Source organism: Paenibacillus uliginis N3/975 (genome assembly GCF_900177425.1).
GTDB lineage: Bacteria > Bacillota > Bacilli > Paenibacillales > Paenibacillaceae > Paenibacillus_AQ > Paenibacillus_AQ uliginis.
In genome coordinates, this window is the sequence record NZ_LT840184.1 from 2,103,909 (window position 1) to 2,161,579 (window position 57,671).

The window sequence follows — 57,671 nt, forward strand, 5'->3', positions numbered from 1 at the left end:
TTTTGGCCGTGAGGGATTGATCGAGGTAGCAGCAGGAACCGATGCGGATATCGTCGTTACTGCTGTAGTCGGTAGTATGGGATTACCGTCTACATTAGCCGCGATTGAGGCTGGCAAAACGATTGGTTTGGCTAACAAGGAAACTCTTGTTACGGCTGGACATCTGGTTACGGCTTTAGCCCAAGCTAAAGGTGTTGATCTCATTCCGATCGACAGCGAACACTCGGCGATTTTTCAGTGTCTGAACGGCGAACGGCGTCAAGATGTTGAATTCATTACTATAACTGCATCTGGTGGTTCCTTCCGTGACTTAAACCGAGAACAGCTGAAAAATGTGACGGTGGAAGATGCTTTGAAACATCCGAACTGGTCCATGGGCGCTAAAATAACCATTGATTCGGCAACGATGGTGAACAAGGGTCTGGAAGTTATCGAGGCGCATTGGTTGTTTGGGCTGCCGTATGAACAGATTCAAGTACTGCTTCATCCAGAAAGTATCATTCACTCATTCGTACAGTACCGTGATTCCAGCATCATCGCACAACTCGGGAATCCGGACATGAGAGTGCCGATCCAATATGCGCTCACGTATCCGGAACGGTGGCCATCACCTTCACCCACACTATCTCTTGCAGAAGCCGGCAAGCTTCAATTCCGTGAAATGGACTTTGAGCGTTTTCCTTGTTTAAGGCTTGCTTACGAATGTGGTAAGATGGGTGGGACGGCAACAACGGTATTTAACGCCGCTAATGAAATGGCGGTTGCCCGTTTTCTGCGGAAAGAAATTTCATTTCTGCAGATTGAGGCTATCATCGAAAAAGTGCTGAACGAGCATAAGAACACACCTGAACCGGCTTTGGAGTTAATTGAAGAAAGTGACAAATTGGCGCGTGAGCTTGCCGCGCGACTGTAGGATTCTGAAGCTATTCGAAATTCTCCCTGAAAAAAGCTGACAGCATGTGATTCTCTTGTGATGAACAAGAGAATAATGATAATCTATAGGGACATACTGCGTTCTCAGAGGAAAAGGGGGATGTCAATTTGGAAATGGTGCAGGTCGTTTTTTTAACGGTGCTAATGTTCTTTGTCATCGTAACGGTGCATGAATGGGGGCACTATTATTTCGCCAAGCGAGCTGGTATTTTGGTTCGGGAGTTTGCGATCGGTTTCGGGCCGAAACTGTTCTCGTATAAACGTAACGAAACTCAATTCACATTGCGTATGCTTCCATTCGGAGGCTACGCCCGAATGGCCGGGGATGATCCGGAATTGATTGAAATTCAGGCGGGTCAGACAATTGCTGTAAGGTTGAATAGTGATAATCAGGTGAAGCGGATTTACCTGGACCAATTGGATAACCGTAAGAATATAATCCGGGGCGAGGTTCAGTTTATCGACCTGGAAGAACGTCTTTCCCTACGTCTGGATGTAGATGGTGAGTTTCAGCAGTACGAGGTTCATCCTCAAGCTATGATGATAACCAAGGGGACGGAAACACAGATCGCCCCTAAAAATCGCCAGTTCGGAAGTAAGACGGTCGGCCAACGTGCCCTTGCTATTTTTGCTGGTCCGGTGATGAATTTTTTACTTGCGTTCATTTTGTTCGCACTTCACATTCAGATGGCGGGAATTCCGGTGGAGAACCCGACTTATGTGCAGATTGGTAAGATTACAAAAGGCATGCCTGCGGATGAAGCGAATCTTCAGGAAGGCGACATCATCGAAACTGTCAATGGTACGGCAATAGGTGCGGATTTCAAAAAAATGATCGAACTTATTTCCGTTTCCAAGGACAAGCCGATGGATTGGACTGTTCGTCGTGGGGACGAGGTGTTTAATGTAACGTTAACACCACGATCCATGGAAGGACAAGAAGGCGGAAAGGTTGGTATCGTGACCGAGCTGCCAAGTCGTTCGGCGGGGTTCGGAGAGACCATTACCGGTTCAGGAAAAGCGATGGTGGATACGACAAACATCATTTTCCAGGGATTCAGTCAGTTGATTAATAAGTTCTCTATGGACGATTTGGGTGGTCCGGTTCGTACCTTTGAGGTTACCGGACAGATTGCTAAGCAAGGTATTGAGCAGTTGACCTATTGGGCAGCAATACTCAGCCTTTATCTTGGTATATTTAACCTGTTGCCAGTACCTGCACTTGACGGAAGTCGTCTCGTGTTTCTTGGAGTGGAGGCATTACGCGGCAAGCCGGTTGATCCAAACCGGGAAGGTATGGTGCATTTTATCGGATTCGCCATGTTGTTCCTCCTGATGATCGCCGTAACCTATAATGATATACTGCGTTTAATTAACGGTTAACCATTCATTTACGGCTCGGTGCGCCAGCCGCACGGAGCCGTAAATTTTTTTAAATATTAGAATTTATAAGTTTCACGCATATATGATCTAATATTTTGGCAATACCCTGACTTTAGCCTGATAAGCTGCATAATCGATGTTTTTATATGGGAGGACAAGTATTCTTATGTCTAAGGATAAACAATTCGTGACTGAAATTACGCCACAGGGAGAGGATTTCTCACGCTGGTATATTGATGTCATTAAAAAAGCGGACTTGATGGATTATTCACCGGTTCGGGGCTGTATCGTTTTCAAACCAGACGGCTATGAAATCTGGGAACATATCAAGGATGAATTGGATCGTCGGTTTAAAGAGACAGGACACCGCAATGCGTATTTCCCGCTCTTTATTCCGGAAAGTTTTTTCCAAAAGGAAAAAGAGCATGTGGAGGGCTTTAACCCGGAACTACCTTGGGTAACGGAAGCGGCTGGCGAGAAGCTTGAAGAGCGTCTTGCAATTCGTCCGACTTCTGAAACGATGATCGGACATATGTACTCCAAGTGGATTCAGTCTTACCGTGATCTTCCGGTGCTGATTAACCAGTGGGCCAACGTTGTACGCTGGGAGAAACGGACACTTCCATTTTTGCGGACGAGTGAGTTTTTATGGCAGGAAGGTCACACCGCTCATGAGACGGAAGAGGAAGCACGTCAAGAAACGATGCAAATGCTTGAGATTTACTGTGATTTTGTAGAGAACTACTTGGCAATTCCGGTTATTAAAGGCCAAAAGACACCTTCCGAGAAGTTTGCAGGTGCAGTGGATACTTATTCCATTGAAGCGATGATGAAAGATGGACGGGCTGTGCAGGCCGGTACATCTCACTTCATGGGAACCAACTTCTCCACAGCTTTTGAAATTCAATATTTGAATCGTGAAAATACGCTTGAGTATGCACACACCACCTCTTGGGGCGTAAGTACACGCTTGATCGGATCCTTGATCATGGTTCACGGGGATGATCGTGGATTGGTATTACCTCCGAAGGTTGCTCCAACACAAGTTATTATGGTTCCGATCGGACCTCCTAAGACTTGGGAAGCGGTTGTTGCACGTACGGACGAGCTGTTTAGCGAACTGAAATCAGCAGGAATTCGGGTTCGTGTAGATGATAATACTGATGTGCGTCCGGGGTGGAAGTTTAACGAGTACGAAATGCGCGGTGTTCCCGTCCGTCTGGAAATCGGACCTCGCGACATGGAGAACGGTGTATGTGTGCTCGTTTCCCGAATCACTGGAGAGAAGAAAATTGTACAACAAGCGAATCTGGTAGAGGAAGTTCAGGCGATGCTAGACCAAGTACATCAGGAGATGTATGACCGTGCCAAGGAATTCCGTGAAGATCATTTCTATTCTGTTGATACATTGGATGAAATGAAGGAAAGTATGGAAGAGAAGCGTGGCTTCACTTTGGCTGGATGGTGTGGTTCTGAGGCTTGTGAGGATACGGTAAAGCAGGAAACCGGTGCTACTAGCCGTAACATTCCGTTTGAACCGTCTGAACAGAAGAAGATCTGTCTCGTTTGTGGTGAAGAGGCAAATCATACCGTTCTGTTCGCAAGAGCTTACTAATGTGATAGAGTAATAGTTATAAAAAATGCTTGAACCATAACGAAACAAATTTTCCGGAAAGCTTCTGGATGGCATGACGCTCTGTGGGTAACAGGACGAATGGGTGCTGCCCCAGAAGCTTTTCGTTTGAAATATAAGAAAGTTTTAGATTTCATTTATACTTGGCTTATATTTCTCGCAGAAACGCCATCGTCCTCTCACAAGGAAGACGAAGTCGTTTCTACTTGTCTAACTGATTGTTTTTTTTCGTAAGCAGGGGGAGGGAACCATGGACACAGCGGAAGAGAAGAGAAAACGGTTTGAACTGCTGATGAAGCAGGGAGAGGTCCCGGCAGGTTTGATAGAACCCTATTTTTTAGACGGTTTGATTGAGCAGGTGGAGATCAGCCGCACCAGCAAGGAATGGACGGTAACCATCTTGAAGGAGACCCTCGTACCGTCAGAGGTATATCGGACGTTTTGCTTAAGGATACAAGAGAAAATGAATCATATCGCCAAGGTCAAGTTTGTATTTCGGTATCAGGGGACGATCCGTGAAACGGACATCGTACAGGAGTACTGGAGCCTTTTCCTGGAATGGGTGCACCGGGAAATTCCATCAGTGAATGGATGGATGGCGAGAGCCAAGTATGAAGTGGAGGAAGGTTTGCTGCAGCTCACGATGTCGGATGGTATGTCTCTGGAGCTTGCACGAAAGAAGCAGATCGACGAAGCTATCACTCGGTTCTATAGTCAGTACTTTGCGCTTACTCTTCGGGTGAAATTGAGTGTTGGCGATAATGGGCTGGCTGCCTATGAGGAGTTCGAGCAGAAGAAGCGTGAAGAAGAACGTGAAGTTATCCAGCAGATTATGACAAGTCTGGAAGTTGAGAACGATTCAGATGAAGAAGAAGGCGATATCAAACTACAGGTGGGTTATGACATCAAGGATCAGCCTGTACCGATTCAGGAAATCCAGGACGAGGAAAAGAAAATTGCGATTCAGGGTACCATTTTCGGCCTTGACCGTAAGGAGCTCCGAAACGGCAGTACACTCTTTATGTTTAACCTTACTGATTTTTCGGATTCACTGCAGATGAAGATGTTTGCCAAAACCAAGGACGATCTGAAGGTGCTGAATCTCCTGGCGGATGGCAAGTGGGTGAAGGCGCGCGGCCGGGTTGAGTTTGACCGGTTTATGCAGATACCTGAACTTGTGATGATTCCGTCGGATCTTACAGAAGTAAAAGCTCCGCCGTCTCGCAAAGATAATGCGCCTGTGAAGCGTGTGGAATTTCACCTTCATACAACAATGAGCACGATGGATGCTGTAACTTCGATTGATAAATATATTAAAACGGCTGCCGACTGGGGTCATAAAGCGATTGCGGTCAGTGACCACGGCGGTATTCAGTGTTACCCGGATGCCGATAAGCATTCCAGAAAAAACGGCATCAAGATGATGTATGGTGTAGAGGCCAATGTTGTAAACGATGCGGTTAATGTGGTGGAGCAGGCACAGCCGATTGAGCTGAATAGTGCAACATACGTCGTATTCGATATCGAGACTACTGGTCTATCCATCACGCGGAACAATATTACAGAACTTGCAGCCGTGAAAATGCATGAAGGCAAGGAAATTGACAGATATGCAACATTTGTTAACCCTCATGAAAAAATTCCTTACCATATCCAGCAGTTGACCAATATTACGGATGAAATGGTAAAGGACGCTCCAGACTTGGAACCAGTCCTCAAAGATTTCGTGGAATTTGTCGGGGATGCGGTACTGGTTGCCCATAACGCCAGATTTGATATGGGCTTTATTCAAGCCTCATTAAAGATCGCGGGGATGCCTACGCTAGAGAATCCATATTTAGATACGCTCGAGCTGGCACGATTGCTTCATCCGGGGATGAAGAACCACCGTTTGAATACACTGGCTAATAAATACAAGGTATTGCTGGAAAGCCATCACCGGGCCATTGACGACACCATTGCACTTGCTGGCATCTTGAATGGGCTGCTGGCAGATGTGGATAAGATGAAGGGGATTACGATGCTGAATCGTCTTAATGACTATGTCGGTAACGACTTGTCTAACACGAGACCTTTTCACTGTGGAATATACGCATTGAACCCGGTAGGCAAGAAAAATTTGTACAAGCTGGTATCCATGTCACACACGGAACATTTCAAAAAAGTGCCTTGTATTCCGAAGTCCAAGCTGGAGTCGATGCGTGACGGGCTGCTAGTGCTGTCAGGATGTGAGAAGGGTGAGTTTTTCGAGACGGTTCTCAATAAGACGGAGGAAGAAGCGGAAGAAATCGCCCAATTCTATGACGTTCTTGAAGTGCAGCCGTTAACGATGTACATGCACCTTGTGGATAAAGGTTTTGTTGGAAGTCCTGATGAGCTGAAGACGGCCATTGGGCGAGTGATCCGTATCGGGGAGAAGCTGAACAAGCCTGTTATTGCAACAGGAAACGTTCATTACCTCGAGCCGCGTCATAAGCTATTCCGTGACATTACAATTCACGGTATTACGGGTTTTAGCCCACTGAAGGATATTCGAAAGCCGGATGCTCATTTCCGTACAACTGAAGAGATGCTGGAGGAATTTGAGTATTTAGGCAAGGATAAAGCATTCGAAATCGTTGTTAAGAATACGAATGATTTGGCAGATCGGTTTGAGGAATTCGAACTGTTCCCGTCGAAGCTGTTCACTCCAATTATTGAAGGTGCGGATGAGGAAATCCGCAACACATGTTATGAAACCGCAAAATCGATTTATGGAGAAGAGCTGCCGGAGGTTGTTGTAGCCCGTCTGGAGAAAGAACTGGAGCCAATCATCAAGTACGGTTTCTCTGCGAACTATCTCATTTCCGAGAAACTGGTTAAGAAATCGAATCAGGATGGATACCTTGTAGGCTCGCGGGGCTCTGTAGGCTCTTCTGTAGTAGCAACCTTCTTGGGCATCTCAGAGGTTAACCCGCTTCCGGCTCATTACATTTGTAAGGATCCGGCTTGCAAGCACAGCGAATGGTTCCTGGACGGCAGCGTGCCAAGCGGATTCGACTTGCCGGGCAAGGCTTGTCCGGAATGCGGAAACATGATGAAAGGCGAGGGACAGGATATACCGTTCGAAACATTCCTAGGTTTCAAAGGGGACAAGGTTCCTGATATTGACTTGAACTTCTCCGGTGAATATCAACCGCTTGCCCATAATTTCACCAAAGAGATGTTCGGCGAGAAGAACGTATTCCGTGCCGGTACCATCGGTACCGTGGCAGAGAAGACGGCATTTGGCTTCGCCAAGAAATATGAAGAGCACAATAACAAGCTCTGGCGGGGCGCAGAATTGAACCGGCTTGCGTCAGGCTGTACCGGCGTCAAGCGGAGCACAGGCCAGCATCCCGGCGGGATCGTAGTTGTCCCGGATTATATTGAGGTTGAAGAGATCACGCCTGTGCAATTTCCGGCCGACGATGTCAATGCGGAGTGGAAAACAACGCATTTCGATTATCATGCCTTTGAAGCGAATCTGCTCAAGCTTGATATTCTCGGGCATGATGATCCGACCATGATGCGTATGCTTCAGGATTTGACGGGAGTAGACCCTACAACAATCCCGATGAATGATCCGAAGGTCATGAGTATGTTTAACTCCACGGATGCACTCGGTGTTACGCCGGAGCAAATCCGCTCACCTGTTGCAACATACGGGGTTCCCGAGATGGGTACGAAATTTGTTAGACAGATGCTGATTGAATCCCAGCCGTCAAGTTTCGCTGACCTTTTGCAAATTTCAGGATTGTCTCACGGTACAGGCGTATGGCTAGGGAATGCTCAGGAGCTGATTAAGAACGGTACATGCAACATCAAAACAGTTATCGGCTGTCGCGATGACATTATGCTGTTTCTGATTTACAAAGCGGGTATGGACGCCGGATTAGCGTTTAAGATTACGGAAAGTGTTCGTAAAGGTAAGGGACTGTCACAGGAATGGATTGACGAGATGAAGAGATGTAAAGTACCTCAGTGGTATATCGACTCATGTCTGAAAATCCAGTACATGTTCCCGAAGGCGCACGCTGCTGCCTATGTTATTTCGGCTGTGCGTACCGCCTATTTCAAGCTCTACCATCCGATTGAATACTACGCCACTTATTTCTCTGTTCGTGCTGAGGACTTTGATATCGAGTTGTGTTGTCAAGGTTATGATGCGATAGGGCGCCGGATTATTGAGATCGAACAGTTAGGATTTCAGGCAAGTACCAAGGAGAAGAGCATGCTTCCAATTCTTGAAATGGCACTGGAAATGTCAGCTCGCGGCTTAAAGTTCAAGAGTATTGATCTTTATCGTTCCGATGCTCTCCGCTTCATCGTGGATGGGGATTCACTAATTCCGCCATTCTCTGCCTTACAGGGTGTCGGTGACAACGCAGCACGAAACATTGCGGCTGCAAAAGAGTTCGGAGAGTTTCTGTCCATTGAAGATTTTCAGCAGAAATCCAAAGCCAGTAAGACAGCGGTTGAGCTGCTTACCCAAATGGGCTGCTTCCGAGGATTGCCGGAGAGCAACCAGCTCTCATTGTTTTAATGAATGGCTGAAAACAAAGGGGTTCAGCGGGCCTCTTGACAACTTGACAGTCAAGGACTCATACTTGTCACTATTGCCAGACTATGTTATAATTTTTTTGGTAATCATGGAGATAAAACCGTTGTGTAAAGAGTGGGGCAACCCACTCTTTACTCTTTGGTATATAGGAAATGAAAGTGTTGGAGGTTATGTTCTTTGAGCACACCGAAGATTAAAACGACTGTGGAAGAAATGGTGCAGCCGTATTTGGATGAACACGGCTTTGAACTGGTAGATGTGGAGTATGTTAAAGAAGGCAGCAATTGGTTTCTACGGGTGTTTGTGGACAAAGAAGGCGGCATCGATATAGACGATTGCGGTTCGGTCAGCGAATACCTGAGCCAAAAGCTGGACGAGAATGATCCAATTCCAACCGCTTACTTTCTTGAAGTTTCTTCACCTGGTGCAGAACGCCCATTGAAGAAGAAAGAAGACGTCGTCAAATCAGTTGGTAAAGATGTCTTCGTTACGGTTTACGAGGCTGTGGATGGAATGAAGGAATTTGAAGGCAAGCTGGAATCCTTTGATAACGAGGAGCTTGTCATTAAAGTCGGAAAGAAACAGCACGTTATTCCATATGCAAAAGTTGCCAGTGCCAGATTGGCCATCATTTTTTAGACGGAAGTTTTGAAAGGGGGAACCGATTTTCAATGAGTATGGATTTTATTGAAGCAATGAATGAATTGGAGAGAGACAAGGGGATTAGCAAGGATGTGCTGTTTGAAGCGATTGAGGCGGCACTTATTTCCAGCTATAAACGCAATTTCAACGCCGCGCAAAATGTGCGAGTGGATATGAACCGCAATACCGGAGTTATTAAGGTATATGCCCGCAAATTGATCGTGGAAGAGGTTCTGGATTCTCGCACAGAAATTTCGCTGCCTGCAGCACGTGACATTAACCCGCATTTTCAAATCGACGATATCGCCGAGATTGAAGTAACCCCGCGAGATTTTGGACGTATTGCAGCACAAACTGCCAAGCAGGTCGTTACACAACGCATTCGTGAAGCGGAACGTGGGCTGATCTACAGCGCCTTTATCGATAAGGAAGATGATATCGTAACAGGTACGCTGCAGCGTCAAGATCCGCGCAACATCTACATTGACCTGGGTAAGATTGAAGCGGTTCTACCGCTCACCGAGCTTATGCCTAACGAAAAGTTCAAGCACGGCGACCGGATCAAGGCGTACATTACTAAGGTTGAGAACACGACAAAGGGACCTCAGATTATGCTGTCCCGTACGCATCCGGGTCTCTTGAAGCGTCTGTTTGAGCTTGAGGTTCCTGAAATTTTTGACGGTGTAGTTGAAATTCGTTCCGTAGCTCGTGAAGCTGGGTTCCGTTCCAAAATCGCCGTGTACTCCCGCAACGAGGAGGTCGATCCTGTCGGCTCTTGTGTAGGGCCAAAAGGTATGCGTGTGCAGACGATCGTCAATGAGCTTCGTGGTGAAAAAATCGACATCGTGCGGTATTCGGAGCAGGTTGAGGAGTATGTTGCTAATGCTTTGAGTCCTTCCAAAGTATTGGAAGTTCAGGTTTACGAGGACGAGAAGATGGCTCGCGTTATCGTTCCTGACTATCAACTGTCTCTGGCCATCGGAATTAAAGGTCAGAACGCCCGACTTGCGGCTAAACTGACAGGCTGGAAAATCGATATTAAGAGCGAGAGCCAGGCGGAACAGGAATACGGCAGACCAAAAACCCATTCGGGTGAAATGCATCAGGATTCCGTCTCCGTCGATTAAAGTAAACAGACGGGGGTGTTAGCTTTGAAACAGAGAAAGATACCGCTTCGTAAATGTGTGGCTTGTCAGGAAATGATGTCCAAGAAGCAGCTTATCCGTGTAGTAAAGACACCCGATGATACAGTGCTTATTGATCTGACTGGCAAGAAGTCGGGCAGGGGCGCTTATTTGTGCGGGAAATTGTCCTGCTTTAAGCTTGCACACAAAAACAAAGCGCTTGATCGTGCTTTAAAGCATCATGTTCAGCCTGAAATTTATGAGCAGCTGGCACAGGACTTCATTAAGGTAGAAGATGAATTCCTAGCCGCCAAGGAGAGTGCCGATGACGAATAGGGCGCTTTCTCATTTGGGTCTTGCCATGCGAGCAGGTAAAGTGGTTACCGGCGATGAGATCGTGCTCAAAGTAATCCGGTCTTCTGAAGCGAAAATGGTCATTCTGGCGGGTGACGCCTCAGATAATACAAAAAAAAAGTTCCGCGATAAATGCGGAACTTATAAAATCCCTCTGGTAATCGGATTTGACCGGGAAAGACTGGGCACAAGTGTAGGTAAACCGCAAAGGGTTGTGCTGGCAGTGACGGATCAAGGATTCGCAGAAATGATCTCCAAGCAAGTGGGGATAATGTCGGAGGTGGAGTATATTGAGTAAACAGGAAAACAAAGACAATAAACTTCGTGTATATGAGTATGCTAAATCGTTGAGCATGAGCAGTAAGGAAATTATCACGATACTCAAGCGTCTGAACGTTCCAGTTAATAATCATATGAGTGTTATGGAAAACGAGACGGTATCCAAGGTGGAGCAGTTCTTTAAAGACATCAAGTCTAATGCTGCTGCTAAAAGGGACGGATCGGAAACATCACGGGGCGACAGCCGCAAGCCAGCAGTTTCTGGGGCTAGCAGTGCGGTTTCAGCTGGAAGCACTCAGGTAAACACTCCTCAACAAAATAACGAAGGCAGCCGCAGTGGGCAAAACGGCAGCCGGAATCAAGGTCAAAGACCATCTGGTCAAGGACAGGAACAAGGACAGCCTAAAAAACAACAGGAAAAGCAGGTAGGTATGAACAATAGAAATCAGAACACCCCAAATGCATCCGGCTCTCAACAGCGCTCTCAAGGTAGTCAGGATTCCCGGAGAACCAATAATTCCGGATCTTCCCAAGGAAACCAGCAAAACAACCGCAGCAGAGGCCCACAGGGCTCTGGTCAACAAAGCGGATCCCGTCCTCAGCAAGGAACAGGACAGGGTGGAGCACGCTCGCAAGGTGGAAGTCAGTCCCAAGGTTCACGTTCTCCTCAAGGTGGAGGTCAGTCCCAAGGTTCGCGTTCTCCTCAAGGTGGAGGTCAGTCCCAAGGTTCACGTTCTCCTCAAGGTGGAGGACAGTCTCAAGGCTCACGTTCCCCTCAAGGTGGAGGACAGTCTCAAGGAGGACGTTCCGACTCCAACCGTGCAGGCGGTAACACCGGCGGTTATTCCAACAATAACAACGCTGGAAACCGCGGTGGAAACAGAACCAACAATAATAACAACAACAACCGTCCAGGCTCCAAAAAATTTGACGACAACCGTCAAGGGGGCTTCCGTAACAATCGCGGAGGTAAGAATAACCGCGGTCGGAACCAGAACCAGCAGCCGCCTCGTGAGAAAATCGACAACACGCCGAAGAAAATTATCGTCCGTGGCAACATGACCGTCGGTGAAACGGCGAAGCTGCTTCATAAGGACGCTTCCGAGGTCATTAAGAAGCTGATTTTCCTCGGCGTGATGGCCACGATTAACCAGGAACTCGATATTGATACGATTCTGCTTCTGGCCGGCGAGTTCGGTGTTGAGGTAGAAGTGAAGATTCCGGTTGTGGAAGACCGCTTCGAAACGGTTGAAGAGGTTGATGATCCGGCGGATCTGCATGAACGTCCTCCGGTCGTTACGATTATGGGTCACGTCGACCATGGTAAAACGACACTTTTGGATGCTATTCGTTCAGCGAACGTATCCAGCGGCGAGGCTGGTGGTATTACCCAGCATATCGGTGCTTACCAGGTTGAAATTAACAGCAAGAAGATTACATTCTTGGATACACCAGGTCACGAAGCATTTACAGCTATGCGTGCCCGTGGTGCTCAAGTTACAGATATGACGATTATCGTAGTTGCGGCGGATGACGGCGTTATGCCTCAAACGGTTGAAGCCATCAACCACGCAAAGGCTGCGGGATTGCCAATTATCGTAGCAGTAAACAAGATTGATAAGCCTGAAGCGAATCCGGACAAAGTGAAACAGGAATTAACGGAGTATGAGCTTGTACCGGAAGAGTGGGGCGGAGACACAATCTTCGTTAACGTTTCGGCTAAACAGCGTATGGGTCTTGAGGATCTTCTTGAGATGATTCTGCTTGTAGCTGAAGTAAATGAGTACAAAGCGAACCCGGATAAGCGTGCCCGCGGTACCGTTATTGAAGCTGAACTGGATAAAGGCAGAGGTCCGGTGGCAAGGATTCTTGTACAACACGGTACACTTAAAGTCGGTGACGCCTTTGTTGCAGGTAACTGCTTCGGCCGTATCCGCGCTATGGTTAACGATAAGGGACGCCGTCTGAAAGAAGCCGGTCCTTCGACTCCTGTTGAAATTACAGGCTTGACCGAAGTTCCGGGAGCGGGAGATCCGTTTATGGTGTTTGAAGACGAGCGTAAAGCCCGTTCCATTGCCGATAAACGTTCCATCACACAGCGTCAATCCGAGTTGAACACAAATACACGTGTCACACTTGATGATTTGTTTCAACATATTAAAGATGGTGAAATTAAAGACCTTAACGTTATTATTAAAGGTGACGTGCAGGGTTCCGTTGAGGCGCTGAAAGGTTCCTTGAATAAAATCGAAGTGGAAGGCGTTCGCGTGAAAATCATTCACAGTGGCGCAGGCGCCATTACAGAGTCAGATGTTATTTTGGCTGCTGCTTCCAATGCCATCGTGATCGGCTTTAACGTGCGTCCGGATACTCAGGCTAAACAAACCGCTGAACAAGAAAAAGTGGATGTTCGCTTGCACCGGGTTATCTATAACGTGATTGAAGAGATTGAGCAAGCCATGAAAGGTATGCTGGATCCAATTTACAAGGAAAGTGTCATCGGCCATGCCGAAGTGCGTAACACCTTTAAAGTCAGCAAGGTGGGTACGATTGCAGGTTGTATGGTTACCTCCGGTAAAATATCGCGTAACGCCGAAATGCGCCTGATCCGTGACGGCATCGTTATTCATGAAGGTAAGATCGATTCACTCAAACGCTACAAAGATGATGCTAAAGATGTGGCGCAAGGTTATGAATGTGGCATTACCTTGGAAAGCTATAGTGACGTCAAAGAAGGAGACGTCATTGAAGCCTTTATCATGGAAACGGTAGAGCGCTAACGTAAAGAGGTGATCAGACATGGCTAAAATCCGAACAGGACGCGTCAGCGAACAAATTAAGAAAGAACTCAGCCAGCTTATACAGACGGAGATGAAGGATCCTCGAATCGGCTTCATCACCGTAACCGGGGTAGATGTGACGAATGACTTGTCACAGGCTAAGGTATATCTCAGCGTACTCGGTGATGATGAGCAGAAAGCTGCTACCTTGAAAGGACTTGAGAAAGCAAGTGGCTTTCTCCGTTCAGAGCTTGGCAAAAGAGTTCGTCTCCGCCATGTGCCGGAGTTGATCTTCAAGTTCGATGAATCCATTGCATACGGTAGCCGGATTGAGAAGCTACTAGGTGAAATCGGCGAGCGCGAAGAAGATTAGACAGATCGTTTTATAAAGGAGAGGGCGAATGCAGACCTATGAACAAGAGCTGCAGCAGGCCAAAAAATTTCTGCTGGAGCATGACGATTACTTGATAGTGTCGCACGTTCAGCCCGATGGAGATGCAGTCAGTTCCACCCTTGCGGTGGGCTGGCTTCTCTCACGTTTGGGCAAAAAATTCACTATGATGAACGAAGGAGTCATTCCGAAGAGAATGAAATCCTTATGGCATGCCGATGATCTAATCAACATGTCGGAGTACCCGCCGCAGCGTTCTTTTAGTAACATTATTTGTGTGGATTGTGCCGATTTTGAGCGTGTTGGCCGGACGAAGCAGTTTTTCACTGAGGATGCAATCATTGTTAACATTGATCATCATCCGACGAACAACCGGTACGGCGCTGTCAACGTGGTCCTTCCTGAGGCCGCAGCAACCGCAGAAATTCTTTTTGACCTGTTAAACTTGTTCGAAATAGAGTGGGACGCTGAAGTTGCCACAGCTATATACACGGGTCTGTTAACGGACACAGGTGGCTTCCGTTACGCAAATACGTCTCCAAAAGTGATGGGTATAGCTTCAGAGCTGCTATCCTATGGAGTGAATGGACCGGAGCTTGCGGAGTCGCTGCTGGAAGAGATGACCCTTCCGCAATTGAAAGTGCTGGTTCATGCGCTGAATACATTGAACATTACACCAGACGGTAAGGTAGCCTGGGTGTATGTTACACCTCAGCACATGATCGATACCGGAGCTGTTAATGAAGATCTGGAAGGTATCGTTAATTATCCGCGCAACATTCAAGGTGTAGAGGTCGGGATTTTGTTTAAGCAAGTGGATACCGGAGCTGTTAAGGTAAGCCTGCGTTCCGCTGGTAAAGTGGACGTGGCAGCATTGGCCCAATCCTTTGGCGGAGGCGGGCATGTTCGTGCAGCAGGCTGCCGGATCGAAGGAGATTTGGAAGACACTATTTCTAAGGTAGTAGAGCAGGTGAGACAAGCACTATGACAGAACTTGAAGGTATTTTGGCGGTACACAAGCCAGCTGGATGGACTTCACATGATGTTGTCGCTAAAGTACGCCGTCTTGTCAAAATGAAAAGAATCGGTCACGCGGGAACACTGGACCCTGAGGTAACGGGCGTATTGCCTCTTTGTCTCGGGCGTGCGACCCGTGTGGTTGAATACATGCAGGAGCTTCCCAAAGAGTACCGAGCAGTTCTCCGCTTAGGACTTTCTACAGATACCGAGGATATAACTGGTACGGTAATTGAGTCAGTGGAAACAGTAAATGTAACGAAGAAAGAAGCGGAGGAAACACTTCGTTCCTTTCTGGGTGAGATTTCTCAGGTACCGCCCATGTATTCAGCAGTGAAGGTTGATGGTAAAAGACTGTACGAGCTTGCCCGTGAAGGGAAGACAGTTGAACGCAAAAGCCGTACGGTTAACATTTATGAAATAGAGATGACGGGTTTTGAGGAACAGGAGAACTACACCGATATTTCTTTTCGTGTTCTGTGTTCCAAAGGAACTTATATCCGCACGCTCTGTGTAGATATTGGAAGGAAACTGGGACTCCCTTCGACGATGGCAAAACTTATGCGAACCTTATCGGCGGGGATTTCCTCAACCAAATGTTTGACACTGGAACAAATCGAACAGTTTATGGAAGACGGAACGTTAAGCTCCAGGTTGATCCCTGTGGATGAAGCTATCGTGCACTTGCCTGCCCACACTGTTACCGATGAGAAGAGGAATGCGGCTCTACAGGGACAAAGGTTGTCTGCCCGGGCCGTAGATCCTCCAGTTGATCACTCGGAATGTATCCGGTTGTATGACAGAGAGGACCGGTTTCTAGGTATATTCCAAAGACAGGAAGAGACGGGAGCTGTTGTTCCAGTCAAGGTCTTCTCTGTTTAAAACTAATGATGTCCTATCTAAGTGAATTGCAGGTGAGAAGCACATGAAAATCGTTTCTATATCTTATCCGTTAACTCCGGAACAGAAAAATGAGCTGGGTATTCCGCAGGTAGCGGCTATCGGCCAATTTGATGGCCTCCATCTGGGTCATGGCAGTGTTATTTCTACAGCTGTCGATTTAGCACGCAAAGAGGCTATACCGTCGGCAGTCATCACCTTTTACCCACATCCGAAGGATGTGATGCGTAAAGGGAATTATGAAGGTTATTTAACGCCTCAGGTGGACAAGCAGGAGCTGCTTGCCGAAATGGGGATTGATATACTCTATGTGGTGGATTTCAATGAGGATTTTTCACAAGTCAGTCCGGAAGATTTCGTAACGGAAATGCTCATGCCGCTTCAGCTGCATACGGCAGTGGTCGGCTTTGACTTCCGTTTCGGCTTTAAAGGTGCCGGCCGTGCAGACATGCTTCATGAGATGAGCAGAGGGACGATTCAGGTTGTCACGGTTCCACCTTTCCTTATGGACGGTGAGAAGGTTGGAAGTTCTTCCATACGATCGGCATTGTTTAGCGGTCGGATAGAAGATGCTACCCGTTGGCTTGGTCGGAATTACCGGATTCGTGGTACAGTGATTCATGGCGAGAAGCGGGGTCGCGCTTTGGGATTTCGTACAGCAAATCTGGAGCTTGAGGCACATTATGTTACTCCGGCTTTAGGAGTTTACGCTGTTTGGGCCCGGTGTTCTACGGATAAGGAGTGGCTTCCTGGCGTTATGAGTGTTGGTCTGAAACCTACCTTTCACGACGGTATAGTCAAGCCCATTTACGAGGTACATTTGCTTGACTTTGATGGAGACCTTTATGGACAAACCATGATTGTGGATGTTGTACAGTTTATCCGTAAGGAACTCAAATTCAATTCGGTTAACGAATTGATCGAGGGGATTTCACGGGATGTAGCCAAAACCAGAGAGATCTTGAACCGATAATTCCATTTTTTTGGACAAATTGCGATGATCGCATTTTCTTTTTTAAATAAAGTGTGCTATACTCTTAGAGGTTGCCCGGGTAACGGGCTTTCATAACCTTGGCTTGGTTGTTCGATCTCACCGTCGGTAACGAGGCCAATGGCGATTATAATGAAGGAGGTGAACAGGATGGCATTGACTCAAGAACGTAAACAACAACTGATTGACGAGCACAAAACTCACGAGTCCGATACAGGATCTCCAGAGGTGCAAATCGCTATCCTAACGGAAAACATTACGAGCTTGACTGACCACTTGCGTACGCACAAGAAAGATCATCACTCCCGTCGTGGATTGTTGAAAATGGTCGGCCAACGCCGTAAGTTGCTTGCATACTTGAAAAACAAGGATGTTAAACGTTACAGCGCTTTGATCGAGAAGCTTGGATTACGCCGCTAATAATCCATAAGGTGTACGAAAGCAGCCTGGTTGTCCACTGTCCTTCTTGGAACGACAGCGGTGCAGCCGGGCTCTTTTTAGATTCTAGGGATGCGGTTTATCCTTTGTATTCTTGACGGTTTGTTATGGGCTCAGATGGGTTCTTTCTGTTACATATACAGCCAGATACTGACCCGACTGAACCGCCCTGGATTTTTTAAAGGGCGGTATTTTAAGAGATAAGAAAGTCTAAACTTCGGAGAAACAGCATCCTTATCTCGCAAGAAAAACAACCGCTAAACGCGGTCTGTCTTCATTGAAGTACGTCGATAAGACGTTTTTCTTTAGAGATAAGAAAGGTATAAACTTCGGAGTAAACAGCATCCTTATCTCGCAAGAAAAACAACCGCTAAATGCGGTCTGTCTTCATTGAGGTACGTCGATAAGACGTTTTTCTTTAGAGATAAGAAAGTCTAAACTTCGGAGTAAACAGCATCCTTATCTCGCAAGAAAAACAACCGCTAAACGCGGTCTGTCTTCATTGAGATACGTCGATAAGACGTTTTTCTTATGAAGAACGCAAATACAGGCAATACTTGAAATTAGCAGGTAAAAATAAGAAGTCCTCACGAGGAGGGATTACATGGAAAAACGTGTTGAAATGCAGCTGGGAGGAAGACCACTCGTCTTGGAGACAGGCCGATTGGCTAAACAGGCTAACGCTGCGGTTATGGTCCGTTACGGCGATACGGCTGTACTGTGTACGGTAACGGCTTCAAGTGAACCAAAAGATTTGGATTTTTTCCCGCTGACCGTTAACTATGAAGAAAGATTGTACGCAGTAGGTAAAATTCCAGGCGGATTTATTAAACGTGAAGGTAGACCGAGTCAGAAAGCGATTCTGGCCAGCCGTTTGACGGACCGTCCGATTCGCCCGCTGTTTCCAGAAGGTTTCCGAAATGACGTTCAGGTATTGAATCTAGTTATGAGTGTGGATCAGGACTGTGCACCTGATATCGCAGCCATGATTGGTACCTCCGCTGCGCTTAGCATTTCCGATGTTCCGTTTAACGGGCCGATCGGTGGCGTAGCTGTTGGACGTATTGATGGAAAACTCATTATCAATCCGACCATTGCTGAGCAGGAAATCAGTGATGTCTATCTTGTCGTATCCGGTACGAAAGATGCGATTATGATGGTGGAAGCTGAAGCGAACGAAGTGCCTGAAGAAGTAATGCTCGAGGCGATTATGTTCGGTCATGATGAGATTAAGAAGATCGTAGCTACGATCGAGGAGCTTGTTAGCATCGCAGGTAAAGAAAAGATGGAAGTGAAACTTCATGCGGTCGATGAAACCGTAAACCGCGAGGTTCGCGAGTTTGCTGCTGAACGTTTGGTGGAAGCGGTTCGTATTGCTGAGAAGCATGCCCGTCAGGATGCGATCGATGTTATTAACGATGAAGCTTTTACTGTTTTTGAAGAGAAATACATTGAAACTCCTGAACTTTTGAAAGACGTTAAAGAGGTTCTGCACGATATCGTAAAAGAAGAAGTCAGACGCCTTATTACGCATGATAAAGTTCGTCCAGATGGACGCGGTCTGTCTGAAATCCGCCCGATCGAATGTGATACAAGCCTTCTGCCGCGTACACACGGCTCCGGTCTGTTTACACGTGGTCAAACACAAGCGCTTAGCGTTTGTACGCTTGGAGCTTTGGGTGACGTACAGATTCTTGATGGTATCGATCTGGAAGAAACGAAGCGTTTCATGCATCATTACAATTTCCCTCCGTTCAGTGTCGGCGAGGCTCGTCCTCTGCGTGCTCCAGGACGTCGCGAAATCGGACACGGTGCATTGGGTGAACGCGCATTGTCCAAGGTTATTCCTTCAGAAGTTGACTTCCCGTACACGATTCGTCTCGTTTCCGAGGTTATTGAATCCAACGGCTCGACATCCCAAGCAAGTATTTGCGCAAGTACTCTTGCCATGATGGATGCAGGTGTGCCGATTAAAGCGCCGGTTGCAGGTGTAGCCATGGGCTTGATCAAAGACGGTGATCATGTTTCTATCTTGACAGATATTCAAGGTATGGAAGATCATCTTGGCGATATGGATTTCAAGGTGGCAGGTACAGCTGAAGGCGTTACTGCAATCCAAATGGACATCAAGATTGACGGTATTGACCGCAATATTTTGCAGGAAGCTTTGGATCAGGCCAAAGAAGGCCGTATGCACATTCTCGGTAAAATGATGGAAGTGATCCAGAAGCCAAGAGAAACTCTTTCTCAATATGCTCCAAAAATCATTACAATGCAGATTAATCCGGATAAAATCCGTGACGTTATCGGTGCAGGCGGTAAAATCATCAATAAAATTATTGAAGAAACCGGCGTGAAAATCGATATCGAACAGGACGGTCGCGTATTCATTGCTTCATCTAATGCGGAGATGAACCAAAAAGCGCTTTCGATTATCGAAGGTATTGTGCGTGAAGTGGCTGTAGGTGAAATTTATACCGGAACCGTTAAACGGATTGAGAAGTTCGGTGCTTTTGTAGAAATTCTTCCGAACAAAGACGGTCTTGTTCATATTTCTCAGCTGTCCACCGAGCGTGTGGCTAAAGTGGAGGATGTTGTTGCGATCGGTGATGTGATTACCGTTAAGGTTACTGAAATCGATCAGCAAGGCCGGATTAACCTTTCCCGTAAAGCCGTTTTGACGGCTGAAACGAAGTAAGGGTAAACCGATACACGATCTATAATGAAGGAAAGAGGCAGAAATGATTCTGGCTCTTTTTTTTATATCTCTTTTGGGATTTGTTCGGTATGTAGATTGCAAGATAATAAGGTACATAATACGTATCCTCTGCTCATAAAATGGGACAAAGCCTAACAAAGGGGATGGATGCGTCCATGAAAGGATTGAAGGCGGCGGTGCTACTAGTCGGCATCGTATCAGTGTCAGGAATCGCGGTAATTACAGGTTCCTGGGAGTATATCAAACAGCTAAACGAGGTTCAAGGGGCTATAAATTTAGAGCAGCAGACTGCGGCTGTCGACGTGCAATTGCTGAATGAGATTGAAGCCGAAGCAGCTAAGACGAGAATTGAGCCCGTAGATGCTAAGGTGGATTCCGTGTGGAAAGCGGTCCCCGGTTATAACGGCCAGGAGATTCATGTGGAGGAAACGTACAAGAGTAATTTAAAGAGACGAGCGGGTGAACCGATTACGTACGTCTACCGGCAAATACCAGTGAAGGTAACACTGGATCAACTGGGCGAGCATCCGATTTACCGGGGGAATCCGAATAAACCGATGGTATCTTTGATGATTAACGTCGCCTGGGGTAACGAATTTATTGAACCGATGCTAAACATCCTGGATGAGGAAAAGATTAAAACAACCTTTTTCCTGGACGGAAGCTGGCTGGCGAAAAACCCGGAGCTGGCTGCTGAAATATTGAAAAGAGGCCACGAAGTCGAGAATCACGCATACTCTCATCCGAATATGAGCCAGCTGAGCCGGAGCCGTGCAGAGCTGGAAATTGCAAAAACGCAGGATCTGCTTAAGGAAAAACTAGGTGTAACGAACAAATGGTTCGCTCCTCCATCCGGTGATTTTAACCAGCAGACTGTTTCTATTGCACGAGCACGCGGCTTGAGAACCGTTATGTGGACACTTGATACCGTGGATTGGAGGAATCCTTCGCCGGAATCCGTCGTGCAAAAAATTTCAAAAAAAGTTGAGCCTGGCTTTCTGATCTTGATGCATCCTACCATCTCTTCCTCTAAAGCACTTAAAGGCATGATCCAAGGGATACGCGCTAAAGGACTGCAAATCGGTACAGTAAGCGAAACTTTATCACCTGAACGGATTATGCCTTATGGAAGTTGAGTGACTCTTTTAAGTTTGATACAATGTATGGATGGCATCAATCACCTTTAATATAGATTGAGTGAAACTAAGGAGCAGTTAGGAGGGCCTTTCGTGAAAAAAATACAGCTGTCAAACGGCCTGAGAGTAGTTATGGAACAAATCCCGACATGTCGTTCGGTCTCCTTCGGGATTTGGGTCAAAACCGGATCCCGCAATGAATCGCTGGATATAAACGGGATTACCCATTTTATTGAACATATGATGTTTAAAGGAACCGACCGGTTTGATGCCCGCGCGATAGCAGAACAGTTCGATGCGATAGGCGGCAATGTGAATGCATTTACTTCGAAAGAATATACGTGTTATTACGCGAAGGTGTTGGATGAGCATCTTCCGATTGCTGTAGATGTGTTGTCGGATATGTTCTTTAATTCGCGGCTTGATTCGGAAGAGCTGGCAAAAGAAAAAAATGTAATTCTTGAAGAAATCGCTATGTATGAAGACACACCGGATGATCTAGTTCATGATCTGATGTCTCTTTCCGCTTACGGGGATCATCCACTGGCTTATCCAATTTTAGGTACGAAAGAACGTCTCGAAGCGATGGACTCCGATGCTCTTAGATCGTATATGAACAGTCATTACACGATTGAGAATACGGTAATTGCCCTGGCCGGGAATATTGACGACAGTGTTATTGAACTGCTGGAGCGTCATTTTGGCGCTTTTAAGAACAATGGTTCAAGTCAGCAACTAACCGTGCCTGCCTTCCAGGACGGACTGATCTATCATAAGAAGAAGACGGAACAGAATCATATTTGTCTTTCCTTTCCCGGCAGTTCGATTGGAGATGAGCTCCAGTATGCGATGGTCTTGCTGAACAACGCCATTGGAGGCGGCATGAGCTCACGTCTTTTTCAGGAGATTCGTGAGAAACGGGGGCTTGCTTACTCCGTGTATTCTTATCATAGCTCTCATGCGGATAGCGGTATGTTTACTATTTATGCCGGTACCGCACCTAAACAGACGAAGGATGTACTTGAGCTGACGAAAGAGATCTTGTCGGATCTGGCTGTGAAGGGAATGTCGGAAGAAGAGCTTCATAAAGGTAAGGAGCAGCTTAAGGGAAGTCTTATTCTCAGCTTGGAAAGCACGGGCAGCCGCATGAACCGTCTCGGGAAAAATGAGCTTATGCTAGGCCGCCATTACAGCCTGGACGAAATGATTCAGCGCATTGAACAGGTTAATATGGAAGATGTCCAAAAGGTTATCAACCGTATGTTTGAAACCCCGTTCGCTCTAGCCATGGTTGGATCTTCAGATAAAGCGCTGAACAAAATTAGGAGGGACGAATTTGTTGCATTACGTTCAAATTAACAGACTGCCAGGTAATGAAGATGTGAAACTTCCGGTCAAAATGTCGGAGCTTGCAGCCGGCTTTGATCTGCATGCTGCTGTGGAGGTACCGGTTGTATTGATGCCAGGAGAGCGAAAGCTGATCCCAACAGGTATTGCCATCGCCATGCCAGGGGAGTTGGAAGCCCAAATCAGACCGCGCAGCGGACTGGCATACAAACATGGTATTACATGCCTGAATTCACCAGGTACAATTGACGCTGATTACCGCGGTGAGATTAAAGTGCTGCTGATCAACTTGGGACAAGAATCGTTTACGATTGAGCGCAACGAGCGCATCGCTCAAATGGTGTTTCAAACCGTGCCGTCTGTTGAATTTGTACAGGTAGACGAACTATCGGATACCATTCGGGGAGCCGGTGGATTTGGACATACAGGCAAATAGACACGTGCTTTAGTTTGGAGTTATAAGAATAGAACATTATTCTATTGAACCGTTCCGGAACTTCCGGAACGGTTTTTTTGTATGTTCCTTGATCGATTAACATATCGGCAGAAGTTTCAAGTACGCTCCGCTCACCTATTTTTAGGCTCCCGCATAAGATGGTCTATACTTGGTTGGGAAAGGAGCGAGCCTTGCATGCTGACAGGAGTCCGTACCGTCTTTATTGGCGGAGACGCACGACAGATTGAGGTTATTCGAAAATGTGCCGAGATGGATGCGTCTGTATCGATTGCCGGCTTTGACAAATTGCAGGATTCCTTCCAGGGAGTAGCCCGAGAGCCTCTTACGGCTGAGCTGCTGTCGGGGGCCGATGTCCTGGTGCTGCCCGTCGTTGGCTGTGATGATGAGGGCCGGATCGGCGCACTGTACGCGGAAGGGCCTTTAAAGCTGGAGGAGGAACACATCCAGGCAATGCCGAAACACGGAGTAGTTTATACGGGCATGGCTAAGAGCTACTTGAGGGCTCTGTGCGAAAAAAATAACATCAAGCTGGTTGAGCTGTTGGAGCGTGATGACGTGGCGATTTATAACTCTATACCGACTGCGGAAGGCGCACTGATGATGGCCATTCAAAATACAGATTTTACGATACATGGATCGACCAGTATGGTGCTAGGTATGGGACGGACTGGATTTACGATGGCTAGGAGTTTGCAGGGATTAGGCGCCAAAATAAAAATGGGTGTCCGCAAAAGCGATCATTTCGCTAGAGCAGAGGAAATGGGCTGGAAGCCATTTTTAATTAAGGATCTGGGTGCACAAGTGTCAGATATTGACCTGCTATTTAATACGATTCCAACGATGATTGTCACAGCACAGATTATATCCAAGATGCCCCATGAGGCTGTTATTATCGATCTCGCCTCTGCACCTGGCGGATGTGATTTCCGTTATGCTGAGAAAAGGGGCATTAAAGCTATGCTTGCACCTGGACTACCCGGAATCGTAGCTCCAAAAACAGCCGGTATCATTATGGCCAACACGTTAGTGGAGTTGATTTCAGAGGAAATCAAGATTCGGGGGGATGCGTAAATGAATTGGAATGGTAAAACGGTAGGTTATGCTTTAACGGGTTCACACTGTACGCTGGAAGAAGTTATGCCGCAAATTAAGCGCTTTAAAGACGGCGGTGCAAATGTGGTGCCGATCGTATCAGGAACGATTATGACGACGGATACCCGATTCGGCACATCGGAAAATTGGCAGAAACAGTTGAAAGATATAACGGGTAATGATATTATTTCTACAATTGTTGAGGCGGAACCATTAGGCCCTTCCAAGCTTCTGGATGTTCTGGTCATCGCACCTTGCACAGGAAATTCAACAAGTAAGCTGGCTAACGCCATGACGGATGGTCCTGTTTTGATGGCAGCCAAAGCGCAAATGAGAAACTGCCGGCCGCTTGTGCTGGCTATTTCGACGAACGACGGACTTGGATTGAATGCTGCAAATATCGCAAAACTGCTGGTCACGAAAAATATTTATTTTGTTCCTTTCGGACAGGATAATCCACAGCAGAAACCGAATTCGCTTGTTGCCAGAATGGAACTAATTCCGGAAACCTGTTATGCAGCACTTGAGGGGAAACAGCTGCAGCCTATGATCATTGAACGGTTTCATTCAGCATAAGGTTTAGAATCAGTAGCAGAGACAGTTTATATCATGAAGGGGAGACATGCCAGATGAACGAGCAAAAGTTTAATGTGGCCGTTGTTGGAGCGACGGGAGCGGTTGGAGAACAGATATTAGGACTTTTAGAGAAGCGGGATTTTCCGATTGCTGAACTGAAGCTTCTGTCCTCTGCTAGATCCGCAGGGAAGGTCGTTAAATTCAAAGGTCATGATGTTACAGTACAAGAAGCAACCCCCGACAGTTTTGCAGGCGTTGACATTGCATTGTTCAGCGCAGGTGGAGATGTTAGTAAAGAACTGGCACCGCATGCTGTACGTCATGGAGCTGTATGCATCGATAACACGAACGCTTTCCGCATGGACCCGGACAAAGTTCTGGTCGTACCGGAAGTAAATGCGGAGAAGATTGATGAACATAACGGTATTATTGCTAATCCTAACTGTTCTACGATTCAAATGGTAGCTGCGCTGAAACCGCTACATGATGCTTTGGGTATATCCCGCATCATAGTTTCCACCTATCAGGCTGTATCAGGTGCAGGTAGCCAGGCAATTCAGGAAATGCTTCGCCAGAGTAAGGAAGTGCTGGCAGGAAACGATGTTCAGCCGGACATTCTGCCGGTCGGATCGCTCCCGGTGAAGCATCAGATCGCGTTTAACGCTATTCCGCAGATCGATAAATTTGCGGATAACGGATATACTTTGGAAGAAATGAAAATGGTCCGTGAGACCAAAAAAATAATGGGCGACGAATCCATTGAAGTTACGGCTACCTGCGTTCGAATTCCGGTTGTACATGGTCATTCTGAATCTGTTTATGTTGAATTCAAGAACGACTACGAGCTGGAAGATGTAAAGACGCTGCTTGAAGCCGCTCCGGGTGTTACACTTGTGGACGATCCTGCTTCACAGGCATATCCCCTTGCAACGGATGCGGCAGGCAAACCGGACGTATTTGTCGGACGTTTGCGCCGTGATCTAGGACATAACCGCGGCCTGAATATGTGGATCGTCTCGGATAACCTGCTAAAAGGCGCGGCTTGGAATGCTGTGCAAATTGCAGAAATCATCGTTTCCAAACGAAACGGCCAGGCTTAAAAGCTGGCCGTTTCATTCCATCGGCGCCTTGATTGGTTCTCCGGCATAAACAACGGAGGAATACACATGCGCATTCTGGTTCAAAAATTCGGCGGTACTTCGTTATCCTCGCCACAAGCAAGAACCCATGTCATTGAACATATTCGCCGTGAGCTTGCCCGGCAGTATCGGCTGGTCGTGGTCGTGTCGGCGATGGGCCGTCGGGGAGAACCCTATGCAACGGATACACTTCTAGATTGGAGTGAGCAGAACGGTAACGGCCTTCCACTTCGGGAAAAAGACTTGCTGCTCTGCTGCGGTGAGATTATATCGGCAGCAACACTGTGCAGTCTTCTTCAGCATGAGGGGATTACAGCGACTGTGCTTACAGGTGCTCAAGCCGGATTTATCACAGATAATCAGTTCGGCAACGCGCGAATATTGGATGTGAAACCGGACCGGGTTCGAGCAGAACTGGAGAATGTCCAGGTAGTCATTGTGACTGGATTTCAGGGACAGACGGAGTCCGGTGATTTTACGACACTTGGACGGGGTGGCAGTGACACGTCAGCCACGGCGCTGGGCGCTGCGCTACGGGCAGAAATGATCGATATTTATACAGACGTGAACGGTATTTTGACAGCCGATCCCAGAATTGTTGAGGATGCTAGACCGCTAAGCCATATGAGCTATACAGAAATTTGCAATATGGCACATCAAGGGGCGAAAGTCATTCATCCGCGCGCGGTCGAAATTGCAATGCAATCGTTGATACCTGTTCGAGTCCGTTCAACCTTTACGGATAGTGAGGGGACACTTGTTACGCAACCAGACGGCTTTCATGATGTGCAGATGGGATTCGTTGACCGGTTTGTTAGCGGTGTGGCTTATGTTAGCAACATTACACAGATTTCAGTGGAGTGTGACCGTACGGAAGGTCTCCAGTTAAAAGTGTTCAAAACAATGGCTGAAAACTCGATAAGCGTCGATTTTATTAACGTTACTCCTACAGGAGTTCTGTATACTGTATTTGATAGTGACTCGGAGAAAGCGATATCGGCATTGCAGGGATTAAACCTGAAACCGAGGAGCCTGTCAGGCTGCGCTAAAGTTTCTGTGATCGGGGGAGGCATTAACGGTGTTCCCGGGATCATGGCTAAAATCGTGGAAGCTCTCAGCGAGCATGATATTCCAATACTCCAATCGGCAGATTCAAATACAACGATATGGGTCCTTGTAAAAAAAGAGGATATGGTTCAGGCGCTTCGGGCGCTTCACAGTAAATTTGAGCTTCACCGGTAAAATTTGTTGATTACTCGGCTTTGCCAAAATAGGTAAGGAGGAAACATTGTGGATTTCGGAAGATTGATTACGGCCATGGTTACCCCTTTTGATGCAAATGGTGAGATTAATTGGGACGAGACTGCAAGGCTGATCGATTATTTAATTGTTGATCAGAAGTCTGATTCCATTGTGGTTGCAGGGACTACAGGAGAATCCCCAACGTTAAGCGAAGATGAGAAGCTGAAGTTATTCCGGTTTGTTAAGGAGCATGCGGCTGGAAGAAGCAAAGTCATCGCGGGAACAGGAAGCAATGACACGGCTCACTCCATAGAGCTAACCCAAAAAGCTGAGCAATGCGGTGTCGACGGGATTCTTCTCGTGGCGCCATATTACAACAAACCGAATCAGGAAGGTCTGTTTCGGCATTTCGAAGCTATTGCGAAATCAACCTCGCTTCCGATCATGCTATATAATGTACCAGGGCGAACAGGAATCAGCCTAAGTACTGCAACAACACTGAGACTTGCTGAAATACCTAACATTATGGCGACCAAGGAGTGTGCCTCCTTGGAACAAGTAACCCAGATTGTTACGGGGGCACCTGAACATTTCATCGTATATTCAGGCGATGATTCCGCTGCTCTACCCGCAATGTCGGTAGGTGCATACGGGGTTGTAAGTGTGGCAAGTCATGTAGCTGGCTCCGTGATGAAGGATATGATTGATGCCTATGTCCGAGGTCAAGTGCAACAAGCCGCCAAACTGCACCAGAAGCTTTTCCCGTTATATAAAGGATTGTTCGAATGCCCGGATCCGCTCCCGAATCCGTCAGCTGTTAAATATGCTCTTGAAGTGAAGGGATATAAGGTAGGAGGAGTCCGCCTGCCGTTGATTTCCCCGAGCGAAAGCGAGTCTGCATACATCCGAAAAGTGCTCGAAGACTTGTAATTCATACAGTTACGAAGACAAATAATATGCATTTATCCCATAAATCCCGAAAAACCGCCTTTTTTACACAAGAAGGCGGTTTTTCTTTTATAAAACGCCGCTTTTTAGGGGTATCCTATGCCTTACTGGGTGGGTGACTTGTGTTTTGACTTTTTCTTCATGTATAATGAATTCAAGTGACTGGGTGCGGTATATTTTTGAAATTTAATATAACATTGGTGGACGTCCAAAACTATAGGAGGGTTAGATTCATTTGTCTAAAAAAATAAATAACGATAAACTATCGATTTTCGCCCTGGGCGGCGTCGGTGAGATCGGGAAAAACATGTATGTCATTCAGTATGCCAATGACATCGTTGTCGTGGATGCGGGATTGAAGTTCCCGGAAGAGGACATGCTTGGAATTGATATTGTTATTCCTGATATTACCTATTTGACTGAAAATCGTGACAAAGTGAGAGGCATTTTGCTGACTCACGGACACGAGGACCATATTGGCGGATTGCCTTACGTATTGAAACATCTGAATGTTCCTGTGTATGGAACAAAGCTGACACTGGGTCTGGTGGAGAACAAGCTGAAGGAAGCAAATTTGCTGGGCGAAACGAAGCGAATTCTGATTCATGCAGATTCAGAAATCCAGCTCGGAAGCACGTTGAAAGCTACTTTTTTCAAAACAAATCACAGTATTCCGGATTCTGTCGGTATTTGCATCGACACACCGGAAGGTAGTGTAGTTCATACAGGTGACTTTAAATTCGATCATACTCCAGTCAATGACCAGTATGCCGATTTGCAGCGTATGGCTGAAATCGGAAGCAAAGGTGTTCTGGCACTACTGTCAGACAGCACGAATGCAGAGAAACCGGGTTTTACACCATCCGAGAAAAACGTCGGGATCGTGTTGGAAGATATATTCCGCAAAGCGGATCAGCGCGTTGTTGTAGCAACGTTTGCATCAAACGTACACCGGATTCAGCAAGTGATGAACGCGGCGGAATCTACGGGTCGCAAAGTGACTGTTATCGGAAGAAGCATGGTGAATGTCGTATCTATCGCTTCCGATTTGGGATACCTTCACATTCCAGACGGAATGTTAATTGAACCAGAGGAAGTTAACAAGATGGCTGCCGATCGTGTGGTAGTACTGTGTACAGGTAGTCAAGGCGAGCCGATGTCTGCATTGACGCGCATGGCTCGTTCGACACATCGTAAAGTGGATATTTTACCTGGTGATACTGTTATTATTGCAGCAACACCTGTACCAGGTAACGAAAAATATGTGGGACGCACGATTGATGAACTGTTCCGTCTCGGTGCAGATGTTATTTATAGCGGTTCCAATTCCGGTGTTCACGTATCTGGACACGGAAGTCAGGAAGAACTTAAACTTATGCTGAACCTGATGAGACCGAAATATTTCATCCCTGTTCATGGTGAATTCCGTATGCAGCGTCGTCATGCGTTGCTTGCTGAATCCGTAGGCGTTGATCCTGACAATATATTCATTACGGATCTGGGTGAGATTGTTGAGATTCAAGGTGGTTCTGCACGCAAAGCCGGTAAAGTGACAGCTGGTAACGTACTGATCGACGGACTGGGTGTTGGCGATGTTGGCAACATTGTGCTCCGTGACCGTAAGCTGCTTTCTCAAGATGGTATTTTGGTTGTAGTTGTTACTCTTAGTAAACAAAACGGATCCATTGTATCCGGTCCAGATATTATTTCCCGCGGTTTCGTATATGTACGTGAATCAGAAGGTTTGCTGGAAGAGAGCAACCGAATCGTTTCGAGTACATTGCAGAAGCTAATGAGTGAAAATGTTAATGAATGGGCTTCACTTAAAACAAGTGTAAAAGATGCGTTGGGACGTTTCCTTTACGAGCAAACACGTCGCAGACCGATGATTCTTCCGATCATTATGGAAGTCTAATCTTTTACAAACCAACAGAATAATCAGGCACACAGTCGCCCCTTTCGCAGGTAATATTGGACGGTTTCCTCGAAAGGGGCTTTTTATATTGTGTGCACCACTCAAAAAGTAACGAAGATGTTCTACAAAGGCATAATCCGGTCTGTATGTTTGCCATACTACACTATAGTGCAACATGACTATGATATAAGGTAGGGTGCAGATATGGAAAACAACTCAGTTAACGGTAGAAGATCAGCATTTCGAGGAGAGACGGAACTTCCGGCAGTCCCATCGGAAGAGAATAAAAAACCGACGGTCATAGATACAATCCAGCAATTAGGGCAAACCAGTGTGCCCGCAGGCGGTGAGTCCAATATTTTTTGTATGACAATAATCGGTCAGATTGAAGGACATATCGTACTGCCGCCGCAAAATAAGACGACCAAATACGAGCATATCATTCCGCAATTGGTTGCTGCAGAGCAAAATCCACGGATTGAAGGACTGCTCATTATTTTGAATACGGTTGGGGGAGATGTAGAAGCAGGTCTTGCTATCGCAGAGATGATAGCCTCGCTAACGAAACCGACCGTTACCGTTGTCATTGGAGGGGGTCACAGCATCGGTGTACCGATTGCGGTAGCTTCGAGTTATTCCTTCATCGCTGAAAGTGCGACGATGACGATTCATCCGATCCGGATGAGCGGGCTGGTCATAGGGGTACCGCAGACTTTTGAATATATGGAGAAAATGCAGGAGCGGGTCGTCCGTTTTGTGACATCCCATTCCAGAATCACTGAACAACAATTCAAAGATTTGATGTTTAAAACGGGCGAGTTGAACCGGGATATCGGTACAGCTGTGGCAGGTATAGACGCTGTGAAATACGGATTAATGAATCAAGTGGGCGGAATCGGACAGGCTTTGGCTAGATTGAACGGGATGATTGGAGAACGGAAAAGTGTTAGTTCAGGAGGTATTACCCAATGACGCTATACACCGTGATGCCGCATGAAGTGATCTGGATGGAAGAAACTCAGCTTCATCAACCGGCTCAAACGATGGACCTCCAAATTGGCAGCCTGCTTATGCAGGTCGAAGTGCTGAGTGACAACAAGGCAAAAATAATACGATTGCTAAGTTGTGAGCTTGGGGATTATTTAAATCCGCTTTATGCTCCTGGCAGTACCATTTCGTTCGTTCCTGTCATTGAACAAAATAGGGCTAAAGTCTGAAAACAGAACATAGGTACGCCACCGGAATATATGTTATAATATGGCTTCGGGGGTGACACTATTGGCAAAACGCAAGCGAAAGAAAAGGGCTGTATTTGCCTCGGTCCTAAAGTATGAAATATATGGAATAATACTGATGACACTCTCGGTGATTGCATTATCCGGAGAGGCACCGGTAGGACGCTCCTTATCTAAAATGTCAGGATACCTGCTGGGCAAATACTATTTTGTAATCCCCCTGATCGGAATTTATTACGGATTAATGGTGATGATTCACCGGAAATGGCCCAAGCGCTGGAACAGCCGTAGAACCGGGGTGCTTCTGCTAGTCCTGTCCCTGACCTTGATGAGCAGTATTAGTGGATTGGAGCCGAAGCTGGCCCCGATTGGGCAACTGAACTCGGGTAATGTGCTTACCCAGATACATAGCGATTTACAAGGTGAGCTTTTGCATGGTAAAACGGACGGAAACCATCCGGTGATGGGAAGGGATATTAGCGGAGGCTATGCAGGTGCATTGCAGTTTTCTCTCCTGCTTATGTTTTTTGGCGGAATTGGTGCCCGTCTCATTATGATTGTCATGCTGTTCATTAGCTTTATGCTGATCACAAATCTGTCATATGTGGATCTTATGCGTATGCTCCGTACCCGCTTAGTCAATGCAAGTGGACATCTACAGAAGAAAATGCAGGGACGCCAGACCAAGGCTAAAGCTTCAGCTTCGAAGGCTGAACGAAAGAAGCCGCAGAGTCTTCCGGTGTATGAGGATGAAGATGATGACAGTGATGATCTGGATGATGTTGATATGTCGTTGTCCAGACGAAAATCGCCAGTATTCTTCCAACTATTTGGTAACAAGGGCTCTAAGTCTAAGAATAAGGCAGAACAAGCGGCTCAGGACAGCGTTGTGACTTCGGGCAAGGGCGGTCCAGCTGCCATGGGAGTAGCAGGCTTTCCTGGCATGGATCCGGTAGAAGATCACTCATTCGATTATGACATGCCGGGGGATGCGAGTATACAATCACCGGCTCCGACCTCACCCATTATTCGGGATTTCTTCGAGCAGGTTAAGCATGAAGATGTAGTGGAGGAAGAGGAACCGGATGAAATGGACTCTGCACATCTCCAAGAGACTGCAACGGATGGTGCACCTGAAGGCGCTGGAGAGATGGAACCGGGAATGGCAGAACATGCCTCGAAACCCGTTTCAGGACATACCTCTGAAGGAGAGGAGGGCCCAGAGAGCACTCCTCTCACACCGCCACCGCCTCCACCGAAACCTTATAAGCTTCCTCCGTTCCGTTTGCTCTCCAAGCCTAACAACGGCGGTAAGCTGGGGGACCAGAATGACTACATGCAGACAGCCCGTAAGCTTGAAGCTACTCTTGAAAGCTTCGGCGTCCGTGCTAAAGTGTTGGAGGTTGTTCGTGGCCCATCTGTAACCCGGTATGAGATTCAGCCGGATATCGGAGTGAAAGTCAGCCGGATTGTAAGTTTAACGGATGACATTGCACTTGCCCTTGCAGCCAAGGACATCCGTATGGAGGCGCCGATACCAGGCAAATCAGCAATTGGTATCGAGGTACCGAACAATGAGGTATCTATAGTAACGATGCGGGAAGTAATGGAGACGCCGATGTTCCATGATGCACAGTCTAAGCTGTCCATTGCTTTCGGACGTGACATTTCTGGACAGACTATTGTCGGGAACCTTGCCCGAATGCCCCATCTGCTTGTAGCTGGTGCGACAGGCTCCGGTAAGTCAGTATGTATTAATGGGATTATCACAAGCATTCTGTATAAAGCCAAGCCGGATGAAGTGAAATTTCTAATGGTCGATCCCAAAATGGTCGAGTTGAATGTGTACAACGGAATTCCTCATCTGATGGCTCCAGTGGTGACCGATCCTAAACGGGCTTCACTGGCTCTCAAGAAGATCGTGGTTGAAATGGAAAAACGTTATGAATTGTTTTCCAAATCGGGTACACGGAATATTGAAGGCTATAACACACTGATGAAAGATAATCCGTCGGCGGTATTGCCTTACATTGTCGTTATCGTGGACGAGCTTGCCGACCTGATGATGGTCGCAGCACATGATGTGGAGGAGGCGATAACCCGTCTCGCTCAAATGGCGCGTGCGGCGGGTATCCATCTGATTATTGCCACTCAGCGTCCTTCTGTAGACGTCATTACGGGTGTCATCAAGGCGAATATTCCTTCCCGGATCGCGTTCGGTGTATCGTCACAGGTCGATTCCAGAACGATTCTGGATATGGCCGGAGCAGAAAAGTTACTCGGCCGGGGTGATATGCTGTTCATGCCAATGGGATCATCAAAGCCTGTTCGGGTTCAAGGCGCATTTATGAGTGATCAGGAAGTGGAGAATATTGTAGGCTTTGTCCGTGATCAAGGGCAGGCGGAATATGATGAGTCTCTTGTTCCTGAAATAGATGAATCCTCAACTTCCGATGATGAGGTGCTGGATGAACTGTATGATCAGGCGATAGGTATTATTTTGGAAGCGAAGCAGGCATCGGTATCTCTGCTGCAGCGGCGTATGCGTGTCGGGTACACCCGTGCTGCACGGTTGATCGATTCAATGGAAGCCAGAGGGGTTATCGGTCCTTACGAGGGCAGTAAGCCGCGGGAGGTTCTCATGTCGATGGAACAATATCAGCAGAGTCGAGTCAGTTCATAACTATATCAGGGGGTGTCCTAAAAGGTCTATTGACCTGGGACGCCCCCTTCGTCTGTTGTGAGACGCTGCGCGTACGAATCAGTAGGTGATAGCACAATTTTAATTACAATTTAGAAACGGGTTTTGCCTTAGGGAGGGGCAAACCGTTTCTTTTTTGCATTGTGTGAGTGACAGATCTACTTCCTCTTGGAAGGTCGTGCATAGGAAACAGGCATGCTTGTCATAATAACTTTAGCGATCCTGTTAAATCACAAGAGAAAGGTAGAGCGCAGCATGAAAAACGCAAAGATTTGGCTACTTACCGGTGTCGTGGTGTTGATAACGGCGTCTATTTTCTCCCAGGCAAAGGTCACATCGAAAACCGAAAGTACTCCACTCACGCAGGAAGCCTTGCCGACTTTCAGCCAGGCTATTGTGAAATTCGGTTCCACCGGTGAGGATGTATATGAGCTACAGGGACGACTAAAGCATTTAGGGTTTTATCACGGTAAAATTGATAGTGTTTTTGGCTCTAAGACACGAGGTTCTGTCAAATGGTTTCAATCCGAGTTCGGTATGAAGGTTGATGGTATTGTTGGTCCTAAGGTAAAACTTAAGTTGTACAATGCTACGAAAGACTGGCGTCCAACAGAGCCTAAGCTTCATGAAGGCGGGGCTGCTAACACAGGCAAAAAGAAAGAGGATGCTAAGCTTTCTTCTGCCAATCCGATGGGATTGTCAGACAATGATCTGAAAATTATGGCGAATGCCGTCTATGGTGAAGCCCGCGGTGAACCGTTTGAAGGACAGGTTGCGGTTGCTGCTGTCATACTTAACCGTGTCAAATCACCGAGCTTTCCAAACACACCATCAGGTGTTATTTTCCAACCTCGAGCATTCACAGCTGTAGCTGACGGACAAATCTGGCTGGAGCCGAACGAAACTGCCAAAAAAGCGGTTCTCCAGGCTTTAAATGGCTGGGATCCTTCGGGAGGATGTCTCTATTACTTCAACCCGAAAACGGCTACTTCTGAGTGGATATGGACCCGTCCTCAAGTGAAAACCATAGGACAGCATATTTTCTGTATGTAATGTCGCAGGGAGCAATCGAGGGTTTGTCTTCGGTTGCTTCTTCACTTTGTGATGGGTTAGAATGGAACTAAATTACACCTTGTGCACCAACAATACATGTGGTAAGGGAGTTTTGGACCTTGACGACGAGAACGGGATTTGAACACGGTACGGCTGGCGGTATCCGGATTCATGTGCTGCCGACCCGCCGCTTCAAAACATTCGCAATTTCGCTGTATGCGGGAAGTCCACTGGATGAGAACACAGTGACGACAACGGCGCTGACACCGTTTGTGCTGCGGAGAGGTACGGTTTCCTATCCGGAGACCCGGGCCTTCCGGGAGCGGCTTGAACAACTGTATGGAGCAGGTTTCGGATTTGATGTTTATAAACGCGGAGATAACCAAATTGTTCATTTTCGAATGGACACAATCAACGATTCATTTGTTCAGAGTCCGGAGAGCCTTTTGAAATCGTCTTTTGCTTTTTTGGGCGAAGCTCTCACTGCACCAACTCTTGAGAATGGAGTATTTCGTACTTCCTATGTTCAGACGGAGCGGGACACCGTACGCAAAAAACTGGAAAGCATTGTGAATGACAAAATCCGCTATGCGGCCGAGCGTTGTATTGAGGTTATGTGCAGAAATGAGCCTTACCGGCTCCATCCTCTGGGTCAGCGTAAAGATTTAGACGGTATTACGGCGGAAAGTCTGTATGAAGCTTACCGCAAATGGCTGAACGAAGCCGTATTTGATCTTTACGTTGTCGGTGATACGTCCATCGACGAAGTGAAAAAGCTTGTTGAAGAGCATTTTACCATGGATCGCTCTAGTACAGCAGAATATACGGCTTCCGTTGTTCGTTCGGACTCTTCCGAACCACAGACGGTTGTCGAGAAGCTCGATATTAATCAAGGTAAGCTGAATCTTGGTCTGCGCAGCAAAATTACGTATAGCGACAAAGATTACGCAGCAGCCTTGATGTACAACGGAATTTTGGGTGGATACCCTCATTCCAAGCTGTTTGTGAATGTCCGGGAGAAGGAAAGTCTGGCGTATTACGCATCATCCCGTTATGACGGCCACAAAGGTATCGCGACGATTCAATCGGGTATCGAGATCCAGAATTACGAAAAAGCGGTTGATATTATCCGGAAACAGTTAGACGACATGGCCTCAGGTGTCATATCGGACAATGAAATGACACAGACCAAGGCTATGATTCGGAATGTGATTAAAGAAATGCAGGATTCGGCCTTTGAGTTAATCGCTTATGATTTTAACCGTCAGCTGTCCGGTAAGGAGCGTACTGCGGAGGAACTTCTAGAGCAGGTGGGAAATATTTCAGCAGCAGACGTTACACGCGCCGCATCCGCATTTTCGCTGGATACGATTTATTTCCTGAAAGGTCAAAAGGAGGAATAGCCGGTGCAAAGCATTCATTATGAGAACCTGCAGGAAACGTTGTATTATGAAGTGCTGGATAACGGACTGCACGTGTATGTGCTACCAAAGCCCGGATTCCAAAAAACATACGCAACGTTTGCCACGAAATACGGTTCTGTAGACAATCATTTTCGCGTAGAGGGTGAGCCGGAAATCAGAGTTCCTGACGGCATTGCCCACTTTCTTGAGCATAAAATGTTTGAAGAGCCTGAAGGAGACATTTTCGCCAAATTTGCGTCGAATGGAGCGTCTGCGAACGCGTTTACAAGTTTTGATCAGACGGTATATCTGTTCTCTGCGACAGAGAATATTATGGTGAACCTAGAGACATTGATTGACTTTGTTCAGAACCCTTATTTTACGGACCAGAACGTGGAGAAGGAAAAAGGGATCATTGGACAGGAAATCAATATGTATCAGGACAATCCAGATTGGCGCGTCTATTTCGGGTTGATCGAAGCGATGTATAAAGTGCACCCAGTGCATATTGACATTGCGGGAACCGTCAAGTCGATTGGAACGATTATGAAAGAAGACTTATACACGTGTTACAATGCCTTTTATCATCCAAGCAATATGCTGCTGTTTATTGTCGGTGGTGTGAATCCGGAAGAGACCATCTCAATGGTGAAGGCCAATCAGGCTGGAAAAAACTACGAGAAGCAAGGGGAAATTGAGCGTCTGTTCGATCAGGAGCCGCTGGAAGTTGCTGAGAAACGTAAGGTAAGCCGGCTTGCAGTTTCCTTGCCAAAATGTCTGTTCGGCTTTAAGGAGAAGAGTACTGGCCTTGCGGGTGAAGATCAGCTTCGCCTTGATCTGACCACAAAGCTGATGCTGGATCTGCTGTTTGGTTCAAGCACAGAGCTTTATCAGAAACTCTATGACGAGGATTTGATTTCGGACAATTTTTCGCATGAATTCAATAGCTCGCCTCAGTACGCGTTCTCTGCTGCAGGTGGTGACACGAGAGACCCTGAGCAGCTTCTTGAGCGTATTCGTGAGGAAGTGGAGCGCTTGAAGCAAAACGGATTTAACCAGTCCGACTTCGAGCGGGCCCGGAAAAAGAAAATGGGTGGTTACCTGCGCATGCTTAATTCCCCAGAGAACATCGCGCATGAATTTACCAGATACCAGTTCAGAGGAAGCAACCTGTTCTCGGTTCTGCCGGTATATGAGTCCATTACACTGGAGGATGTTAACCGCAGACTGCAGGAACATGTGGACTGGAATCAGCTTTCTGTTTCCCTTGTTGTAAGTCCGGAATGAACAATCTTAAGGGAGAGGTTCAGAAACCGATTGGGGAAATGACAGTATTGATCACAGGAGCCAGCAGAGGCATTGGAGCGGCGATAGCTGAGCGTTTTGCCGCTGTCGGCATGAATATCATTATTCACTACATGAATTCTCATGAGGCCGCTAATGAGGTTGCACGCCGCTGTATGAGCCATGGATCGAAGGTATTGACAGTTTCTGCAGATCTGAAGGATAAGGAACAGATTTTGCGGATGCATGAAAAGCTGCAGAGTCATGGCATGGAGCCTGATATTTTGGTCAACAACGCGGGAATTTCACATTATGGCCTTCTGGCGGATGTGACAGAAGAAGAATGGGATACAGTCATGTCAGTCAACCTGAAAGGTGCATTCTTATGCACACAAGCTTTTATGGGAAGGATGGTTTCGCAACGATTCGGGCGGATCATCAATGTATCTTCAGTATGGGGACTTTCCGGAGCTTCATGTGAGGTGTTATATTCCACGAGCAAGGGAGGGCTTAATGCGTTCACAAAAGCGCTGGCAAAGGAACTGGCTCCTTCCGGTGTGACGGTCAATGCGGTTGCTCCGGGTGCGGTGGATACGACCATGCTCGGACATTTGGAGGCTGATGAAATTCGTATGCTGGAGGAAGAAATTCCGGTGGGACGCCTTGCGCAGCCGGATGAAATATCTTCGCTTGTTTACTTCTTGGCTTTGCCGGAGTCCGGTTACATCACGGGTCAGGTCATCAGTCCAAACGGCGGGTGGGTGACCTGAGGCGGTTGTATAAATCATGATGGTGCATTTCTCCACTCATAGCGAGGGGAGTACGGGGACATATTATTATTGTTCATTTTAAATCTCAATTGCCAACAAGCAGAGGAGGATTTAATCATGTCATCCGTACTCAAGAATTTCGATTCATGGAAAAAGTTCCTTGGTGAGCGTATCGTTCAAGCCGAGAAAGCGGGAATGAATGAAGATACCATTTCCCAGCTTGCTTATGAAATCGGCGATTTCCTTGATGAGAAAGTCGATCCTCAAAACTCTTCCAACCGTGCTCTTAAAGAGCTCTGGGATGTAGGTAATGAGGAAGAGCGCCGTACGATTGCCCATCTCATGGTCAAACTGGCTAAAAGCAACGCATAGTTGGAGCAGCCCCCTAAAACAGGGGGCTTTTTATTCGAAAGTTACAGAGTTGTCCTTGCCTTTCATTTTCATTTTATATATCATTAACGTGACCCATTTTTTTAAACTTTTTTCGGCATGTCCATAATTGGTAAGTAATGTCGAAGGTTGATGGAATAGAAGTTCGATGAGGTGTCTTTGTGGAATCTAAACAATGGTATATGGAGTATAAGATACATAAGAACCGTCCAGGTTTGCTCGGTGATATTGCTTCTATGCTCGGTATGATGGAAGTGAACATTCTGACGATCAACGGTGTTGAAGGTCAGACGAGAGGTATGCTGCTCGAAACAGATGATGAAGAGAAAATTGTATTAATGGGTAAAATGTTAAATAAAGTCGAAAATATAACGGTGACGGCTTTAAGACCGCCTAAACTGGTTGATATTTTGGCTGTCCGTCATGGCCGTTACATCAATCGCGACTCTGACGATCATAAAACTTTTCGCTTTACCCGTGACGAGCTTGGTTTACTTGTTGATTTTTTAGGTGAATTGTTCAAAAGGGAAGGAAATCAGGTTATTGGTCTTCGGGGAATGCCGCGCGTTGGCAAAACAGAATCGATTATCGCCGGCAGCGTATGTGCGATGAAACGGTGGACGTTTGTTTCCTCGACGCTGCTGAGACAAACGATTCGCAGTCAACTGTCCGAGGATGAAATGAATTCCTCCAATGTGTTTATTATTGACGGAATCGTAAGCACCATTCGTTCCAACGAGAAGCACTACCAGCTTCTTCAGGACATTATGTCGATGGAGAGCACCAAAGTGATTGAGCATCCCGATATTTTTGTACGGGAATCGGAATATTCTTATGATGATTTTGATATTTTGATTGAATTGCGAAACAATCCGGGTGAAGAAATCGTTTATGATACATTCACCGGTTCATACAGTGATGATCTGTAAATGACCGCAGAAATTCCAAGAGGAGGTGATGGCATGTCCGATTTGGGACAACAATTGAGGGAGGCACGTCTTCAAAAAGGGATGAGCCTTGATGATGTGCAAGAAATGACAAAAATACGTAAGCGATACTTAGAAGCCATCGAGGCAGGGGACTATAAAGTTCTCCCAGGCAGCTTTTATGTTCGGGCATTCATCAAAACCTATGCGGAAGCGGTAGGTTTAAATCCGGATGAACTGCTCGAGGGCCACAAACAAGATGTGCCCAATCCGCAGCCGGAAGCAACAATGGAGCCAGTTATTCAGAAGCGCGCCGCACGGGCGTCTTCCGATCGGAACATGAGCTGGCTTCCAACAGTATTGATGTGGACATTTCCCATATTGATTATCGCTGTTATTTATCTATATGCGGTTAAGTCTAATAATTCCGCACCGGACGACACAATTCCGCCGACAACACAGACTGATCCGGCTGACCAAGGTGGGGGAGAACAGACTCCTACGCCGAGTCCTGAAGGCGCTCAGGGCGAGGGTGGTACTGATGAAGGAAATGTAACTGATCCGGGAACTGAAACAGGCGAGGAAGAAACGGAGCCTGAAGAAAAACCGGATGAAGAGCAACCGGGCCAAGTGACTATTACAGAAGATCGCAAAGAAGGCAATATCACCGTCTTTAAAGTAGCTGCACCAACTGGAACGCCCGTAAAAGTTGAAATTAAGGCCACAGGAAAAAGCTGGGTTGAGGTTTACCGTGGATCCAACTCGAAAGGTGAAAAATTATCGTTTGGTATGATGGAAGCAGGAAACGAGGTAAGCTTTGATATCGATAGCCAGGGCATGTACGTTAAGTCAGGATATTCCCCGGCAACGGCTATTACGGTCGGGGGGCAGACGGTAACAGACGGAAAATCATCTTCACGTCTGAGGTTTGAACCGATCGATTCGAGCGCGACCGGCAGTGATAGCACCGAAACAGAAGGAGAATAGTCTTTCCTTTCTCGGGAGAAATTAATAGCGGTATGCGGAATTTGCATACCGCTATTTTCACATTCCTGAGGAGGTGGGGACAGGGTGACAGCCAGTTGGATTGTAATTGGACTGGGCATGATTGTAAGCCTTTTAGGATATTATCTAATTCCACATAATTGGGGGTACGGTATTCTCGGTTTCGGGCTTGCCCATATTATCCTGGGTGTTCTTGATATGTTCCGTCAACCTGCAAAAAACAGAGGCGGGAGCAATTAGTGGGCACAGGCTTCGTTTTCTCCTTAAGGTGAAGACGAGGTCTTTTTGCATCAATTGCAGTACGGTGGATTAGACTTCCACCTCAGTTATACCCTATAATAGAATGGACATATAGTTCGAAAGGAAGGAATAACCATGAGTTCTGAAAGTTCATTTGATATCGTGTCCAAGATGGACATGCAAGAATTGAGCAACGCGATCAACCAGGCGGAGCGTGAGATCGAGACCCGCTTCGACTTTAAAGACAGCAAAAGCAGCCTGAAGCTCGATAAAGACGCGCTTGTCATCGCATCTGAGGACGAATACAAGTTGAATGCGGTTATCGATATTTTACAATCCAAAATGGTGAAACGGGGATTATCCCTGAAGAATGTGGATTACGGCAAAATTGAACCTGCCTCACTCGGTACCGTCAGACAGCGTCTCTCGCTCAAGCAGGGCATCGATCAGGAGAATTCGAAAAAGATCAACATCCTGATCCGTGATTCGAAGCTGAAGGTAAAGAGCCAGATACAGGGAGACCAGATTCGAGTTACAGGCAAAAGCAAGAACGATCTTCAGGCGATTATGCAGCTGCTCCGCAAAGCGGACCTTCCGCTGGACCTGCAGTTCACTAACCTGAAATAAGCCTAGGCCTCCCTTCGTATGCGAGGAGGAGGTTTTTCTTTTTTTTTGACATGGACCAGCCTTAATATTATACTGAAAATCGATATTACAGGAGTTCGGAGAAGATTATTGGTGGATGAATGCAAGCAATGTTATCCGCTTAACATTTTGTACATAAAATTAGATTAGAAACTCTCAACCCCAATATAGGGAGGTTGCTTCATGAATTTACCGAATCGCATAACGTTGGCCCGGATTTGCCTAATACCCATAATGATGATTTTTTTGCTGGTGGACTTCGGTTTTTACCCGGATCCGATCGTATGGAACGGTTTTAAGCTACCATACAACCAGCTCATCGCTGGGCTGATCTTTATACTGGCGGCCAGCACGGATGGAATTGATGGTTACCTGGCGCGTAAGAACAATATGGTAACCAATCTTGGCAAACTTTTGGATCCGCTGGCAGATAAACTGCTTGTTGCTGCTGTGCTCATCTCATTGGTTGAGATGGGAAAGGTGGAGTCCTGGATCGTGGTCGTGATTATCAGCCGTGAATTTGCTGTGACCGGATTGCGTCAAATTGCCCTTCTTGACGGAGCTGTTGTAGCCGCAGGGAACTCGGGTAAGTTAAAGACGGTAATTCAGATCGTGGCTATTGTGGCACTGATGATTAACAACTTTCCGTTTGTGTTCTTTGGAATTCCGTTTGATCAGATTGCAATTTGGGCGGCAGCATTGATCACGATCTATTCCGGTGCAGAATATTTTGTGAAAAACAAACACCTTCTCAGGGGTACTGGGGCATAATAGCAATAGGAGAAATCCTATTGCTTTTTTCTTCCATTTTCACATAGATCAGGATAGGGTAATAAAATCAATAGAGAGATATAATCAGGAGGTTGTCGTGGTATGAAAGCTGAAATTGTTGCGGTCGGGACCGAATTGCTGCTCGGCCAAATTGTTAATACAAATGCACAATACTTATCCAGACAATTGGCGGGTATGGGGATTGATGTGTACTACCAGACCGTTGTTGGTGACAACATAGAGCGCATAAAAGAAACGTTGAAGCTTTCCTGCAGTCGTGCCGATATCATCGTACTGACGGGAGGCCTTGGACCGACACAGGATGATATTACGAAGGATGCCTTGGCGGAATTCATTGGTACTTCATTACATATTGACCGGATGGCGATGGATAACATTGACCGATTTTTTATGGACCGTGGTAAGGAAATGACAGAGAACAACAAGCGTCAGGCACTGGCTATTGATGGGGGAACTCCGCTACCGAATGAAACTGGACTTGCCGTTGGTAATGCAGTTACGCATGAAGGAACTCATTATATCGTGCTTCCGGGACCGCCGAGAGAGCTGATGCCCATGTTTGAGCAGCAGGCCATGCCTTGGCTCATGCAGCATGTACTTACGAATGAGCTACCACTCTACTCCAAAATGCTTAAGTTTGCGGGGATCGGTGAATCTGCGCTGGATGACCGTCTATCGGATTTGATCAGTACCCAGACCGATCCAACTATAGCGCTATATGCAAAAGAAGGAGAAGTGACGGTTCGAATCTCTACAAAAGCTCCCAGCGAGGGAGAGGCTATGGAGAAGTTGAACGAGCTTGAAGTACAGATAAAAAGCATCGTGCCTGAACATATGTATGCCAGTGAAGATGTTCCGATTGAACAAGTGATTGTCGATATGATGGCTGATCGGGGCTGGACACTCAGCGCTGCGGAAAGCTGCACTGGTGGTCTTGTTATGGAGACCCTCACATCCATTCCGGGCAGCGCGAAGATGCTGCTTGGCGGAATCGTCTGCTATACGAACCAGATCAAGCATAAGCTGATCAATGTGCCGCAACAACTGCTTGAAGGCGAAGATGCTCCGGGCGCTGTTTCACCTGAAGTTGCTGAGGTTCTTGCCGAGCAGATCCGGATGGTGACAGACAGTGACTTCGGTTTATCGGTGACAGGTGTCGCAGGTCCAGGGCATGCCGAGCGCAAGCCGGTAGGGCTTGTGTATATCGGGTTGTCTGAACGGGGCAAGAAGACTGAAGTTCATGAACTTCACTTTAAAGGAAACAGAGAGATGATACGTATCCGCGCGACCAAAGCGTTGCTATACCGTTTATGGCGCAGACTTACAGCGGTGCAGCCTCAGTAAAAAATTAACAACAGACTTGAATCATAAGTTGTCTGAAAGTATAATTGGTATACGGAAGAACCGTGGCATATCAGATGATGTGGCCGCGGTTTTTGCTGTTTTGGGAGCTGCCGCGGCTGAAGCCGGGGGGTGGAGCGTCCAGTAAAAAAAACGAATGTATGTTCGAAAAAAGGCTTGGCAAACGTGTAAAAACAAGGTATTATATTACTATCAACAGTTGAAGGGTTGTGGAAGAATTGTCAGATCGTCGTGCTGCGCTGGATATGGCGCTTCGTCAGATAGAGAAACAGTTCGGTAAAGGTTCGATTATGAAGTTGGGTGAATCAACCCATATGCAAGTGGAAATCGTGCCAAGCGGATCTTTGGCATTGGATATAGCATTAGGAACAGGCGGTCTGCCTAAAGGTCGGATCATTGAAGTCTATGGACCGGAATCTTCCGGTAAGACAACGGTGGCACTTCATGCTATAGCTGAAGTTCAAAAAGCGGGTGGACAAGCCGCATTTATCGATGCCGAGCATGCTTTGGACCCGTCATACGCCAACAAATTAGGTGTCAACATTGACGAGCTTCTGTTGTCCCAGCCGGATACGGGAGAACAAGCTCTTGAAATCGCTGAAGCACTTGTCCGCAGTGGTGCTGTTGACATTATTGTTATTGACTCCGTAGCAGCACTCGTTCCGAAAGCGGAGATCGAGGGTGACATGGGTGACTCTCACGTGGGTCTGCAAGCCCGTCTGATGTCGCAGGCTCTTCGTAAATTGTCTGGAGCGATCAGCAAGTCGAAGACGATTGCTGTTTTCATCAACCAGCTTCGTGAGAAAGTCGGTGTAATGTTCGGTAATCCGGAAACGACTCCGGGCGGCCGTGCATTGAAGTTCTATTCTACAGTTCGTCTTGATGTCCGTCGTATTGAGAGTATCAAGATGGGCAATGACATAGTCGGTAACCGTACACGTGTCAAAGTCGTAAAGAATAAAGTTGCTCCTCCGTTTAAGCAGGCTGAGATCGATATTATGTATGGTGAAGGCATTTCGAAAGAAGGAAGCCTGATTGATATCGGTACAGAACTTGATATTGTAGATAAGAGCGGTGCATGGTATTCCTTTACAGGCGAGCGTTTGGGCCAAGGTCGTGAAAATGCGAAGCAATTCCTGAAGGAACATCCGGAAATCGCAGACGTTATTGAGAATAAAATCCGGGAGTCAAGCAACCTGACTACCAATGTGCCTGTTCCTAGTGAAAGCGATAAAGCGAAGGAAGAGCAGGAAGAGCAAGAATTGTTTAAAGCAGAATAGTTCACCGTATATTTGCGGTGTCTGAAAGGCCGCCGGTGCTAATACATCACCGAGCGGTCTTCTTGAGTATATGAATCTATCTGTTTTAAGAATTTTGTATTTTAAGTAGAAACGTTTGCCGTCTGTATAGTGCGGGCGGCAAGCGTTTCTACTTGTTTACTGCGGAAGAGCAGGAGGAGAATTATGGAAGAAGAATACAATAACCAGCCAGTACCACAAGAAGAATTGAACGGTGTCTCTCATTTTCCGAATGGTGAGGATTTGATGATCACCTCTGTGGAAATGCTGCGGAAGCCCAAGCACCGCTATCTAATTACCTTTGGTCGATACAGCATGTCGGTACATGAAGATGTCATGATCAAATACCGGATGATGAAGGGGAGTATATTCCGGAAGGAAGAGCTGGAGGAGATCGTTGTTGCAGATGAGCGGCAGCAGGCTTATGTTGAAGCACTGCGATTTCTGGAACGGAAGCCTCGAACGGCTCAGGAGATTGCCCAGCGTCTTAACCAGAAGGGAATGACAGCTGACGGGATAGAGAAAACGATTATTCGACTGCAGCAGGAACGTTTAGTTGATGATGAATTATATGCCAAACAGTGGGCAGAGCAGCGGATCACAAGGCAGAAGAAAGGGCGGATGTGGGTCAGGCAGGAACTCCGTCAGAAAGGGATACAGACTGAACTCATTGCCGATGCTTTGAATGAAGTGAGTGAAGAGGATGAATTGCAGAGCGCTTATACTGTGGGACAGAAGAAATGGTACCAGATCAAAGGAGATGCCCTGGAGCGCAAGCGTAAGACGGGAGCTTTCTTGATGCGCCGGGGTTTTACGGGCGAACAGGTACGCAAAGTTATTAACAAACTGATTGCAGAGGACCGTGAAGCGGAAGAGAATCTTGAAGAGCCTGAAGTGTTTAATTGACAAATATTGCTTATTAGGACTCTAAAGTGCTGTTTTTGGATGATCATGGTCATTAATCAAGTGCTTTCCCTTGACAATTTCTTTTCTTAAATACTAAAATGAAAATGAATCTTTATCATTTATAGGTGCCTTTTTCCTTCCAAAAAAGTTACTTTTATGAAAGATTCGATTCATGATTCGCCAATTCATAGTGAAATGTAATCTGCCGGTATCGGCGGGCTATGCGTATGTTACACCATACGCAATGTTGACGGCAGAATAAGCTGCCGGAATTTTATGTATGAATGAAGCTAGAGTGACATGACAATTGAACATTTCCCAAGGAATGCCTTGGAGGAACCAACGAGGAGGTGAACAGATGGAAACCCTGATCTGGATCATAATCGTTCTCGTTGTAGCCGCTATATTCTTTGGGTTCGGTTATTTTATTCGCAAATCCCTTGCAGAAGCTAAAATTTCTAGCGCAGAACATGCCGCCATTCAGATCGTTGAGAACGCAAAGAAGGAAGCGGAAGCGCTGAAGAAAGAAACGGTACTCGAAGCTAAGGATGAAGTCCACAAAATTCGGGCCGAGGCTGAAAAAGACACTCGCGAACGTCGGAATGAAATTCAACGACAGGAACGCAGATTGTTGCAAAAGGAAGAATCGCTGGATAAAAAATTGGAATCTTTGGAACGTAAAGAAGAACAAGTGGCGAACAAAGAGAAACGAATTGAAGAAACCCAGCAGCAGATTGATTTGATTTACAAAAACCAGGTAACAGAATTGGAGCGAATTTCCAATCTGACCATGGAAGATGCCAGAAGCATCATTTTGAGCAACGTAGAGCAGGAAGTTCGCCACGAAACCGCGCAGATGATCAAAGAACTTGAGCAGCAGGCTAAGGAAGAGGCAGACAAGAAGTCGCGTGAAATTATTACGCTTGCCATCCAACGCTGTGCAGCTGATCATGTAGCGGAAACTACGGTTTCCGTCGTGACACTGCCGAACGAAGAAATGAAGGGCCGGATTATTGGCCGTGAAGGTCGTAACATCCGTGCACTTGAAACCCTTACAGGGATTGACCTCATTATCGATGATACACCGGAAGCGGTTATACTATCGGGCTTCGATCCGATTCGCCGTGAAATTGCTCGCACAGCTTTGGAGAAATTGGTGGCAGACGGTCGGATTCATCCGGCTCGTATCGAAGAGATGGTAGAGAAGTCCCGCAAGGAAGTGGACGAACGGATCCGCGAGTATGGAGAGCAGGCAACCTTTGAGGTTGGTGTGCATGGTTTGCATCCGGACCTGATCAAGATTCTGGGCCGCTTGAAATTCCGTACAAGCTATGGACAAAACGTGCTGAAGCATTCCATGGAAGTCGCTTACTTGACCGGTCTTATGGCTGGAGAGCTTGGCGAAGACATCACATTGGCGAAACGTGCCGGGCTGTTGCATGACATCGGTAAAGCGCTGGATCACGAAGTGGAAGGGTCGCACGTTGAAATCGGCGTGGAGCTGGCGAAGAAGTACAAAGAACATCCGGTGGTTATCAACAGCATTGCTTCCCACCATGGCGACTGCGAAGCGACCTCCGTTATTGCTATGCTTGTTGGTGCGGCTGACGCATTGTCTGCGGCAAGACCGGGAGCACGGAGAGAAACACTGGAGACTTACATTAAGCGTCTCGAGAAATTGGAAGCTATCACCGAATCGTTTGAGGGTGTTGAGAAATCATATGCCATTCAAGCCGGACGTGAAGTCCGTGTCATGGTACAACCTGATAAGATCGATGATGCTGAAGCTTTCCGCTTGGCACGTGATATTACGAAGACGATTGAGAATGAACTGGATTACCCTGGTCATATCAAGGTCACCGTTATCCGTGAAACTCGAGCGGTTGATTACGCGAAATAAAGTTCCAGATAAAAAAGTGGCCGCTTCCCGGCCACTTTTTATCTTTCATACCGAAATTTTTTCGATTAAAGGAGTTGATTGGCATCAACGTTTTATTCATAGGCGATATTGTTGGCAGCACTGGCCGGAAGGCTCTTAAAACTTCCTTGCCAGAATTGAAGTCCAAATATAATCCGCATATCATTATAGCAAACGGCGAGAACGCAGCATCGGGGCGGGGAATAACATCCGCAATCGCCAATGAGTTTTTCAACTGGGGTATTCATGGGATTACAATGGGGAATCACACATGGGATAATCGTGACATTTTTGAATTCATAGACCATGAATCCCGGATGGTAAGGCCTGCTAACTTTCCTCCAGGAACACCAGGGCGTGGTCATACGGTGATTAAAGTGAATGGCAAGGAGCTCGCTATCGTCAATCTGATGGGCCGGACATTTCTCCCTGCGATAGATTGTCCATTCCGGGCGGCAGACGAAATTGTGGATGAGCTTCGGATGAAGCATAAACATATTCTGGTTGATTTTCACGCGGAAGCCACATCAGAGAAGATCGCGATGGGTTGGCATATGGATGGACGAGCGTCGATCGTCGTGGGTACACATACACATGTGCAGAGCAACGACGATACAATTTTGCCGAACGGAACGGCATATCTGACAGATACGGGCATGGTTGGGTCCAAAGAAGGGGTACTGGGGATGCAGCGTGATGCTGTTCTTTATAAATTTAAGACCCAGCTTCCCGCACGTTTTCAAGTGGATGAAGGGAAATGGCACTTCCATGCGGTATATGTGCAGCTTGACGATACGACTGGCAAAGCGAAAAAAATCGAAAAAATTCGGATGTATGAAGATGAATGGAGAATGGATTAAAAGAGTGTGCAACGGTTTAAGAGTAAATAAGGAACGTTTGGTAAAAAGAAGGAATCTTTTCCCCACTCACGAATAACATCTAATAAACGGAAGCAAACCATCACTCAACATTCCCAGGGGAGGTACTTACCATGGAAGTATTAAAAGTTTCAGCAAAATCCAATCCGAACTCAGTTGCAGGTGCGCTGGCTGGAGTTCTTCGAGAACGCGGCGGAGCCGAGCTTCAGGCAATTGGGGCGGGAGCACTGAACCAGGCTGTTAAAGCCGTAGCGATTGCCCGGGGATTTGTGGCACCAAGCGGGGTGGACTTGATCTGCATCCCTGCTTTTACGGATATTGTGATTGATGGCGAAGACCGGACGGCGATTAAGTTGATCGTAGAACCTAGATAATGATGGAATGTTGAGGGTGAGCCTGTTTACCTATCAAAGTAAACAGGCTTTTTGCTATGGGTTAGAAGAGAGGGGATAGTGTACATGAAGGTTGTAGATTTTCACTGTGACGCACTGAGCAAGTTGTGGGAAAATCCTAAGGCTTCTTTTGACAATAGTCCAGATTTGGATGTGACGCTGAAGTCAATGGAAAAAGGCGATGTGGCGCTGCAGGTATTTGCTGTGTTTTTGTCAGAACAATACGGGCGCCCTTCGTTTGAACGCGTGATGGCACAAATTGATATCTTTCGCGCCAAACTGAATGGGACGGGAAAGCTGGAATGGTTGAAATGGCGTGATCAGATAAGAGAAGTACGAAGTGGAAGTAAACGTTGGGGGCTTCTTTCTCTTGAGGGAGTGGACGGGCTGGAGGGTAATCTGTTCTATGTCCGCCTCTGTTACGAGCTTGGGGTAAGATTGATGGGATTGACCTGGAATCATGCCAACTGGGCCGCTGATGGCGTAATGGAGAAACGTGGGGGCGGTCTGACAGATAAAGGGAGAGAGATGGTTCAATTGTGTAATGAACTCGGGATCATCTTAGACGTATCCCATTTATCTGTAGCCGGGTTTTGGGAGCTGGCTGAACTTGTTTCCCGTCCGCTGATTGCTTCCCACTCCAACGCCTATGGGGTCTGCCCGCATCCACGTAACTTGAGTGATGAACAAATTCGCGCACTTATTGCGATGGATGGCCGAATTGGACTGACATTTGTCCCTTGGTTTATCCGGCGTGACACCCCTACGGTCAAACCGGAGGATTTGCTGCCCCATGTTGAACGAATTTGTTCACTTGGAGGAGAGCATCACATGATGTTCGGGTCTGATTTTGATGGAATAGACCAATGGGTTGAAGGGCTGGAGAGCCCTTGTAAATACCAGGATTGGGTAAATACATTATTAAAGCATTATCCCGAACAGCTAGTGCAAGGCTGGATGTCGGACAATGCGTTAAATTTTCTTGAACAATATCTGCCTATGCAGCAGGGATCGCAATCATAACTTATAATAGAGCTATGTCTAGAAAATATTTCTTGCCATTTCACCATTAAACCGATAAACTTTATCGTAATTAATTCAACCCTTATTTTATAAGAAATTACACTGAATTCAAATTACACTGTATTATAAGTAAGATGCTTTTATATAAAAAGGAGTGGAGAGCTTGATCAGTCAATTATCTTGGAAAATCGGAGGACAGCAGGGAGAAGGGGTCGAAAGCACTGACCGTATTTTTTCGACAGCCTTAAACCGGCTGGGATATTACCTTTATGGTTATCGGCATTTTTCGTCCCGTATTAAAGGTGGACATACGAATAATAAAATACGTATCAGCACTCAACAGATCCGGTCCATTGCGGATGATCTTGATATATTGGTTGCATTTGATCAAGAAAGTATTGACCTGAATGCGCACGAGCTTCGCCCGGGTGGTGTTGTCGTAGCGGACACGAAGTTTAACCCCGTAGTTCCGGAAGATGCAGACATCCGGCTATTTGCTGTACCTATAACAGCCATAGCGGAGGAGCTTGGAACCTCACTTATGAAAAATATGGTAGCTTCTGGTGCATCATGGGCGCTGCTTGGCCTTCCTCTTGATGTGTTCAACCGTGCCGTTGAAGAAGAATTCGGACGTAAGGGTGCAGCTGTCGTAGAGAAAAATCTAGAGGCCGTAAAACGGGGCTCAGATTATGTACTTGAGCTTGCAGGTGGTCCGCTGGATGAGTTCAAGCTGAATCCGGCTGACGGAAAGCAGAAGCTGTTTATGATCGGAAACGATGCCATCGGTCTTGGTGCCGTGGCTGCAGGCTGCCGCTTGATGAGCGCTTACCCGATAACTCCTGCCTCCGAAATTATGGAATACTTAATTAAAAAGCTGCCTAAATTCGGCGGTACCGTAGTTCAGACAGAAGACGAAATCGCTGCCGTAACGATGGCTATCGGAGCCAACTACGCTGGTGTTCGTACCATGACAGCTTCTGCAGGGCCAGGTCTGTCTCTCATGATGGAAGCCATCGGTCTTGCCGGTATGACGGAAACGCCGGTTGTTATTGTAGATACACAACGCGGTGGTCCGAGCACCGGTCTGCCAACGAAGCAGGAGCAGAGTGATATCAATGCGATGATTCATGGTACGCACGGGGAAATTCCCAAAATCGTACTGGCACCCAGCTCAATTGAAGAGTGTTTTTATGATACGGTGGAGGCCTTTAACTTGTCCGAGCAATATCAAGTTCCGGTTATCGTTGTAACGGATTTGCAACTGTCACTAGGTAAGCAGTCATGTGAACCGCTGGATTACAGCCGGGTTGTGATTGATCGCGGAAATCTTGTAAGCAACGTGCCGGAGCAAGAGGAGAAGAATCTGTTCAAGAGATATGAGTTTACAGACAGCGGGATATCACCTCGTGTTCTTCCAGGAGAGAAGAACGGGATTCACCATGTTACCGGTGTTGAGCACGATGAATCAGGACGACCATCAGAGTCAGCGGAAAATCGCAAAAAAATGATGGATAAGCGTCTTGGCAAGCTGAATCATGTGAAAGTAACGAACCCAATATTGGTTGATGCTCCATATGAAAAGCCCGATCTTCTCATTATCGGAATGGGCTCTACGGGTGGAACAATCGATCAGGCGCGGGAGTTGCTTGAAAACGATGGAACTACAACGAACCATGTTACTGTCCGTCTGCTTCATCCGTTCCCTACAGATGCTATTAAACCGTATATCGACCAAGCAAGACAGGTCATCGTTGTTGAAAATAACGCAACTGCTCAACTAGCTAACCTCATCAAGCTGAACGTTGGCGGACGTGAGAAGATTAGCAGTGTACTCAAATATGATGGTAACCCGTTCCTGCCGTCTATTATTTATAACGAATGCAGAAATGTCTACGTCGACAGTAAGGAGCTGGTATAACGATGGCTACGTTTAAAGATTTCCGTAACAATGTCAAACCGAACTGGTGCCCCGGCTGCGGCGACTTCTCTATACAAGCCGCTATACAGCGTGCAGCAGCCAGCTGCGGCCTGGAGCCGGATCAGCTTGCTGTCATTTCAGGTATCGGCTGCTCGGGCCGGATATCGGGATATATCCATGCATATGGAATGCATAGCATTCATGGACGGGCACTGCCAATCGCACAAGGGGTTAAGCTTGCAAATCGTGATCTGACAGTAATTGCTTCAGGTGGGGACGGCGACGGATTTGCGATCGGTATGGGCCATACGATTCATGCCATCCGCAGAAACATCAACATTACGTATATTGTCATGGACAATCAGATATACGGCCTGACCAAAGGTCAAACCTCACCACGAAGTGCGGAAGGCTTTGTTACCAAGAGTACACCTGAAGGTTCGATCGAGTCGACACTATCACCGCTGGAACTGGCGCTTTCAGCAGGCGCTACTTTTGTCGCTCAGTCTTTTTCGAGTGACATCAAACAGCTAACCGCTTTGATAGAGGCAGGGATTAAGCATGAAGGGTTCTCCATTATAAATGTGTTCAGTCCATGCGTCACGTTTAACAAAGTGAATACCTATGAGTGGTTTAAAGATCATATCGTTAATTTGGACAGCTTTCCGGAATATGATTCTTCGAACCGGATCAGCGCTATGACTAAACTGATGGAAACGGATGGTTTGGTCACAGGGTTGATCTATCAGGACAATAGCCGGAAAAGCTATGAGAATCAAATTTCCGGATTCCAAGATACACCTCTGGCCCATCAGGAGCTTCAGTTAACCCGGGAACAATTTGACAATCTTGTAGCAGAATTCAAATAAACCAGATCTAGGCAGGCGGAATAACCGCACTGCCTTTTTATTTTTAGGTAATAGAGAGTATAATAGATGTTGGCATGTACAGCTTATAGAGAAAACAAGGAGTGAGACAGATGAGCAAAACTGTACCTGTGGGTGTTTCGGCCCGCCATATTCATTTAACTCAAGAGCATATTGAAGCATTGTTCGGACCCGGTTACCAATTGACCGAGTTTAAACCATTGTCCCAACCGGGGCAATTTGCAGCTAACGAAACGGTGGCTGTGATTGGTACGAAAGGACAATTCGATAAAGTCAGAATTTTGGGACCTGCTCGTCCAGCATCACAGCTGGAGATTTCCCGTACGGATTCTTTTGCAATTGGTGTAAAAGCGCCTGTTCGCGAATCTGGAAACATTGAAGGTACACCAGGTATTACAATTAAAGGCCCTGCAGGTGAAGTTACCGTGGACGAAGGTGTTATTGTGGCTGCGCGTCATATTCACTTCCATACTTCTGATGCTGAAAAATGGGGCATTCAAGATAAGCAAATGCTTAAAGTGCGTCTCGGTGGAGAACGCGGCCTAGTGCTCGAAAACGTTGTTGCGCGCGTTTCCGACAATTTTGCGCTGGACATGCACATTGATACCGACGAAGCGAATGCCTCTGGTGCCAAAACAGGGGATACTGCAGAAATCATTGATTAAGATGCATTCATAAGAGAGTCAGTCACAGGATTATCCGGTGACTGACTCTTTTTTGCTTTGTTATGATGTTGACAGGTCACCCCAGGATAGTAGCTTAGGATGGAAGATCATGATATAATTAGGGGCAGTGCCTACATGGCAGATAATGAAATAGACATCGATTTATAGCGGATTTTAAGGAGTGACCTAGCATATGTCCAAAGATAAGAAGGACTACTCCAAGTATTTTGATTTTTCGGATGCCAAAATTTTGTCCGAGGACGAAAACGGTAAGAGAATCCGAATCCGGGGACGGGAAATCAATATTCTATCGGAGCCTAACCATAGACAAGAAAAACAGCGCGGTAAACAGGACGTTCAGGTGCTGTACGATACGGCTTTACCGGAGGAATTCAAAACCATCGGTTTAGGGAAATTCTACCTTGTGTACACATTCGGATGCCAGATGAATGAGCATGATTCCGAGACGATCAAGGGAATGCTGGAGCAGATGGGTTATAAAGCTACAGAAGACCGCATGGAAGCCGACATTATTTTACTTAATACCTGTGCCATTCGTGAGAATGCAGAGGATAAAGTGTTTGGTGAGTTGGGTCATTTGAAGCATCTGAAGACCGAGAAGCCAGATATGCTGCTTGGTGTTTGCGGATGTATGTCACAGGAAGAAGGGGTCGTTAAACGGATTTTATCGAAACACGGGTTCGTAGACCTGGTGTTCGGTACACATAATATCCATCGTCTTCCTCATCTCATCCAAGAAGCGCTCTTCAGCAAGGAAATGGTCGTGGAAGTCTGGTCTAAGGAAGGCGACATTGTTGAGAACTTGCCTAAGAAACGGGAAGGACTTCGTGGTTGGGTCAACATTATGTACGGGTGTGACAAGTTCTGTACCTACTGTATTGTTCCGTTCACACGGGGTAAGGAACGCAGCCGTAGGCCGGAGGACGTGATCGCAGAAGTCCGTGAGCTTGCGCGTCAAGGCTTCAAAGAGATCACTCTTCTTGGTCAGAACGTTAACGCGTATGGTAAGGACTTCACTGATATTACGTACAGTTTTGCGAATTTGATGGATGATATCCATAAGATTGATATTCCGCGTGTGCGGTTCACCACTTCCCATCCAAGGGATTTCGATGATCACTTGATCGAGGTTCTGGCGAAGGGCGGAAATCTGGTCGAGCATATCCATCTTCCAGTACAGTCAGGAAGCAGCCAAGTACTGAAGAAAATGAGTCGCAAATACTCGCGTGAAACGTATCTGGAACTTTCTCGCAAGATTAAGCAAGCCATTCCGGACGTTGTATTGACTACCGATTTCATTGTTGGTTTCCCTGGAGAGACTGACGAGCAGTTCGAGGAGACACTGTCCCTGGTGCGTGAGGTAGGCTATGATTTTGCTTACACGTATATTTACTCGCCACGTGAGGGTACTCCAGCAGCAGTAATGGAGGACAACGTTCCGATGGAAGTGAAAAGTGAACGCCTTCAGCGCCTGAATGCTGCGATCAATGAGCATAGCCGCAAGAGTAATGACCGCCTGCTTGGCGCAACGGTAGAAGTACTTGTTGAAGGAGTTAGTAAGAACAATGATTCCATGCTGTCGGGACGGACACGTTCCAACAAGTTGGTTCATTTTGAAGGATCGGCTGATCTGATCGGCAGCTTTGTTCACGTGCGAATTACAGACCCGATGACCTGGTACATTAAAGGTGATATGATTACTGAACCGTTTGCGGCTACGGATGCGGTTTAACCAATATATTTTTCATAATGATGAATTGGGGCGATGAACTTGACACAGGAGCAGGGTCGTGTAAATAAACATGGGATGCCGACATTCAATACTCGTGAATTAATTATTCGTGAGGATATCATGGCTAAAGCAGAAGAACTTGCCGGATTAATCTCCACGAGTGAAGAAGTGAAGATGTTTCAACAGGCGGAAGAGAAAATCCGTAATCACGAGCGAGTTCAAGAATTAATTAAGACCATTAAGAAAAAACAAAAGGAAATTGTCGCTTTCGAGACTTTCAAGAATAATGACATGGTTGCAAAAATCGAGCGTGAAATCGAAGAGCTTCAAGACGAGATCGATGGCATTCCGCTCGTTGTGGAATTCCAGCAGAGTCAAAGCGATATTAACTATTTGTTGCAGTTGGTTGTATCTGTTATTCACGATACGGTTTCACAAAAAGTAAACGTAGAGACAGGCAAAGACACACCGCCGAGCAGCTGCGGATAAGAGAGGTGCGGATTATCTTCCGCGCCTTTTCTATTGAAACACGCTCCAAAAAAGGAAATGCAGAAAAAATATCCAGGAACACCTTGACATCGAATTTCAATATGTCATAATGATATTATCAAAATGAATAATAATGGTGATGAATATGACGGATAACGAACAGAAACCGAACAGTAATACGAAGAAATATAGAACACCGGACGGAGTTCCTGCAGATATCGTTATGTTTACACTGACGAAACGGGAACGTAAGACGGTGACTAAGACACTTCCTATTAGAGAACTTAAAGTCATGCTGATCCGGCGCAGATCATGGCCATGTGCTGGTATGTGGGCCTTACCTGGTGGATTTTGCCGCGAGAGTGAGTCTATTTATGATGCGGCGAAGCGGGAGTTGAAGGAAGAGACCGGAGTGGACGGTGGACACCTCGAATATCTCGGCGTTTACAGCACTCCAGGTCGCGATCCGCGGGGCTGGATAATCAGCCAGGCGTTTTATGCTCTTGTTGAGGAATGGATGCTTGAACACAGGCAGGCTGCTGATGATGCGGAAGAGGTAGGACTGTTTACCATCGAAGAAGCGCTTGAAGAGTTGGAACTTGCCTTCGACCACAGAGATATTATTTTGGACGCCTACCGAAAAATTCAACATCAGATGCTGCAGACCACAATTGCCAAACAATTTCTACCCGAACATTTTACACTGAGCGAGCTGTACCAGGTTATTCAGACGGTGGTACCGGAATTTAAGGAACCTAACTTCATCCGTAAGATTACCTCCACACGAAGCCGACAAGGCATTTTGGAGGAGGTGCGGGATGAGAACGGTAAACCGCTAAACTCCAATCAATATTCCCAGCGTCCAGCCCAGCTGTACCGTTTTACAGATCATGCCCCTCTGCTTTCGATTTATACCTGATGATGTCTTGATATGACTAAAATCAAAGGGAGTGAACGGAATGAAAGCGTTGATTGTTATTGACTTTACGAATGATTTTGTTGACGGTAGTCTTCCTGTAGGCGAACCAGCAGTAGAGATTCAGCATACCGTAGCTGAGTTGACCAAGCGGTATGCTGACCGTGGGGATTTTGTCGTGATGGCCGTAGATCTGCACGAAGAAGGAGATCCTTATCACCCTGAGGTGAAGCTGTTTCCTCCTCATAACATTAGAAACACTCGCGGACGTCATTTATATGGCGAGCTTGAGGAAGCGTACGAGTCTCGTAAGGACGTTATTTACTGGATGGATAAGACCCGTTACAGTGCTTTTTGTGGAACGGATCTCGACATTAAGCTGCGGGAGCGTGGCATAACGGAGGTTCATTTAATTGGGGTCTGTACGGATATTTGTGTGCTGCATACGGCAGTTGACGCATATAACCGCGGGTATTCCCTCAAGATATATGAAGATGCGGTTGCAAGTTTTAATCCGGAAGGTCACCAATGGGCACTCAGTCATTTTAAAGGCAGTCTGGGTGCGGAAGTCGTTCGGAGTGAACATAAATGACAGCTTGAGGAATCCGGCATGTCTGGCCGGATGACAGGAGGAGGAACATATGATGACAGCAGGACTGGCTTTGCATACCGACAAATATCAAATAAATATGATGTATGCACATTGGATTAATGGTTCCCACCATACCAAAGCGGTATTTGAAGCCTATTTCCGGAAACTGCCCTTTGGCAACGGCTACGCTGTATTTGCAGGCCTTGAACGAA

At 46.7% G+C, this 57,671-nt stretch carries 52 protein-coding genes (2 of these 52 cut by a window edge); all 52 read left to right on the top strand.

All coding sequences use genetic code 11. From position 1 onward, the window contains the following. Nucleotides 1–913: the 3' portion of a 1-deoxy-D-xylulose-5-phosphate reductoisomerase gene (locus tag B9N86_RS09970; protein ID WP_208918886.1), read on the top strand. 227 nt of this gene lie to the left of the window's left edge; 913 of the gene's 1,140 nt are visible here — the last part of the coding sequence; its start codon lies off the left edge, out of view; the stop codon is at nt 911–913. A gap of 134 nt (nt 914–1,047) precedes the next feature. Continuing rightward, a complete protein-coding gene (rseP, locus tag B9N86_RS09975) occupies nt 1,048–2,316 on the top strand; it encodes an RIP metalloprotease RseP (RefSeq protein ID WP_425298608.1) in 1,269 nt (422 codons plus the stop codon). Nucleotides 2,317–2,482: 166 nt separating this feature from the next. Next, the gene (gene proS, locus B9N86_RS09980) at nt 2,483–3,931 is read left to right on the top strand and encodes a proline--tRNA ligase (RefSeq protein ID WP_208918888.1); all 1,449 of its coding nucleotides are present in this window, start codon (nt 2,483–2,485) and stop codon (nt 3,929–3,931) included. 268 nt (nt 3,932–4,199) lie between these two features. Beyond that, nucleotides 4,200–8,513, top strand: coding sequence for a PolC-type DNA polymerase III (locus tag B9N86_RS09985; RefSeq protein ID WP_208918889.1), 4,314 nt, complete (start codon nt 4,200–4,202; stop codon nt 8,511–8,513). Nucleotides 8,514–8,708: 195 nt separating this feature from the next. Beyond that, nucleotides 8,709–9,170: a ribosome maturation factor RimP gene (rimP, locus tag B9N86_RS09990; RefSeq protein ID WP_208918890.1), complete on the top strand. Its 462-nt coding sequence runs from the start codon at nt 8,709–8,711 to the stop codon at nt 9,168–9,170. Between the two features lie 32 nt (nt 9,171–9,202). After that, nucleotides 9,203–10,300, top strand: coding sequence for a transcription termination factor NusA (nusA, locus tag B9N86_RS09995; RefSeq protein WP_208918891.1), 1,098 nt, complete (start codon nt 9,203–9,205; stop codon nt 10,298–10,300). 24 nt (nt 10,301–10,324) lie between these two features. Next, nucleotides 10,325–10,633, top strand: coding sequence for an RNase P modulator RnpM (gene rnpM, locus B9N86_RS10000; protein ID WP_208918892.1), 309 nt, complete (start codon nt 10,325–10,327; stop codon nt 10,631–10,633). Further along, nucleotides 10,623–10,949, top strand: coding sequence for a L7Ae/L30e/S12e/Gadd45 family ribosomal protein (locus B9N86_RS10005; protein ID WP_208918893.1), 327 nt, complete (start codon nt 10,623–10,625; stop codon nt 10,947–10,949). The genes rnpM and B9N86_RS10005 overlap by 11 nt, the downstream gene beginning before the upstream one ends. Then, the gene (infB, locus tag B9N86_RS10010) at nt 10,942–13,710 is read left to right on the top strand and encodes a translation initiation factor IF-2 (protein WP_208918894.1); all 2,769 of its coding nucleotides are present in this window, start codon (nt 10,942–10,944) and stop codon (nt 13,708–13,710) included. The genes B9N86_RS10005 and infB overlap by 8 nt, the downstream gene beginning before the upstream one ends. 19 nt (nt 13,711–13,729) lie before the next feature. Next, complete coding sequence (rbfA, locus tag B9N86_RS10015; RefSeq protein WP_208918895.1) at nt 13,730–14,083, top strand: 30S ribosome-binding factor RbfA; 354 nt, start codon at nt 13,730–13,732, stop codon at nt 14,081–14,083. 28 nt (nt 14,084–14,111) lie between these two features. Beyond that, a complete protein-coding gene (locus B9N86_RS10020; protein WP_208918896.1) occupies nt 14,112–15,089 on the top strand; it encodes a DHH family phosphoesterase in 978 nt (325 codons plus the stop codon). Continuing rightward, the gene (truB, locus tag B9N86_RS10025) at nt 15,086–16,000 is read left to right on the top strand and encodes a tRNA pseudouridine(55) synthase TruB (protein ID WP_208918897.1); all 915 of its coding nucleotides are present in this window, start codon (nt 15,086–15,088) and stop codon (nt 15,998–16,000) included. Before B9N86_RS10020 ends, truB begins: the two co-directional genes overlap by 4 nt. A 43-nt stretch (nt 16,001–16,043) precedes the next feature. After that, nucleotides 16,044–16,991 carry a bifunctional riboflavin kinase/FAD synthetase gene (locus B9N86_RS10030; RefSeq protein ID WP_208918898.1) on the top strand — a complete coding sequence of 316 codons (948 nt, stop codon included), beginning with the start codon at nt 16,044–16,046 and terminating at the stop codon, nt 16,989–16,991. 168 nt (nt 16,992–17,159) lie between these two features. Next, on the top strand, nt 17,160–17,429 hold the full coding sequence (gene rpsO, locus B9N86_RS10035) for a 30S ribosomal protein S15 (RefSeq protein ID WP_023957583.1): 270 nt from the start codon (nt 17,160–17,162) through the stop codon (nt 17,427–17,429). Between the two features lie 622 nt (nt 17,430–18,051). Then, nucleotides 18,052–20,145: a polyribonucleotide nucleotidyltransferase gene (gene pnp / locus B9N86_RS10040; RefSeq protein ID WP_208918899.1), complete on the top strand. Its 2,094-nt coding sequence runs from the start codon at nt 18,052–18,054 to the stop codon at nt 20,143–20,145. Nucleotides 20,146–20,321: 176 nt separating this feature from the next. Beyond that, nucleotides 20,322–21,302: a polysaccharide deacetylase family protein gene (locus B9N86_RS10045; protein WP_208918900.1), complete on the top strand. Its 981-nt coding sequence runs from the start codon at nt 20,322–20,324 to the stop codon at nt 21,300–21,302. 93 nt (nt 21,303–21,395) lie between these two features. Then, entirely contained in the window at nt 21,396–22,661 is a 1,266-nt protein-coding gene (locus B9N86_RS10050) for a M16 family metallopeptidase (RefSeq protein ID WP_208918901.1), read from the top strand. Beyond that, nucleotides 22,639–23,085 carry a dUTP diphosphatase gene (dut, locus tag B9N86_RS10055; RefSeq protein ID WP_208918902.1) on the top strand — a complete coding sequence of 149 codons (447 nt, stop codon included), beginning with the start codon at nt 22,639–22,641 and terminating at the stop codon, nt 23,083–23,085. The genes B9N86_RS10050 and dut overlap by 23 nt, the downstream gene beginning before the upstream one ends. 195 nt (nt 23,086–23,280) lie before the next feature. Next, on the top strand, nt 23,281–24,177 hold the full coding sequence (gene dpsA, locus B9N86_RS10060) for a dipicolinate synthase subunit DpsA (RefSeq protein WP_208918903.1): 897 nt from the start codon (nt 23,281–23,283) through the stop codon (nt 24,175–24,177). Continuing rightward, nucleotides 24,178–24,774 (top strand): dipicolinate synthase subunit B, encoded by a 597-nt coding sequence (locus B9N86_RS10065; RefSeq protein WP_208918904.1) that lies wholly within the window; start codon nt 24,178–24,180, stop codon nt 24,772–24,774. 53 nt (nt 24,775–24,827) lie between these two features. Then, a complete protein-coding gene (locus B9N86_RS10070; RefSeq protein WP_208918905.1) occupies nt 24,828–25,874 on the top strand; it encodes an aspartate-semialdehyde dehydrogenase in 1,047 nt (348 codons plus the stop codon). 66 nt (nt 25,875–25,940) lie between these two features. After that, complete coding sequence (dapG, locus tag B9N86_RS10075) at nt 25,941–27,155, top strand: aspartate kinase (protein WP_208918906.1); 1,215 nt, start codon at nt 25,941–25,943, stop codon at nt 27,153–27,155. 48 nt (nt 27,156–27,203) lie between these two features. Next, nucleotides 27,204–28,085: a 4-hydroxy-tetrahydrodipicolinate synthase gene (gene dapA / locus B9N86_RS10080; protein ID WP_208918907.1), complete on the top strand. Its 882-nt coding sequence runs from the start codon at nt 27,204–27,206 to the stop codon at nt 28,083–28,085. A 253-nt stretch (nt 28,086–28,338) separates the two neighbouring features. Further along, the gene (locus B9N86_RS10085; protein ID WP_208918908.1) at nt 28,339–30,018 is read left to right on the top strand and encodes a ribonuclease J; all 1,680 of its coding nucleotides are present in this window, start codon (nt 28,339–28,341) and stop codon (nt 30,016–30,018) included. 204 nt (nt 30,019–30,222) lie between these two features. Continuing rightward, entirely contained in the window at nt 30,223–30,990 is a 768-nt protein-coding gene (locus B9N86_RS10090; protein WP_208918910.1) for a ClpP family protease, read from the top strand. Next, a complete protein-coding gene (locus B9N86_RS10095) occupies nt 30,987–31,235 on the top strand; it encodes a YlzJ-like family protein (RefSeq protein WP_208918912.1) in 249 nt (82 codons plus the stop codon). Before B9N86_RS10090 ends, B9N86_RS10095 begins: the two co-directional genes overlap by 4 nt. A 40-nt stretch (nt 31,236–31,275) precedes the next feature. Then, nucleotides 31,276–33,936, top strand: coding sequence for an FtsK/SpoIIIE family DNA translocase (locus tag B9N86_RS10100; protein WP_208918914.1), 2,661 nt, complete (start codon nt 31,276–31,278; stop codon nt 33,934–33,936). 273 nt (nt 33,937–34,209) lie between these two features. Next, entirely contained in the window at nt 34,210–35,007 is a 798-nt protein-coding gene (sleB, locus tag B9N86_RS10105; protein ID WP_208918922.1) for a spore cortex-lytic enzyme, read from the top strand. A gap of 119 nt (nt 35,008–35,126) precedes the next feature. Further along, the gene (gene yfmF, locus B9N86_RS10110; RefSeq protein ID WP_208918924.1) at nt 35,127–36,410 is read left to right on the top strand and encodes an EF-P 5-aminopentanol modification-associated protein YfmF; all 1,284 of its coding nucleotides are present in this window, start codon (nt 35,127–35,129) and stop codon (nt 36,408–36,410) included. A gap of 3 nt (nt 36,411–36,413) precedes the next feature. Further along, a complete protein-coding gene (yfmH, locus tag B9N86_RS10115) occupies nt 36,414–37,697 on the top strand; it encodes an EF-P 5-aminopentanol modification-associated protein YfmH (RefSeq protein ID WP_208918926.1) in 1,284 nt (427 codons plus the stop codon). Next, complete coding sequence (gene ymfI / locus B9N86_RS10120) at nt 37,694–38,464, top strand: elongation factor P 5-aminopentanone reductase (protein WP_208918928.1); 771 nt, start codon at nt 37,694–37,696, stop codon at nt 38,462–38,464. Before yfmH ends, ymfI begins: the two co-directional genes overlap by 4 nt. Before the next feature lie 117 nt (nt 38,465–38,581). Beyond that, the gene (locus tag B9N86_RS10125) at nt 38,582–38,836 is read left to right on the top strand and encodes a DUF3243 domain-containing protein (RefSeq protein ID WP_208918930.1); all 255 of its coding nucleotides are present in this window, start codon (nt 38,582–38,584) and stop codon (nt 38,834–38,836) included. Between the two features lie 179 nt (nt 38,837–39,015). Beyond that, a complete protein-coding gene (locus B9N86_RS10130; protein ID WP_208918932.1) occupies nt 39,016–39,783 on the top strand; it encodes a DUF3388 domain-containing protein in 768 nt (255 codons plus the stop codon). Nucleotides 39,784–39,816: 33 nt separating this feature from the next. Then, nucleotides 39,817–40,767 carry a helix-turn-helix domain-containing protein gene (locus tag B9N86_RS10135; protein ID WP_208918934.1) on the top strand — a complete coding sequence of 317 codons (951 nt, stop codon included), beginning with the start codon at nt 39,817–39,819 and terminating at the stop codon, nt 40,765–40,767. Nucleotides 40,768–40,851: 84 nt separating this feature from the next. After that, a complete protein-coding gene (locus tag B9N86_RS10140) occupies nt 40,852–41,025 on the top strand; it encodes a hypothetical protein (protein WP_208918936.1) in 174 nt (57 codons plus the stop codon). 135 nt (nt 41,026–41,160) lie between these two features. Further along, on the top strand, nt 41,161–41,652 hold the full coding sequence (locus B9N86_RS10145) for a YajQ family cyclic di-GMP-binding protein (protein WP_208918938.1): 492 nt from the start codon (nt 41,161–41,163) through the stop codon (nt 41,650–41,652). A 201-nt stretch (nt 41,653–41,853) separates the two neighbouring features. Continuing rightward, a complete protein-coding gene (pgsA, locus tag B9N86_RS10150; RefSeq protein WP_208918940.1) occupies nt 41,854–42,441 on the top strand; it encodes a CDP-diacylglycerol--glycerol-3-phosphate 3-phosphatidyltransferase in 588 nt (195 codons plus the stop codon). A gap of 102 nt (nt 42,442–42,543) precedes the next feature. Beyond that, nucleotides 42,544–43,806 carry a competence/damage-inducible protein A gene (locus tag B9N86_RS10155; RefSeq protein ID WP_208918942.1) on the top strand — a complete coding sequence of 421 codons (1,263 nt, stop codon included), beginning with the start codon at nt 42,544–42,546 and terminating at the stop codon, nt 43,804–43,806. A gap of 236 nt (nt 43,807–44,042) precedes the next feature. Then, the gene (gene recA, locus B9N86_RS10160) at nt 44,043–45,104 is read left to right on the top strand and encodes a recombinase RecA (protein WP_208920194.1); all 1,062 of its coding nucleotides are present in this window, start codon (nt 44,043–44,045) and stop codon (nt 45,102–45,104) included. 183 nt (nt 45,105–45,287) lie between these two features. Then, nucleotides 45,288–46,028, top strand: a complete 741-nt coding sequence (locus B9N86_RS10165; RefSeq protein WP_208918944.1) for a regulatory protein RecX — start codon at nt 45,288–45,290, stop codon at nt 46,026–46,028. A 358-nt stretch (nt 46,029–46,386) separates the two neighbouring features. After that, complete coding sequence (gene rny, locus B9N86_RS10170; protein ID WP_208918946.1) at nt 46,387–47,928, top strand: ribonuclease Y; 1,542 nt, start codon at nt 46,387–46,389, stop codon at nt 47,926–47,928. Between the two features lie 83 nt (nt 47,929–48,011). Next, entirely contained in the window at nt 48,012–48,806 is a 795-nt protein-coding gene (locus B9N86_RS10175; protein ID WP_208920195.1) for a TIGR00282 family metallophosphoesterase, read from the top strand. Nucleotides 48,807–48,937: 131 nt separating this feature from the next. Beyond that, the gene (locus B9N86_RS10180; protein ID WP_054956146.1) at nt 48,938–49,198 is read left to right on the top strand and encodes a stage V sporulation protein S; all 261 of its coding nucleotides are present in this window, start codon (nt 48,938–48,940) and stop codon (nt 49,196–49,198) included. An 84-nt stretch (nt 49,199–49,282) separates the two neighbouring features. Beyond that, the gene (locus tag B9N86_RS10185) at nt 49,283–50,239 is read left to right on the top strand and encodes a dipeptidase (protein WP_208918948.1); all 957 of its coding nucleotides are present in this window, start codon (nt 49,283–49,285) and stop codon (nt 50,237–50,239) included. 163 nt (nt 50,240–50,402) lie between these two features. Further along, nucleotides 50,403–52,157: a 2-oxoacid:acceptor oxidoreductase subunit alpha gene (locus B9N86_RS10190; protein ID WP_208918950.1), complete on the top strand. Its 1,755-nt coding sequence runs from the start codon at nt 50,403–50,405 to the stop codon at nt 52,155–52,157. A gap of 2 nt (nt 52,158–52,159) precedes the next feature. After that, on the top strand, nt 52,160–53,026 hold the full coding sequence (locus B9N86_RS10195) for a 2-oxoacid:ferredoxin oxidoreductase subunit beta (RefSeq protein ID WP_208918952.1): 867 nt from the start codon (nt 52,160–52,162) through the stop codon (nt 53,024–53,026). Nucleotides 53,027–53,136: 110 nt separating this feature from the next. Beyond that, nucleotides 53,137–53,709 carry a phosphate propanoyltransferase gene (gene pduL / locus B9N86_RS10200; protein WP_208918954.1) on the top strand — a complete coding sequence of 191 codons (573 nt, stop codon included), beginning with the start codon at nt 53,137–53,139 and terminating at the stop codon, nt 53,707–53,709. 193 nt (nt 53,710–53,902) lie between these two features. Continuing rightward, nucleotides 53,903–55,462, top strand: a complete 1,560-nt coding sequence (gene miaB / locus B9N86_RS10205) for a tRNA (N6-isopentenyl adenosine(37)-C2)-methylthiotransferase MiaB (protein ID WP_208918956.1) — start codon at nt 53,903–53,905, stop codon at nt 55,460–55,462. A gap of 33 nt (nt 55,463–55,495) precedes the next feature. Then, on the top strand, nt 55,496–55,951 hold the full coding sequence (locus tag B9N86_RS10210; protein WP_208918958.1) for a YlbF/YmcA family competence regulator: 456 nt from the start codon (nt 55,496–55,498) through the stop codon (nt 55,949–55,951). 133 nt (nt 55,952–56,084) lie between these two features. Beyond that, complete coding sequence (locus tag B9N86_RS10215) at nt 56,085–56,870, top strand: NUDIX hydrolase (protein ID WP_208918960.1); 786 nt, start codon at nt 56,085–56,087, stop codon at nt 56,868–56,870. 40 nt (nt 56,871–56,910) lie between these two features. Further along, complete coding sequence (locus tag B9N86_RS10220) at nt 56,911–57,459, top strand: cysteine hydrolase family protein (RefSeq protein WP_208918962.1); 549 nt, start codon at nt 56,911–56,913, stop codon at nt 57,457–57,459. A 49-nt stretch (nt 57,460–57,508) separates the two neighbouring features. After that, nucleotides 57,509–57,671, top strand: partial view of a nicotinate phosphoribosyltransferase gene (locus B9N86_RS10225; protein WP_208918964.1) — the 5' end (the start) only. Its footprint extends 1,307 nt past the window's final position; 163 of the gene's 1,470 nt are visible here — the first part of the coding sequence; the start codon lies at nt 57,509–57,511; the stop codon falls past the right edge of the window.

Coding starts and splice junctions, on each gene's coding strand:
- rseP (WP_425298608.1), top strand. CDS start 1,048: ATGGTGCAGGTCGTTTTTTTAACGGTGCTAATGTTCTTTGTCATCGTA.
- proS (WP_208918888.1), top strand. CDS start 2,483: ATGTCTAAGGATAAACAATTCGTGACTGAAATTACGCCACAGGGAGAG.
- B9N86_RS09985 (WP_208918889.1), top strand. CDS start 4,200: ATGGACACAGCGGAAGAGAAGAGAAAACGGTTTGAACTGCTGATGAAG.
- nusA (WP_208918891.1), top strand. CDS start 9,203: ATGAGTATGGATTTTATTGAAGCAATGAATGAATTGGAGAGAGACAAG.
- B9N86_RS10005 (WP_208918893.1), top strand. CDS start 10,623: ATGACGAATAGGGCGCTTTCTCATTTGGGTCTTGCCATGCGAGCAGGT.
- rbfA (WP_208918895.1), top strand. CDS start 13,730: ATGGCTAAAATCCGAACAGGACGCGTCAGCGAACAAATTAAGAAAGAA.
- B9N86_RS10020 (WP_208918896.1), top strand. CDS start 14,112: ATGCAGACCTATGAACAAGAGCTGCAGCAGGCCAAAAAATTTCTGCTG.
- truB (WP_208918897.1), top strand. CDS start 15,086: ATGACAGAACTTGAAGGTATTTTGGCGGTACACAAGCCAGCTGGATGG.
- B9N86_RS10030 (WP_208918898.1), top strand. CDS start 16,044: ATGAAAATCGTTTCTATATCTTATCCGTTAACTCCGGAACAGAAAAAT.
- rpsO (WP_023957583.1), top strand. CDS start 17,160: ATGGCATTGACTCAAGAACGTAAACAACAACTGATTGACGAGCACAAA.
- pnp (WP_208918899.1), top strand. CDS start 18,052: ATGGAAAAACGTGTTGAAATGCAGCTGGGAGGAAGACCACTCGTCTTG.
- B9N86_RS10045 (WP_208918900.1), top strand. CDS start 20,322: ATGAAAGGATTGAAGGCGGCGGTGCTACTAGTCGGCATCGTATCAGTG.
- dpsA (WP_208918903.1), top strand. CDS start 23,281: ATGCTGACAGGAGTCCGTACCGTCTTTATTGGCGGAGACGCACGACAG.
- B9N86_RS10065 (WP_208918904.1), top strand. CDS start 24,178: ATGAATTGGAATGGTAAAACGGTAGGTTATGCTTTAACGGGTTCACAC.
- B9N86_RS10070 (WP_208918905.1), top strand. CDS start 24,828: ATGAACGAGCAAAAGTTTAATGTGGCCGTTGTTGGAGCGACGGGAGCG.
- dapG (WP_208918906.1), top strand. CDS start 25,941: ATGCGCATTCTGGTTCAAAAATTCGGCGGTACTTCGTTATCCTCGCCA.
- B9N86_RS10090 (WP_208918910.1), top strand. CDS start 30,223: ATGGAAAACAACTCAGTTAACGGTAGAAGATCAGCATTTCGAGGAGAG.
- B9N86_RS10095 (WP_208918912.1), top strand. CDS start 30,987: ATGACGCTATACACCGTGATGCCGCATGAAGTGATCTGGATGGAAGAA.
- B9N86_RS10100 (WP_208918914.1), top strand. CDS start 31,276: ATGGCTTCGGGGGTGACACTATTGGCAAAACGCAAGCGAAAGAAAAGG.
- sleB (WP_208918922.1), top strand. CDS start 34,210: ATGAAAAACGCAAAGATTTGGCTACTTACCGGTGTCGTGGTGTTGATA.
- ymfI (WP_208918928.1), top strand. CDS start 37,694: ATGAACAATCTTAAGGGAGAGGTTCAGAAACCGATTGGGGAAATGACA.
- B9N86_RS10125 (WP_208918930.1), top strand. CDS start 38,582: ATGTCATCCGTACTCAAGAATTTCGATTCATGGAAAAAGTTCCTTGGT.
- B9N86_RS10135 (WP_208918934.1), top strand. CDS start 39,817: ATGTCCGATTTGGGACAACAATTGAGGGAGGCACGTCTTCAAAAAGGG.
- B9N86_RS10145 (WP_208918938.1), top strand. CDS start 41,161: ATGAGTTCTGAAAGTTCATTTGATATCGTGTCCAAGATGGACATGCAA.
- pgsA (WP_208918940.1), top strand. CDS start 41,854: ATGAATTTACCGAATCGCATAACGTTGGCCCGGATTTGCCTAATACCC.
- B9N86_RS10155 (WP_208918942.1), top strand. CDS start 42,544: ATGAAAGCTGAAATTGTTGCGGTCGGGACCGAATTGCTGCTCGGCCAA.
- B9N86_RS10165 (WP_208918944.1), top strand. CDS start 45,288: ATGGAAGAAGAATACAATAACCAGCCAGTACCACAAGAAGAATTGAAC.
- rny (WP_208918946.1), top strand. CDS start 46,387: ATGGAAACCCTGATCTGGATCATAATCGTTCTCGTTGTAGCCGCTATA.
- B9N86_RS10180 (WP_054956146.1), top strand. CDS start 48,938: ATGGAAGTATTAAAAGTTTCAGCAAAATCCAATCCGAACTCAGTTGCA.
- B9N86_RS10185 (WP_208918948.1), top strand. CDS start 49,283: ATGAAGGTTGTAGATTTTCACTGTGACGCACTGAGCAAGTTGTGGGAA.
- B9N86_RS10195 (WP_208918952.1), top strand. CDS start 52,160: ATGGCTACGTTTAAAGATTTCCGTAACAATGTCAAACCGAACTGGTGC.
- pduL (WP_208918954.1), top strand. CDS start 53,137: ATGAGCAAAACTGTACCTGTGGGTGTTTCGGCCCGCCATATTCATTTA.
- miaB (WP_208918956.1), top strand. CDS start 53,903: ATGTCCAAAGATAAGAAGGACTACTCCAAGTATTTTGATTTTTCGGAT.
- B9N86_RS10210 (WP_208918958.1), top strand. CDS start 55,496: ATGAACTTGACACAGGAGCAGGGTCGTGTAAATAAACATGGGATGCCG.
- B9N86_RS10215 (WP_208918960.1), top strand. CDS start 56,085: ATGGTGATGAATATGACGGATAACGAACAGAAACCGAACAGTAATACG.
- B9N86_RS10220 (WP_208918962.1), top strand. CDS start 56,911: ATGAAAGCGTTGATTGTTATTGACTTTACGAATGATTTTGTTGACGGT.